Here is a 57,077-nt window from a genome sequence, read left to right on the forward strand (position 1 = left end):
AGACGCTCATGTTGAACGTCAGATCGATCCGTTCGACCGCGACTCGGCGAGGTAGATGCGGCAACGCCCGCGTCAACCTGACGACAACTTCGTTGATCCCCTCGCTGACCTCACGGAACTCAGCACTCTGCGTATCCACCGACGGTGAGATTCGGGCAATGAACCTCGCATAGTTGGAACCGTCAGCCGTCGCCAGAAAATCTGCCAGTGGGTACAGAAAGGCTTCGACCAATGCGCGGACCAAGTCGGTCCGCCCACTGGCGTCGATGTCGTCGAGATACGTCAGTCGCGCTGCGTTGATCTGATCCATCCGATGCCGGAATACGGCCAGCACCAGACCGTCTCGGCCACCGAAGTGATACTGAACCGCAGAGTTGTTGCGCTGTCCCGCCGCAGTCGCCACATCCCGCATGGATACTTCGTGAATACCGTGTTCGGCGAACATCCGCTCGGCGACGGCGATCATGGCGTTCTTGGCGTCCAGCGAGGCGGGCATGCACCGACCATATAAGTCGCTGTCTTAATTCTGCAAGACCCAACCCCTGTGAGTGGTTAAGGAGTGCAGGGACTCCTCAACCACTCACGGGGTGATTGTCCCAGTCAGCGAGACCTACGGCGTCAACTGAATCCGGACCGATACGCTCCAAATTAAGACGACTGCTTAATCGACCCGATTTTGCACACGCCAAGGAGCCTGCTGGTGAATCGCCATTCCATCCCGATCATTCCCGAGACGCCGAACGTCGCGGCCGCCGTGTACTACCCCGATCAGAATCCCCCGTACACCCGCCCGGAACCGCTTCGCCCACCCGCCGGTGCTCCGAACGTGCTGCTGATCATGATCGACGACGTCGGATTCGGGGCGCCCTCCGCGTTCGGTGGCCCGTGCCGCACACCCACCGCCGAACGTTTGGCCGAGACCGGCGTGAAGTACAGCCGATTCCACACCACCGCTCTGTGCTCACCGACGCGCGCTGCCACGTTGACCGGGCGCAATCACCACAGCGTCGGCATGGGAGTCATCTCCGAAATGGCGAACGCTGCACCGGGATACAACGGGACCCGGCCCGCTTCCGCAGCGACAGTTGCCCGCGTCCTGCAGGGAAACGGCTATGCGACGGGCGCTTTCGGCAAGATGCACCAGACCCCGACGTGGGAGACAACCGCGGCGGGGCCGTTCGATCGATGGCCGATCCGTGAGGGTTTCGACAAGTTCTACGGTTTTCTCGGTGCCGAGTCCGACCAGTTCACGCCAGTGCTCTACGAGGACTTCACGCTGGTGGACTTGCCGAAGACACCTCAGGAGGGATACCACCTGTCCGAGGATCTGGTCGACCACGCGATCGAATGGGTCGAGGGTGTCAACACGATGGACCCGGACAAGCCGTGGTTCTGCTATCTCCCCTTCGGTGCTTGCCATGCCCCACTTCAGGTCCCGGACAGCTACCTGGACAAGTACGCCGGCGAATTCGATCACGGATGGGATCGCCAACGCGAGATCACCCTCGAAAAGCAGAAGAAACTGGGCGTCGTCGCTCCTGATACCGAGTTGGCCCCGTGGGCTCCAGGGCTCCCGCACTGGGACGAACTCGACGACGACCAGAAGAAGGTTTCGGCACGTCTGATGGAGTTGTACGCGGCGTTCCTCGAGCACACCGACGACGAGGTCGGCAGGCTCGTCGACCGGTTGCAGGACATGGGTGTCCTCGACAACACCCTGGTGCTCTACATGATGGGTGACAACGGCGCCTCCGCCGAAGGCGGAATGGAGGGCTCGTTCAACTACCTCGCCGGCCTCAACGGTTACAAGAGTGCGACATCCGACGTACTGGCGCGCTACGACGAATTGGGGACCGAAACCAGCTACCCGCACTATCCGGCGTCGTGGGCTCTGGCCCTCGACACCCCGTACCAGTGGGCCAAGCAGGTTGCGTCCCACTACGGTGGTACCCGAAACGGTCTGATCGCCCACTGGCCCAGGGGGATCGACAAGCCAGGCATCAGGGAGCAGTGGCATCACTGTGTCGACATCACGCCGACAATCCTGGAAGCTGCCGGTATTCCGGCACCGACCAGCGTCGACGGGGTCACCCAGAAACCGATGGAGGGCGTGGCGATGAACTACACCTTCGCCGAGCCCGACGCCGAAGAGCGCCACACCACACAGTATTTCGAAATCTTCGGCAACCGCGGAATCTACGATCACGGCTGGACAGCAGTCACGGCGCACCGCGCCCCCTGGCTGATGGCCACTCACGGCCTCGAACTCACACCGATGAGCGAAGATCGTTGGGAGTTGTACGACACCTCGGTCGACTGGTCGCAGGCCCGCGATCTCGCGGACGAGCATCCCGAGATCCTGGCCCGGCTCAAGGAAAAATTCCTCGTCGAGGCCGCCAAGTATCAGGTACTGCCGTTGGACGACAGAACGGTCGGCCGCCACGCCACCGCGGAATCACGACCACCACATCCGATGATGGGCCGCAAGACCCTCACGCTGTACCCACACATGAACGGCCTGGTCGAGAAGGCTGCACCGACGTTCTTCAACCGCTCGTACACGCTGACCGCGAGTCTGGGGAGCGTTGCGGACGGCATGCTGGTCAGCCTCGGTGGTCGGTTCGGCGGATTCGCTTTGTACGTACTCGATTCCGTCCCGGTCTACTGCTACAACTTCAGCGGTGGAGGCCGAACCTACGTTCGCGGGCCGGGTCAGCTGAGTGCCGACGCCAGGGAGGTATCCGTTCACTTCGAGTACGACGGCGGCGGAATCGGCAAGGGCGGAACCGCCACCCTGAGTGTCGACGGCGAGGTTGTCTCCGAGGGCCGGATCGAGAAGACCACGCGGGCGATCTTCAGCACGAACGAACAACTGGACGTCGGCATCAACAGGGGAAGCCCGGTCGCGGAGGAGTTCGCCGAGCACGGCACCTTCCGTTACCGCGGCACGTTGCGCAGCGTGACCATCGACTTGCGCTCCACACGCGACGTCGTGTCCGCGGAAGAACGGGAGAAGATCTCACTCGCCGTGCATTGATCGACCCGGCGATGCTCGCGGATTGTGCAGCCGCGCGCGATATCTGCCGCGCGGCTGCACAATTACCCTGTGTCTATCCGACCGTGTACATCTGCAGGCATGGCCCCACCGGGCGAGTCTCCACGATGTCGCGGGCCTTCTCACGCGCCGCGTTGAACTCCCAGGGCGCACTCGTACCTGGCACTCCGAATCGATACCTACTCAACGCGCACGAGCGCTGGGGCTCCGGTAGGCGATCCAAGGCAGGCACCGCGTCGACGGAGAGCCCGTGTAGATAGGAGACATCGATGCTCTTACCGCCCTCGAACCGCTCCACGTTCTTCTGCGCGATGTACGCGTCGGGGTTGAACACCGCGAATGCCAGCAGAGCAAGGGCTGACGTGGCGAGAACGGCTGTGGGCAAACACTTCCCGGACATCCGGATACCTGCGACGAGCAACAACACGAACACGAATCCCAGAAGCAGCTCTGTCGCGAAAACGCTGACGCGCAGCACCGTGAAACCGTACTGATTCTCGTACAACCACATCCGGTGCACGGCTGATGCCACGATCACCAGGCTGAAGAGGCACAGTGCACCCAACAGACCGCGGGCCAGACGCCTCGATCCAGCGTCACGACGGTCGATGAACCGCACTGCGACGGCGATGACGAGCAGCGTCAGCACGGTTACCGCCATGAGCTGCCAGAAGCCCTCACGCGCGTAGTCCGCATAGGTCAGTCCGTCGGTCACCTGAACGTGCTCGTCTCCCCCGAACAGTGTCTTCGTCTGCACTGCAACAAAACCGAGGAACAGGACGTTGAGCACTCCGAGCGGGACCGCCCATTCCCACATCGGCAACGGCGTCGCCGGCGCAGGCGCAAATGCGTCCACCGTCGGCGTTCTGCGACGCAGATACACCGCAACCAGTGTGCCGAACGCCATCACGACACCGGCGAAGATTCGTGCCACCGGGTTCGACACCGAGATGGCAGGAGCGAAGCCGCCGAAGATCTTCGCGAACTCCGGATCCGCACTCACGAACAAAGATCCGAAGATCAGCAGGAGGACAACCGACACTGCGCTCACGACGACAACTCGCGCCGCCGGCACCCGCGGAGCAGAGCCGGTAGCGAGTTTTCGACGACGAACGAAGTTCACCGTCCGGTGGGGCGCCCGCCAGGGTGCCACCGTTCCCAGGAGTATCCCGGTCCACGTCCGCCCGCCGATCAGAGTCCACGTGAACAGAACCCACGCGGCTACGACGCAGATGAACACCAACCACTCCGCACCGCGAACGGCGGCAACACCCAGCAGTGCGAGCATCCCGATGGCGGCGACCCACTGCGGCACGGTCATCCGCGGGGGCGTCAGAATCCCGAAGACGATCACCACACCGGCACCCACGATCACGTACGCGATACTCGCGAACCCTGGGTCGAGGATCAGGGCCGCAAGCACCCCTACTGCGGCCGCGCCGAGGAGCATCGAGCGGGTAGCCATCGACGTGCGATCGGGACGCCAGAACCGGCTGGGACGCTTGGGTTTTACGGCCGGCATCGGCGGTTTCGGTGGAATTACTATCGGAGCGCTCATGTGATCTCCTATGTTTTCTTGTTCAGATTTCAGGGTCGGAAGTACAGACGAATGCCTGATGTAGGCATGCGCCATCGCGAGATCTCTCGATCTCGTCAGGGACTTCGATTCAGTTCTGCGGCAGCACTACTCGAATGCAGCAGCCCGACGGGGCGTCGACGACGGCGATCCTGCCGTCATGCAATTCGACGGCCCACTTCGCAATCGCGAGGCCGAGTCCGGTGCCCCCGTCGGTCGATCCGCCTCGTATGAAGCGGTCGAACACTCGCTCTCGTGCTTGTGGTTCGATGCCGGGGCCGTCGTCGTGGACGTCGAGCACCAACTCCCCAGTGCTGCCGGTACGTACTCGGATGGCAACTTTGGTGTCGACGTTCCCGTGCTGAACCGCGTTGTCCACCAGGTTGGTCACCACCTGATGGAGGCGATCCGGATCGGCGACCACAGACAATTGCGGAGGCTTCACGTCTATCTCGATGTCGCCCGCACTCACACTCGACAGCTCGCGTAGGAACGGCTGGACCTCGAAACGGCGGCGCTTCAACGGCATTGCGCCACCCTCGAGTTTTGAGAGGTCGAGAAGATCGGCCACCAACGCGCCCAGTCGTTCTGTCTGCCGCAGCGCCGATTTCATCATCGCCGGATCCGGTTCTTCGACACCGTCGACGACGTTTTCGAGCATCGCTTGCAAAGCGGTGATGGGTGTCCGTAATTCGTGGGAGACGTTGCCGATCAGTTCGCGGCGGTACCGGTCGTCGGCCCCGAGGTCCTCGGCCATCCGATTGAACGCATGGGCGAGCTCGCCTACCTCGTCGCGGGAAGTCGCTCGCACTCGCCGCGAATAGTCACCGCGCGCCATCGCCTTCGCTGCGGCCGTCATCTCGCGAAGCGGTGACGTCATTCCGTGTGCGAGCACTTGTGTAACTCCGAGGGCGACAACCAACGCGGTCAGCAGGGCGAAACGGAACGGTTGTTGCGAGGTCAACCAGAAACCACCCGCGGCGAACAACAGCGCTGCGACAACCAGGAGGCCGACCTTCACCTTGAAGGACCGCATCGGGTCCAGCGGCCGCGGCCATCGTGCAAAAAGCCGGTCGACGACGCTCATCGCGGCACGTCCCAGGCGTACCCGACGCCGTGAACGGTCCGGATCACGGAAGGTCCGAGCTTGCGTCGTAGCGCCTTGACGTGGCTGTCGACAGTCCGACTACCCGCTCCCTCGCCCCAGCCCCAGATCTCCTCGAGCAGCGACTCCCGCGGGATCGCGGCTCGCGGCCGTTCCGCCAGATAGGCGATGAGATCGAATTCGGTGCGGGTCAGGTGGACTTCTTGAGCATCACGGCGCACTCGACGCTCGGTCAGGTCGATCACGACGTCGCCGAACTCGAGGAGATCGGCCACCGGGCGAGCGGCATGCTCCGCACGATCAGCGCGCCGAAGCAATGCCTGAACACGGGCGACGAGGACACGCATGCTGAACGGCTTGCTCAGATAATCGTCGGCCCCGACACCGAGACCGATCAGCATGTCGGTTTCATCGGCGCGGGCGGTCAGCATCAGCACGGGCACCGGGCGCACCGCCTGGATGCGGCGGCAGACCTCGAGTCCGTCGAATCCCGGCATCATCACGTCGAGCACCACCAGGTCGGCGTCCATCTGCTCGCAGCGGGCCACCGCACTGGGACCGTCGAACGCCAGCTCGACGTCGTAGCCCTCAGCACGCAGCCTCGCCGCGATGGACTCGCAGATACTGACCTCGTCGTCGACCACGAGCACTCTTCGCTGACTCATGGAACCGACTGTATTCGGCCGTCGTGGATGAACCTGGGAGGACTTGTGAAGGTTCTGTGCAGGTTCTAGAACCTGCGGATGTTGTTGATCGGCAGATCCGCCAGGGGCGTCAGTCCGGTCGGAACACCAACTCCATAGGCGTTGAACACCATTCCGAACCCAGCGTAGATGCCGACATGGGTCGCACCGGGGTAGAAGGTGATGACGTCGCCGGGCGCGAGGGCCCACCGCGGAACCGGCTGTCCGACGTTGGCCTGCTGTTGGCTGGTCCGTGGCAGATTCACCCCGGCCTGCCGAAACGCCCATTGCACCAGCCCGGAGCAGTCCCACGAGTTCGGCCCGACGCCGCCCCACTGGTACGGCTTTCCGGTCTGAGTGCTCGCTGCTGCCAGCGCGATCAGGCCTGCCGGACTCGGGATGGGCAGGGCGGCTGATCCACTGCTGATGCTGCCCGCGCTTCCCAGGCTGCCGGAGCTCCCGCTACTGCCGCCACTGCCGAGGCTTCCCGGATCGGCCGAGGCAGGGGCAGCGGAGAGCAACAGGACACTTCCGGTCAGCAGCGCCGCGACCGTTCCCGTGCGTAGTGTCGACTTCTTCATGCATCCGTCCTTCGTGGGAGTCGTTTCGGCGCGCTGCAGCGCACCTCGATAGCCGTGAACTGGTAAGACACGTGAAAACAAACACTTCGTTCGGATGTTAACGGCGTGGACGTGGTGTTCGGACAGGAATGATTGATCCGATTTGTCGGTTTTCAACAAACAGGCCTTACGTCCCGGCCTGGCGGAAGATCAGGGAATGATGGGGGATTTCCTGGATCCGATCCAGCGAAGAGATCCATAGATTCGACTCATGCGCTCATACCTGCTAGTCGCCGCGGTCATCATCGGAGCCACCACGGCGCTGATCGGTTGCTCGACGCTACAGCGCGCAGTGGAGATTCAATCGGATCTCGACGGACTCACCAGGTCGGGTGTCGTCGGGTCGATCGCAACACTCGACGACGGCACCACGACGGCTGTGATGACGAGCGGCGTGCCCAACCGGACCAACGGCGATTCGATCGGCAAGAACGACCGCGTCCGGATCGGAAGTGTGACAAAAACATTCACCGCTTCGCTTGTTCTGCAGTTGGTCGCCGAGGGCACGATCGACCTCGACGCACCGATCGAGCGGTACCTTCCGGGGCAGCTACACGGGACCGGGATAGACGGCAGCGCAATCACCGTGCGGCAGCTGCTGCAACACCGCAGCGGCCTTCCCGAATTCGCCGGAGAACCCGGAGCGGACGAATGGATTGCCGCAAACGAGAACCGAACGCTGACGCCGTCCGCCGCGGTCGCCATCGCCCTCGGCAAACCGGCGCAATTCGTCCCCGGAACGTCGTTCGTCTACACCAACACCAACTACATCGTTCTCGGAATGCTCGTCGAATCCGTGACCGGCCGCAGCTACGCCGACGAACTTCAGTCTCGGATACTCGATCCGCTGGACCTGGAAGACACGTACCTCCCGCCGGCCGGTGAGCGCGACATCAGGGGCGACCACATGACGGGCTATCAGGATCTCGACGGTGGCCTGACCGATGTTTCCCGCACGGAACCGTCGGTTCCCTGGTCTGCCGGAGCGATGGTCTCGACGGGCGCAGACCTGAATGCCTTCTGGCGTGCACTACTCGACGGGCAGGTGGTGCCGGCCGAGCAGCTTGCCGAGATGACCACCCCTCAGGTCGCCGCCACCGAAGCAGAGGGACTCGGATACGGATTGGGCGTCGGCGCCACCGAACTTCCCTGCGGCGTCACCTATATCGGCCACAGCGGTGGGATCTACGGGTACTACACGCTGTCCGGTGCGACGCCCGATCGTGCGTTCACCGTGACACTGACGTCGACGCCGAAGGACCAGCCGGACACCGTCGCGATACTCTCGCACGCGCTCTGCCCCTGACGCTGTTACCAGTACTGATGACGCTGCCCGTCGGTATCGGCGACGAAAATGACCGCGTCGGCGCCCTCCAACTCCGAAGGTTTCAGCGGCAGATGCCCTGGCAGGATCGCTTCTCCCGCGGTGATCGACGGGCCGAGCGCGGCTCGCAGGGCCGGAGTCGAGAACAGGGCACGCCGACCGGTCGCATCGGCCAACGCTCCCTGCAGAGTGCCCGGATCACTGTCGGGATTGGCGTCGGTTGCCAAGAACACGTAACGCTCCCCGAGGACAAGTCCGACGAGCGAACCGGCGCTCCCCCAACTGACCACATCATCGCTGACCGGCATCTCGGACTGCACTCGCAGGAGATGAGCGTTGTGGGCAAACAGCAGACTCGGCCCGCGTCGCTGCTCCTGAGCAACGACGGCCAGCAGGTTCTCCGCCATCATCTCGGCACGCAGGCTGAGCAGAGTGCCGATGCGATCAGGAGCGGAACTCGCCATCGCGGCGTGGTATCGCAGAAGACCCACAGCGGTGCGTGCGTGTGCGAGGGCCAGGTCGTACCCGGTCGGGTCGGCGGACCGCAGCACAGGTGCGGCGCGCCGCAGGACGCTGCCGAGGTCGTCCGCAATGATGCGCAGGGCGCGAGCATGATCGGAGTTGCCGACGGACGCAGCCGGATCGAACATCGCCGCCGGGTTGGTCCAGTCGGTGTCCTGCCCGAGCAGAAGGTCGACGTCATCGAGAAAGTGCGGCCGCAACGCGGCGGGAAGGAAGTCACCTATCGCTGACAGTGCGCGGCGTGGGCTCGGAGCGCCGGAATACTCGACCGGAGCATCGAAGCCGTAGAAGCGAACTCGGTCAGCCGGAGCGCGGCCGTGGTTGTACTCGCGTAGCCATTCGACGAGTTCGCGGTTACCCGGTACCGCACCGAATCCGTGACTGAAGCCTGTGACGAGGACTGTCTCGATGTCCGCCTCTCCCCCGCTCACGTAGTCGTCGACAAGGAATGCCGCAAAGGCATCTGTTTCGAGCACGATCGACCGATACCCTCGTTCGACCAGCTGGCCGAGAAGTTCGTTGCGCAGCAACGGAAAAGCCTTGATCCCGTGAGTCGGCTCGCCGAGGGCGAGCAGAGTCGGCGCCTCGCTTCGCGCTGCGAGCAGGTCGTCGACAGCACGGCCAAGACTTGCCGAGTCTTCGAGTTGGCGGCCGATTTCAGTCAGTGTCGAGGCAGTAGACATGGATATCCCTTTCGAAGGTGGACTGCCTTCGACAGTATCGTTGAAGGTTCGAGTGAAACTTTTACTACAATTACCTGGGGCAGATCACTGAAAGCCTCAATCGGAGGTAATCAGTGCGGCCCATCGATCTTGCCCGTGAACACGGATTGTCCGCACAGGCGATCCGCAATTACGACGATGCGGGCATCCTTCCTCCGACCGAGCGCAGCAACACCGGCTACCGGCGATACACGCCTCTGCACGCGCAGGCCCTGCGTACTTTCCTTGCGTTGCGCAGCGGTCACGGACACCAACAAGCTACGGAAATCATGCGGGCGATCAATCAGGGCGACACCGAGTCCGCCTACCGCCTGATCGACAGTGCTCACGTGACGCTGCGCGCCGAGCGTGGCACTCGCACCGAGGTAGCCACTGCGCTGGGGACTCTGTCCACCACGGCACCGGCACTGGTGCACGGACCAGCGTTGACGGTGGGTGAACTCGCGCGCCGTCTCGGCGTTCATCCGGCGACACTGCGCACGTGGGAAGAGCACGGCATTCTGCGTCCAGAGCGCGAACGATCAACGGGTTATCGCGAATACGGTCCGGGGTGTGTGCGCGACGCCGAGATCGCGAGGCAACTGCGACGCGGCGGCTACCGACTGTTGCAGGTCGCCCAATTCGTCGATTCGCTGCGCGAGGCCGGCGGAGCGGACGCATTGGCAGCGTTCCTCGACTCCTGGCAAGACCGGCTGACCATACGCAGTCGCAACCTTCTCGCCGGTGCGGCTCAGCTCGATGCCTATCTCACGATGCTCGCGCAGACCGAGCAGGTTTGCCGATCGACAAATGGCCACGGCGTCAGTTCACAAGCCGCGCAAGGCTCCTCACCATCCCGCTGACGGTGTCAGTCGACGGCCACGGGAATTCCGGGAGATCGGCCCGCAACATCACCTGTCCGTGCAGCGAAGTCCAGATCGATACCGCATCGACAAAAGTGTCTGTGCTGGTCGACCTCCCAGCGGCGACGCACGCGTCGAGGTTGGTCACCAGCGTGTTGAAGGCGGCCAGTCCTCGCGTATCCGATTGTGGCGACTGACCTTTCGGCCTGGACCACCCGAACAAGACCCGGTACCGAGCGGGCTCGGAAATGCCGAACTCGACGTATGCCGAGCACCCGGCATACAGACCCTCGACCGGGTCGGGGTGTGCGGCAACGGCGTCGGCCACGGCGAGATGCAACTGCTCCAGCGATTCGGAGACCACCGCTTCGACAATGGCGTCGCGATCGGAAAAGTGTCCGTAGATAGATGGTGCGGATATCCCGACTTCGCGAGCGACCGATCGGAGCGTCACTGCCTGATCCGATCCGGTGCGGGCGATGAGCGTCGCCGCTGCGGCGACGATCTCTCCGCGGAGCCGTGCGCCGCTTCCTCTCGGATTTCGGGCGCGAGTACTCCGAGAACCACTCGTCCCAGTTTCATCGGCATCTTCGGAAACATCACTCACCCGACAAACTTTACACATGTAAGGCGAAGGGGTACGTTCTCATAACTAAACATTCGTAAGGTTACATTCGTAAGGACATGATGAATTCCCTCGAACCCACTGACCGGCGACGATGGGCAGCACTCGGCGCCCTCTGCACATCCCTCGTCGTAGTCACGATCGACAACACCATCCTCAACACCGCTATCCCGACCCTTGCCCGCGAACTGCAGGCGACCACCGTCGACCTGCAATGGATCACCAACGCATACACATTGGCGTTCGCCGCCTTGCTCATCACGGCAGGTGGACTCGGCGCGAGATTCGGTCACCGCCGGATACTTCTGACCGGCCTCACCTTGTTCGCCCTCGGGTCAGCCTTCGCTGCCTTCTCTCACACGTCGTTGCAGCTGATCGGCTGGAGAACAATGATGGGAGCAGCCGCCGCGCTGGTCATGCCGGCGACTCTGTCACTTGCCGTCTCGATGTTCGCCCCGCACGAGAGAGGCCGGGCGATAGGAATCTGGTCTGCAACCGCCGGACTGGGAATCACGATCGGCCCCGTAGTCGGTGGCGTACTTCTCGAACATTTCAGTTGGGGAAGCGTCTTCTGGATAAACGTCCCATTGGTCGCCGTTGTGATAGCCGCGACGGTTTCTCTTGTGCCCTCAGCAGGAGGAATGGTGAAGGGTTCCTTCGACATCCCCGGACTCCTGTTGTCCGCCGGCGGACTGGCTTTGATCGTGGATGCCCTCACCCAAGCAAGCCTTCGCAGATGGTCGTCGCCCATCACAGTGCTGGAGATCGTCAGCGCAACAGCACTTCTCGCCGGGTTCGTCTGGTGGGAGCTGCGGGTCCCGGCGCCGATGACAGACGTGCGCATCTTCACCAGCCGAGTGTTCAGCATCTCCAATGCCATCTTGGCCGCAACGTTCTTCGCCTTGTTCGGTGTTCTCTTCACGTACACGCAATACCTCCAATTCGTTCGCGGTTACGGTCCATTGGTTGCCGGCGTCGGTGCAGTTCCGTTTGCACTGGTGATGGCGGCTGTCGCCTCCAGCAGCCATCGTGTGGTGGGCCGATTCGGGGTGCGCAGTTCGATCGCGGGCGGCCTCGCGGTCATGTCCGTGGGACTGTTGGTCTTGTCGATCGCCGCGGGTAGGTACGCACCGTTCGGGGTCTTGGCTGCGATCATGGCACTGGTTGGCGCCGGGATGGGGTTGGTCATGGCTCCGGCAACAACTGCGTCGATGTCGTCGGTTACGCCCCAGCAGGCTTCGATGGCAAGTTCGATCAACAGTGTCGTACGGGAATTGGGTGGAGTTCTGGGCGTCGCCATCGTCGGGACAGTCGTAGCAACGGTTTTCCGGTCCCACTCCGAACCCGGAGTCGGCACTTCCACAGTCGATCTGGCGCAGATCCACGCCGACGCTCCCCCGGTGAGCATTGTGGCCGAAGCAGCGAATCAGGCTTACACTTCGGCGATGTGCATGGGAATCCAGATCTGTGCCGCAGCAGCGTTCCTCGGTGCGTTGGCCGTTATTGCCTTGTTTCCCGCACCACGTCGCCCGGCTTCTTGTCCTCCCGCAGACCCCGCCAACTCGGATGACGTAGACGCTCGGTCTTCGTCCAATCCATGAACCGCACCTCACCGACGAGTTCCGGTTTCACCCACACTGCTCCCTTTCGGTCGTCGGCGGGCAGTTCCTCCTCGAACGGACTTTCCTTCTGACGCAGCGGTTCCAGTGTCGCAAGTAAGGACTCCAAATCACGATCGCTGAAGCCGGTACCGACGCGCCCCACGTAGGTCAATCCGTCCTCACCCGGAATTCCCATGAGCAGCGCCCCGATCCCCTGCGCTCGATTGCCCTGCCCGGTGCGCCACCCACCGATCACCACCTCTTGGGTGCGCCAGTTCTTCACCTTGATCCAACTCGACCCACGCCGCCCCGGAAGGTACACCGATGCACGACGTTTGGCGACAATCCCTTCCCACCCGGCATCGGCACTCACCTCCAACGCGTTCTCCGCCGTACCCTCGATCTGTGGGGGTACCTCGAGTTCACCGACCTTGCCCGCCAACGCATTCAACACGGTACGGCGATCCGAATAGGACTTCCGCAGCAAAGACACTCCGTCGAGGTACAGAAGATCGAAGGCCAGAAAAACCGGATCCCCACCGCGCTGCAGCAGACCGAAATCGGTGACACCCGCCTCGTTGTACGCCACCACTTCGCCGTCGAGAACCACGTCATGACCGTCCAGGGTCTCGGCCAACCCGGAAAGGGCGGGATAGTCCCGAGTCTTGTCGTTACCCGCGCGACTGCGGAGTGACATTGCGCCCGAACGGTATTCGAGAATCACTCGAATACCGTCCCACTTTCCTTCGAAAGCCCACTCCTGCGGGTCGAGACCCTCGAGCGTTCCAGCGGTGGCAAGCATCGGCTCGAGATTCTTGGGAAACTCCGTTCCGAAACTCGCGTTCTGGTCCTTCATCAGATGCATCAACCACTGGTCACCCTTTGTCCGGATCATCGCGAACCGTCCCTGCACCCGCTCCCCGCTCAGACGCACGATCACCTCGTCTTCACGCCACTTCTCGGTCTCGTATGTTCCGGAATCCCAGATCGTCATCGAACCGCCGCCGTACTCCCCCTTCGGAATCGTGCCCGAGAACGTGGCGTATTCGAGCGGATGATCCTCGGTGTGCACGGCTAGCCGATTCTCTCCGGCACTGGTCGGCACACCCTTCGGGACTGCCCAGGATACGAGCACACCGTCCCTCTCTAGACGTACGTCATAATGCAATCGTCTGGCGTGATGTTCTTGAATCACAAAGGTATTGCCCGCTGTCTCCTTGGCCACCGCAGCCGGGATCGGCTCGGGCGTCCGATCAGGCGATCGTTTGTTGCGATAGTGCGTCAACGTGTCGGCAACAGCCGCCGAGACCGGCGGATCCAGATCGGCCAGCAGATCACCGTCTGATTCGACGCGCTCCAGCACCTCGTCGAACAGCAGGTGGCGCAGCTTCGGATCGTCGAGTTCGTCCCAACTACGCGGCGCGGCAACATAGGGTTGATCACGACCGCGCATCGAATAGGGCGCAATGGTGGTCTTGGCGGCGTTGTTCTGACTCCAGTCCACGAAGATCTTGCCGGCCCGGACATTTCGAGCCATCGTTGCGGTGACGAGATCCGGGTGAAGCTTCTCGAGTCCGGTGGCGATCTGCTTGGCGACAGTCGACGCACCACTGCCGTCCAAAGTTCGATCCAGCGGAACGTAGAGGTGGATTCCCTTGCTACCACTGGTTACCGGATAAGCAGTCCACCCCAGAGTTGCGACCAGATCTCGAATCGACCTCGCAACCTCGGCGCACTCGGTCAACCCCACGCCCTCACCCGGGTCGAGATCGAACACCAGACGTGTCGCCGGGCCACGCTCGGAACCGTCGAACCGCCATTGGGGAACATGCAATTCGAGTGCCGCCTGCTGCCCCAACCACGCCAGGGATGCAACGGAATCGAAGATCGGGTACGTGACAACACGATCCGAATGTTGCAGCGACGCTCGGGTAAGCCACCGCGGCGCAGACGACGCAAGGTTCTTTTCGAAGAAGGACTGGCCATCGACACCGTTCGGCCAACGCTTACGAGTACCCGGCCTACCGATGACGTGCGGAAGCATGACTGCGGCGATACGGGTGTAGTAGTCGATGACTTCGGCCTTCGAGGTCCCACTCTCGGGGTAGAGGATCTTGCCCAGATTGGTTACGGGCACGGTTGTGCCGTCGAGAGTGATCTGACCCCGATCCGTCGTTGCCATTTCCTCATTGTGCTGGAAACCGCTGTGCCTGGATAGCGCTGTGTCTGGCAGTAGAAATCTGGTGGATCGGAAACCTGCCGCAGCGCAGGGCCACGGGTGAGACTGGATTTTCGATGGGAGAGGAGACCACGATGACCGTTCGCAGTTCACCGGGGCCGTTAGTGGAAAACAACTGGCGGACGTTCGCCACCTGTAAGACGGTGGACCCGGCGGTGTTCTATTCGCCGGGTGAAGAACGCGGACGCAATCGGGCCGCACGGGAAAGTTCCGCGAAGCAGGTGTGCTTCCGCTGCCCAGTCATCCGGGACTGCCTGACTTTTGCACTCGAGACCGCTGAACCGCACGGAGTCTGGGGTGGGACGACGCCGTCTGAGCGCCTTGCGCTACGACGCTCAGCTGCGTGAACAGGTCCCGCACGAGACCCCCGTCACGTCCGTACCGGACAAACAGGCAAGATGGCGCCCATGACACGACGCGCCGTTGCCGTGACCGCGATCTTTGCTTCCTCGATCTTGTTGGGCTCGTGTTCGTCGCAGCCGGAGGCACCTGCGGCAGCGGACACCACGACCACGGTTCCCGAGGCCTTCACCAAACTGCCCTCGACCACCGCGGTGGACAAGTGCGGACCCCAGAGCGGGACCACCCTCGAAGACGGTGTCTTGACCATCGCCACCGATTCACCGGCGTACGCACCGTGGTTCGTCGACAACAATCCGTCGAACGGCAAGGGCTTCGAGGGCGCGGTGGCCCGCGCCGTCGTCGACAAGCTCGGATACACCACCGAGCAGGTTCGCTTCACAACGGTCGCCTTCAACGACGCGTTGAAACCGGGCCCCAAGGACTTCGACTTCGACGCCAATCAGTTCACGATTTCCGGGGAACGCCGCGAGAACGTCGACTTCAGCTCGCCGTACTACGCAGTGGCGCAGTCGGTGATCGCCTCACGCGGAAGCAAAGCCGCTGGTGCAAAGAATCTTGCGGATCTTGCCGGCTACCGCTTGGGCGCTCAGACGGGTTCCACCAGCCTCGCGGCGATCACCGACACGATTGTTCCGACCACTGCGCCACGCGAGTTCGCGACCACGGACGACGCGAAAGCAGCGCTGGCCGCGGGCGAGATCGAGGCGCTGGTCGTCGACATCCCGACGGGATTCCACATCACCGAGAACGAACTCCCCGTGTCCGTCATCGTGGGTCAGTTTCCGCGGCCCAACGCGGTCACCGAATTCTTCGGTTTGGTGCTCGAGAAGAACAGTCCACTGACCGCGTGTGTCTCCGCCGCCGTGGATGCGCTCTACGCCGACGGCACCCTCGAGAAGCTCGCGACCGAATGGATCACGGACAGCGCGGACGCACCCGTACTCGAGTAATTCAGCCGGCGCGCCCACTGATCGCGCCGACGAAGACCTTCGGGATGTCTGCCGGTATCGGAGCGAAATGACTGTTGCCGCCGGCGAGAGCCGAATCTGCTCGAGCACATCGGTATAGGCGTCATCGGTGACGCCGATGATGATCGGCACCGGGCGCGTCGGGTCCTGTTCGCGAGTCACGGTGTCGAGGAGTTCCCGCAGCGCGATACCTGTCGAATCGTCGTTGGCACCGTCGGTCAGCAGTATCACCGAATTGATCGAGGCCGGATCGGAGGACTGTTGCACCGACAGATACGCGGCGAGAACGCTGTCGTACAAACCTGTTCCGCCGCCGACGATCGAAGAGAGATTGTCGATCTGAGACAGTAGTTTGCTCCGATGGTCCGTCTCGTCTTCGGTTGCATCCATACGGGCGATGGGTTCGAGTTCGCGGTAGTCCGTCCCGTCACCGAGGTCCACGGAGAATGCCCAGGGGCCCAATTGTGCGTTGCCGGGAAACATTCGGATCGCGATGTCGCCGGCCTGCGCAGTCGCGGCCATACAAGTGATCCCGGCCTGCATGTAGTCCATGGACCCCGAGACGTCGACAACTGCCAAGGCGCGCGATGGTCTGACAGAATCTCGTACCGCGCGAGGGCCTTGGTGACCACAGCCGGATCGGACGGCACCAGCGACAAAACCTTCCCCACTCCACCGGCGACCAGTGGGGCCTGATCCGCGCCGCGGAACCCGAGGCCGGCGAGCACGGAGCGTCCGATGTCAGAGCCGCCGCCAGCGGTTTGCCGGCTTCGTCTGTCCTCGACGAGTCTGCACCCACACTTGCCATCGGGCAGTCCATGAAGACCGAACCGACGGCCGGCGCGGACGCGGCGAGTCCACTACGTCGAGCGAATCCTTTCCAGCGGGAACCGCACCGGTAACCAACCGATGCCTGGTTTATTTCGCCGAAAAGAATCCTAACTCATATTAGCGGCGAAGTAGCTCTACGTTTGTATCTCGACAAACTAGGTGTAGATCTGGACAAACTGGGCCAGTGACTTCTCCACATCGCCTTTGAGCGCCCGCGCCACACTCGAACCGATCGGGCCGAACAACGGCGCGCCGCCCAACTCGACTGTCAGCGCGAGTTCCGACCCGTCGCCCTTTGCCTTCACGTCGAGTTCGAGACCGAGCTTGACCCCGCCCTTGCCGTCTCCCTTGAGCGAGATCGCCTTCGGAACGTCGTATTTCTTGATGGTCCACCGAACGCGGTTGCGCAGGCCCTTCACCGTCACGACCGAGCTGATCTCGGTACCGACACCCAATTGCTCGGGAAGTTCACTGCGCCATCCGTCGTGAACCACGAGCCAGTTTTCGTATCCACTGAGATCGGACGCCTTGTCCCACACTTCCTGAGGAGGAAGCGGAACATCGATTTTCACTGTGAGCTTTGCCATGGCAGAACAATAAGCCCCGTGCACCTTTTCCGTAACCAGAGGTACCAGAAAGACGCACGGGGGCTTTGCCCCTCTTAGTGGCTGACAGCCTTTTCGACGCCGACGCCGGTGAGGGAGCGAACTTCCATCTCTGCCTGCTTTGCCGGGTCTTCGATCTTGTTGCGTCCGATGTACGTACCGACGATGCCGAGGACGAATGCCAGCGGGATCGAGACGATACCGGGGTTCGAGAGTGGGAACCACGCGAAGTCGGAGTTCGGGAACATCGACGACGCCTTGCCCGACACTGCCGGGGAGAAGACGATCAGCGTCAAGCAGCTGATCAAACCGCCGTAGATGCTGAAGAGTGCACCGGTGGTGTTGAACTTCTTCCAGAACAGCGAGTACAGCAAGGTGGGCAGGTTCGCCGAGGCAGCCACCGCGAAGGCGAGAGCCACCAGGAAGGCGATGTTCTGCCCCATCGCCATGATGCCGAGAACGATGGAGACAAGTCCGATGACCACGACGGTGATTCGAGAAACTCGAACCTGCTGTTCCTCGGTTGCGTTGCCGCGCTTGATGACACTGGCGTAGATGTCGTGAGCGAACGACGCCGACGCAGTGATCGCGAGGCCGGCGACGACGGCGAGGATGGTCGCGAAGGCCACCGCGGAAATGATGCCGAGGAAGATGGTGCCGCCGAGTTCGAAGGCGAGCAGCGGAGCTGCCGCGTTCTCCTTACCGGGTGCCGCCAAGATCTTGTCCGGTCCGACCATACTGGCCGCGCCGTAGCCGAGGACCAGCGTGAACAGGTAGAAGGCGCCGATCAGCGCGATCGCCCAGGTCACCGAGCGGCGAGCTTCCTTGGCAGTGGGTACCGTGTAGAAGCGCATCAGCACGTGCGGCAGGCCGGCGGTGCCGAGCACCAAAGCGATTCCGAGAGAGATGAAGTCGAGCTTCGTCATTCCGGACAGCCCGTACTTCGCACCGGGCCCGAGGATGTCGCGTCCCTGCACACCCTTGGTGGTGGAACTGTTGACCATGTCCTGCGCATTGGCGAGCAACTGAGAGAAGTTGCCGCGCACTGCCCACAGTACGAGCACGAACATGATGCCGGCTCCGGCGACCAGCAGAACCGCCTTGACCATCTGTACGTAGGTGGTGCCCTTCATGCCGCCGACCAAGACATACACGATCATCAGCACACCGACGATCGCGACGACGATCGACTGTCCCACTTTGCCGTCGATGTTGAGCAGCAGCGCAACAAGTCCACCGGCGCCGGCCATCTGAGCAAGGAGGTAGAAGAGGGAAACTGCCAGAGTGGACAGGGCTGCCGCCATGCGCACCGGACGCTGCTTGAGCCTGAAGCTCAGGACGTCGGCCATCGTGAATCTTCCGGTGTTCCTGAGCAATTCGGCCACCAGAAGCAGCGCAACCAACCAGGCGACAAGGAATCCGATGGAGTACAAGAAGCCGTCGTAGCCGTACACCGCGATCGCCCCTGCGATACCGAGGAACGACGCCGCCGACAGGTAGTCGCCGGCGATGGCGAAGCCGTTCTGCGGGCCGGTGAACTGTCCACCGCCGGTGTAGAAGTCGGATGCCTTCTTGGTGGTCCGACTGGCGCGGATGACCAGCGTCATGGTCACGACGACAAACGCGAGGAATATCGCGATGTTGAAGGCGGGGTTTCCTACGTCCGTTTCGGACGCGGCGAGTGTGGTGATCACTGTGCGGGACCTTCCAGTTCTTCGCGGATGGCGGCGGAGCGGGGATCGAGCTCACGGCCGGCGAACTTCACGTACCACGCGGTGATGGCGAAGGTGGTGACGAACTGCCCGAGGCCGAGGATGATGCCGAGATTGATGTTTCCGAGGACCTTGGTGGCCATGAAGTCGTGGGCGTAGGTAGCCAGGACGACGTACACCGCATACCAGAGCAGGAAGAATGCAGTGATGGGGAAAACGAACTTGCGCAGACGCGTTCGGAGTTCCTGGAATTCGGGACTCGCTTGCATGTCTATGAATGCCTGGGCATCCGGGGTGCGTCGCTCTTGCGGCGACCCCTCACTGATTTCTGCTGTGGACACTGCCGGCTCCTCGCCTCGCGTGTGAAGTGAACTACACACAGACGTTAGTGAGATCGGAGTCACATGAAAGCGCTGTGGTGGCAGTCACACGCTGAGTAGTCGCGCGCTGCGCCGAACGGTCCGGCAGGCGCGACCAACGGCATGAGCCCTGGGCGATGAAAGTCAGGGTTGGCGGAGATCGTCTTCGCGATCGGAGCCCATTCCGAGCCGTTCGGGGGCGTGCATCCGCGTGAAGATTCGCGCAATATCTGCCGGTACTTGCTTTGCCGACGCCTTGCTCACGACGATCATCGTGAGGAACGCCAGCGGCACGCTCACCGCGGCCGGGAACGCAAAAATGGCTGCCGGCCAGCCACCGAGGACGTTCTCCGACAAACCGCCCAGAACTGCGACGGTAGCGGCGGTTCCCGCGACGAACCCGCCGACCACCATCCCCGCCCCCGCACCGACGGCGGTGAGGCCGCGCCACCAAATGCCCAACACGAGCAGAGGGCAGAGCGTCGACGCCGCGACCGCGAACACCAACCCGACGGTTCTCGAGAGGTCGACCGACACCACCGCAAGTGACAGCACGAGCGGAACGACACCGGCCAGGAGTGCGGCAATGCGGAAATCCCGAACACGCCCGCGGAGGACATCGGTACTGACGACCCCTGCGATGCTGACGAGCAATCCGGACGACGTCGACAGGAAGGCCGCAATGGCACCGGACGCCACGAGGGCTGCCAGCAGTTGACCGCCCCACCCCGAGAACACCGACCCCGGAAGCAGCAGCACCGCGGCATCCGAGGTACCCGTGATCAGAAGTTGCGGAACATACAGGCGAGCGAAGACACCCAAGAGTGTCGGAAACAGGTAGAACACGCTGACCAGACCGACAACTGCGAGCGACGTCAGACGAGCGGCCCGACCGTCGGGATTGGTGTAGAAGCGGACGAGAACGTGAGGCAGGCCGAGCGTTCCGAGGAATGTGGCGAGCATCAGCGAGTACACCTGATACATCGGGTGCGGCCCACCGAAACCCCAACCTGGGGTGATCCAGTCCGAGTTCTGCGCAGGTGCTCCGGCGACGACGGGGACCGCGGCTCCCGCGTCGAGGACCATGGACATGCCTTCACCGAGGGTGTGCTCCCCCGGCCCCAGGGTGACGGTACCTTCGACCGCTCGCCCGTCGACCGTGCCACCGCTGACCGTCACCGGCTCGGACACCTGGACCACGACGTCGGTGGTGATGTCCACCGTCGTTGCAGTAGTGACCGTCGGCGGCATCGAAGCGCCGACGTCGTGGTGATCTCCGAAGAAGTAGAAGGTCAGTGCCACAGCGGGAATCGCGACGGCGGTCAGTTTGAGCCAGTACTGGAAGGCCTGAACGAAGGTGATCGAGCGCATCCCGCCGCCCACGACGTTGGCGATGACGATGACCCCGACCGCAACACCGCCGATCCAACTGGGAACACCGAGCAGGATGTTGAGCGTCAGGCCCGCGCCTTGGAACTGTGGAATCAGATACAGGATGCACACCATCGCGACCACGAGCATCGCGAGCTTGCGCAATCGCGGTGAGCCGAGACGGAATTCGGCAAAATCGGGGACGGTGTACGCTCCCGAACGCCGAAGCGGCGCTGCGACGAACAGAAGCAGTGCGAGGTATCCGGCGGTGAATCCGATGGGATACCAGAGGGCGTCTGCACCGTATTTTGCGACCAGCCCGGCGACGCCGAGAAACGAAGCAGCAGAGAGGTACTCGCCGGAGATGGCCGTCGCATTCCACCGCGCGCTGACGGTTCTGGACGCCACGAGAAAGTCCGAGGTGGTGCGAGCGAGCCGAACTCCGTAAATGCCGATCGCCACCGTCGCCACAGCCGCTGCCACGATGCCGAGCACCGTCAATACCGGGATAGGTTGTCCTCCCACAGCGCCGCGCTCAGTCGTCCACGATGTCGGTGAAGTCCTGCTCGTTTCGTTCCGCCCGACGCACGAACACCCAGCCGGTGATCAGCAGCAAGGGATACACGGCGCCGCCCATCACGAGCCACGGCAAGCGGATGCCCAGCACTGCGACCTCCGACAGCGTCGGGAAGAGATGGGTCAGAAGCGGCACCGCACACAGGAGTCCGGCTGCGACGACGGCAAGGCGGATCGCCAACCCCAACTGCGCGCGAACGAGACCCCGAATCATGGCGTCACCGACTTCGGTCTGTTCTTGCACCTCCACCCGTGTCCGCACGATCCGAGCGCCACTGCGTTGCGCCAACACCACACGCTGACGTTGAGGAGGATCGGACTGCGACGTCATCGCGACAACCAACTCTGCTTGGGCGCACGAACCAGACGATCCTTGAGTTCACGGGTGTGTCTGCGGCTGACCGGAAGCTCGACGGGAGGCTTGTCGCCGTGCGGGCGCAGACACACCACCAATCCACTGCCCACCGTGCGGATACCGGTGACCAGCGCCAGAGACACCAAATAGGAGCGGTGAACGCGCAGGAAGCCGGCGTCCGCCCAGCGTGATTCGAGCGTCGAGATCGGGATGCGTACCAGGTGCGACTTCCCTGCAGTGTGCAAACGCGCGTAGTCCCCGTCGGCTTCCACCCACTCCACCGAGGACCGCTGAACGAGCGTCGTGACACCGCCCAGTTCCACCGGGATCACCTCGTCGGTGGACGCAGCTTCGGGCTTGCTCTCGCTCTTGGTGCGCCCGGCCAACCCCACGATCCGTTGAACAGCCTGAGCGAGACGCTCCTCCCGGAGCGGTTTGAGTAGGTAGTCGACGGCACCGAGATCGAATGCCGCAACCGCTCGATCGTCGTGCGCTGTCACGAACACGACGGGCGGCGGCGTGGCGAAGTTGGAGAGAATGCCGGCCAGTTCGAGACCGTCGAGTCCGGGCATGTTGATGTCGAGAAACACCGCGTCGATGCTTCCACCGCGCAGGATCCTCAACGCGGTCGTCGCATCCGATGCAGTGTGAACGTGCGCGACCGAGCCCTCTGCACGCAGCAAGAACGCCAGCTCGTCGAGGGCTGGTTTCTCGTCGTCGACGGCGAGGACGGTCAGCTGGGCATCAGTGTCAGTCTCGTTCACAACAGGTCCATGTTCCCACGACGGTTTCAGCCTGATCATCGAAGGCGAGAATCAGACGTGAATCCCCTGCTTGAACTTGGGAACACGCATACTGACCTTCGTTCCCGCGCCCGGCGCCGTCTCCACCACCAGCCCGTAGTCGTTTCCGAACGCGGCGCGAAGCCTGTCGTCGACGTTGGCCAAGCCGACGTGAGCGGCTTCCCGCGCGCTGGGTCGTCCTGATCCCGACTCGATGGCGTCGAGCGAACCGGAACGCAGTAGTTCGGGATCCATCCCCACACCGTCGTCCTCGACGCTGATGATGCAGTCCGGTCCCTCGTCCGCGGCCACGATGGTGACAGTGCCGCCCTCCGGCTTACTCGAAATGCCGTGACGAACCGCGTTCTCGACCAGCGGCTGGAGAGCCAGGAAGGGAAGGACCACGTTGAGCACTTCGGGTGCAACCTGAAGGCGGACGTTCAGCGCCTCCCCGAATCGCGCGCGTTCGAGAGTCAGATACCGATCAATGTTGCGTAGCTCGTCGGCGAGCAGGGTGAACTCGCCCGCTGATCGAAACGAGTACCGGGTGAAGTCCGCGAACTCGAGAATCAGTTCCCTGGCACGCGCCGGGTCGGTCCGCACGAACGACGCGACGGTGTTGAGCGCGTTGTAGATGAAGTGGGGACTGATCTGCGCGCGCAGAGCCCGCACTTCCGCTCGATCCAACAGGGCCCGGGACGCGTCGAGGTCGGCGAGTTCGATCTGACTGCAGGCGTACCGAGCGACCTCGGTGACCGCTCCGAGCATTCCCGGCCACGGATCTTCGCTGGTGACGATTCCCATCACCCCGACTACGCCGATGTCCTCGATCAACAGGGGCTGAGCGATCAGCGCTCGCACGCTGTGATCGCTCGATCCGCGCACCAGGTCTGCGTGGGTGACGAGCACCCGGCGCTCGCCTTCGATCGCGCGAATGGCGGCGTCGTGGAACTGATCGGCCAACGCTTCGTGACGACCGTCCCACGCCAGCAGATTTCCCGACGCGTCAGCCAGGCCCAAGCCGGCGCCGCCGGTCAGCTCGCGCAGGTGAGGCGCCGCCTCCGCCGCCGAATTCTTGTCGAGTCCGCGCCGAAGTGGCCGCGCAGCAAGCGAAGCCGTGTGGAGCGCCGCGTGGACGGCACGCTCGGTGGGGGTAGTCACCTCACGTCTGGTGCGCATCCACACCGCGGTCAGCGCCCCGGCCACCGCGAGAATCAGCACGCTCAGAAGCGCGACTACGGCCGGGCTCAACGCGAATCCTCGTCCAGTTTCCGGGTCAGAGTTTTCGGAGCCACCGTGCGGTACGCATCTTCGACGACGTCGGCGACGTCGTTCCAAAATTTCTCGTCCTCGGTTTCGTCGGCGCTCGGCACGTCGAGGTACACGCCGATCCATCCGCGGCCACCCACGTACGGCGGGACGAAGAACCTCGACGGATCGCGGCTGACCCAATCTGCCTGCGCCCCAGATGGTGCCGCGGCCCAGATCGCGAGACGATCGTCGTGGTGGTGATCTGCCATGGTGACGAACTGCGGCGCCTTGCGCACGAACCACGACACTTCACCGTGGCTGACTCGCTCGGTTGCCTCCGGCAATGCCAGTGCAAGGGCGCGGATTCGCTCCAACGGCGTCATCGATTCACGACCCGCAGGTATTCGGCGCCGGCACACCTGCAAATCGATCCTTGACCCACGCAACAGCTCCCGGCACGGCGGCGCCGTCCGCGTGACCCTCGCCCGGCCGCGCCTGGAACTCGATGACGTCACCCTCGGCGCAGGCGCGTTCGACTGCCGCCTCGGTCCATTCCGGACGGATGAGGTTGTCATTGGTACCGACGACGACGTACATGGGACCGCTCGCCCGTTGACGTGGGAGAGCAACGTCGCTGAGCCACGCGTGAATTCGATCCGCGTCCTCGGCGGTAGCGGGCCGGGTATCGGCCGGAGTGACCTTTCCGACAAGACCCAACTTCTCTGTCGCGCGAGAGGTCAGGCACGAGGTGAGCAGTTCGTAGTTCTGCTCGAATGCGCCACGCACGTAGTCGGTTCGTTCGAGTTCGGGATGGGTGAGGGAGAGTCCTTCGAGCACGTACGGGAGCAGCAGCTGCTGTGGGAGAGACAGATTGACCTCGGAATCACTCGAGATGATCGGTGAGATGTCCGCTGCCGGGGACAGGTTTGCCGCACCCACGAATTCGAGGCCGTCGCCGTAGGTGTCGGCTTCCTCGGCTGCTGCCCAGGAGGCCTGCCCGCCTTGGGAAAGCCCCAGAGTTGCCCACCGAGTCGAGGTGTCCGGGACTACGTTGCGCGCCGCTCGAACCGCGTCGATGACGTTGAACGCCGCGGTGTCGGGTTGCAGGTAAGGATGCGGATCCGGAGTGCCGAGGCCCTCGAAGTCGGAGACAGCGACAACGTATCCCGAGTCGAGGAACGGCGCGACCAGACCGATCGTGCCGAAGAGAGTCGGCGACGTCGACGGCGCACAGTCGTCCGAAATACCCGTCGTGCCATGGCCGATGGAGACGATCGGCCAGCCACCCTCCGGCGGCGTTCCAGCCGGCGTGAACACCGTTCCCGATACCTGAGTCTCCCGGCCGTCGATGCCGGAGGTGGAGCCGTACAGGATCTTGACCGCACGCGCTCCGGACGCCGCCACTTCCGCTGTGCTGGTGAAAGGTTGACTGTCGAACACGACGCCGCGTTGAGCACTGCTCTCGACCGGCGGGGTGGTGGTCTCGGTGTCGGTGACAGATATGTCAGGCGACGTATCCGATCCACAGGCGACGCTCACGAGAAGTACGCTCGCCACCAGCACTGCCCAGCCTGCGCGAACTCTCGAACTCCGAACCGTCATACGCAGTGTTCCCCTCTATTTGCCCGCGCTGCCTGCTCGGCGACGCCTGACACGTTCCTCGGCTGCGGCCTCTTCGATGTCGAGTCCTTCCAATACGGTACGCAATACCTCGTCGTCGAGATCGCCCTCGTCACGTGCGGCGATCAGCGCAACTCGCTGCGAGCGCAATGACTGATGCCGGAACTTGTCGAACAACGCTCCCGCGTTCCACAGGACAGCCTCGCGATCGGCGTCTTCGTCGACCTCCTGGAGTTGAAGCCTCGCCTGCATCGAACGCCGCACACGTTCGACGATTGCCTGCAGTTCCTTTCCGTCGATCCCCGGCGGAGGGTGCGCCGCAGCGTCGGCCAACGCCTCCTCACCGGCCTTCCGAGAAATGTTGCGTGCCAACTCCATCTGTTCCTGCGTGCGCAACTGCTCGTAGGGATCCGCGACGTCGAGGCGACGAATCATGAACGGCAGAGTCGATCCCTGAATCAGCAAGGTCCCGACCGCGACGATGAACGCGATCGCCTGGATGACGCCGCGTCCGGGGAACGGCTCGCCGGACGAGAGCGCGAACGGAATACCGCCGGCGGCAGCAAGCGTGACGACGCCGCGCATACCCGCCCACGAGACCACCAGATTCTGTTTCCACGTCAGTTGATTCTCGCGATCGCGGCGCAGGGTTACACCGAATCGAACACGCGAGTAACTCAAGAACAGCCACAGTGGCCGAATCACGATGACCACGGCCAGGACTGCGAGACCGTATGCGAACACGTGAAGCACCGGAAGCCCGTCGGCGACAACATCGTCGATCACGAAGCTCAGTTGTAGACCCATGTACGCAAAGACGAACATCTCGAGGAGAGTGTCCAGGCTCGACCACACCGAGCGTTCCTGCAGTCTCGTCATGATCGACGCATCCGTCGAATAGTGCCCGATCACCAGGCCGGCTACCACGACGGCCAGAACACCGGACGCGTGCAGTTCTTCGGCGGCAAGGTACGCAGCGAACGGAAGCACCAGCCCCAAGCCGGTTTCGAGTGGAGAGTCGTACATGCGGGCACGAACGAACTTGACGACGAACGCGAGCACCAAGCCGACGACGACGCCACCGATCACTTCGTACGCGAAGAACAGCAGGGGCGAATCTGTGGCAATTCGCGTTCCGGTCACTGCTGCAACAGCGACGGTGAAGAGCGTCAGCGCGGTGGCGTCGTTGACGAGTCCCTCGCCCGTCAGGATGGCGATGACCCGTTTCGGGAGCCCGAGTTTCTGGCCGACTGCCACCGCGCTGACGGCATCGGTCGGCGCGATCACGGCCCCGAGCACGAGGGCGGCGCCGATCGTGAACTCGGGCACCATCCATTCGGCGAAGAAGGCAACCACGAACGCCGTCACCAACACCATTCCGACGCCGAGGCGCAGGATCGGGGCCAGGTTGCGTTTGAAGGTCGCTACCGAAAATTTGAGAGCGGCCGAGTAGAGCAGCGGCGGCAGGACCACACCGAGAATGACGTGGGGGTCGAGTTCGGGTCGCGGCATGCCGGGTATGAACGATGCGGCCGAACCTACCGCCACCAAAACCAGCGGTGCCTGCAGGTTTCGCCGATTGGACAGCCCGGTGACTGCGATGGCGGCAATGACAACCAGCAGAATCCAGGTGAAGTTCACGCGTTCATTCTGCCCGCCGACCCTGGGAGTTCACCCAGCGGACGCACAGAAGCCCGCGACCATTTCGGTTACGGGCTCCTGAGCAACGGTGTTACCGAAACGGTGTTACCGAATCCGGTATTACTGCTGTTCGGGAACAGCCTTCTTGGCGGCCTCGGCTGCCTTGTCGATCTTATCGCCGTACTTGTTGCCGGTCTTGTCGTCGGCGATGTCGGCGACCTTGTCGATCGCGTCGTGAACCTTGTCGGAGTTCTCCGCTGCGAGCTCCTGGCCCTTTTCGACCAATCCCTTGACGTTGTCCAAGAAACCCATGTCCGTGTCCTCTCCCGGTGCTGACGCACATCCTTCGGCGGAATCATTCCTCCGCGCCCTTCGATTCTCACAGGTCGACGGCCTCTGCGCCAGAAAGCAGGTCCGCGCGCACGAGCCGCGCGATACTCGAGGTAGCGTTAACCCGCCAATAGCTGATTGGCCACCCATCGACTCGACAGGTGCCCGGTTTGAATGCAGGACTGCGAGGGGCGGGGAGCAACCTCCACCCGACGCGTGAACTGCTTTCTCGTTGGTGGTCAGACCACACTGATTACTCCTGGCTCCCCCGGTTCCACGACGTCCGCGGGCTGACCGTTCCCGGACGCAAATTGGTTGCCGTGTGGTGTTTCCTCTTCGCCCTGATCGCGGCGACCATGCAGTTGAGCCGCTTCGGTTCCGACACTGCCCTTGCACGATCGGTACTCACTGTCGGAACGATCAGCGGGATCTACGCGGGATGTCGTTGGGCACGAAACGAATCGTGGCCCACCTGGCAACAATCAGTGGCCTTTCTCGTGTGGGCCGACCTGTGGCTCGCCGTCTCTCTCTTCTTCGCCGTACGCACCGCTTTCGTCGGAACCATCGGCTGCATCCTGTTCATCATGATCGGCTTCTACGCGGCGATTGTTCACAGCCCTCGCGTTGCCATCAGTCACATCGGCTGGGCTCTTGCTGTCTGTACGACGCTCGCTACCATGGCGATGTCCGAGCCGGTCAACGACAACTGGGTGGTCGCGAACCTCTATCTGATGGTTGCCGGTGTGGTTTTCTCCACCGCCTGGATTCTGCAGATCGTCTGGCTGCGCCTGACCGACGACGCACGCAACGCCCACCGGGACTACCTCACCGCGACACTCAATCGCCGCGGACTCCAGGACGAGGCGCAGCATCTGCTGCGCAGTGATCGAACGCAGGCACTGATCGCACTACTCATCGACGTCGACTCGTTCAAGAACCTCAACGACACACACGGCCACGTCGCGGGCGACGATGCGTTGACGGCTGTCGCCGACCGCCTCATCGCTGCCGCCGGACCCGATGCGGTGGTGGCGCGAATCGGCGGGGACGAGTTCGTCGTCCTGCGCGGAGTCGATCGAGGAGATATCGAACAGGTCGCCACCGAGATTCATTCAGCGGTCTCGTCCGACTCCGATCCCTATCCTGTTTCCGCCAGTACCGGTGTCAGCGTCTATCTGAGTCGCGAGACGGACTTACCGGATCGAGCTGTCAACGACCTGATCGAGCACGCAGACAATGCGATGTACCGGGCCAAGAAGCGCGGCGGCGATCGCATTGCCTGGGTGCAGATGTTCAGGCGCTGAACTGGTTACTCGCTGTGAGCATGGTGATGCTCGCCGGGTAGGTCGTCAGGCGTGGCGAACATCTTCCGCTTCTCCCCGTGAATACGTGCACTGATCCACCACGAGAGTTCCACCAGTACAACGCCGATCGCGCCGAGGGTGATCGCGAGCGTCGTCGCAGCGACGTTGCTCGGATCCAGTTTGAAGAACTCTCGGGTGAACGGCAGAGCGAACAGAATCAGATAGCCGGCCACCGATCCACCGATCAGAACGAGCTTCCACCAGACGTACGGCCTGGCCACGACCGCCAGAACCCACACGGCGATCATGATCAACGTGATGAGCGCGCTGGTTCCGGCCTGGATCTTCTGGGTCTCCGTCTGGTCCGGGCCTTGGTAAGCCAACACGTAGGAGATGAACGTGGTGATGCCGATGATCAGACCGGACGGCAGCGCCAAGCGCATGACGCGGGAGACGAACCCGGTTCGCGCGCGCTCGTTGTTGGGTGCCAGAGACAAGATGAAGGCCGGGATACCGATCGTGAACCACGCTGCGATCGTGACGTGGCGGGGTAGGAACGGGTACGGCAGCGGTTCGAAGTCGAAGGCCTGGGACAGGACGCCGGTGATACCGATCAGGAATGCGAGTACCACCGAGTAGACGGTCTTGGTCAGGAAGAGATTCGACACGCGCTCGATGTTGCCGATCACTCGGCGGCCTTCCGCGACGACGTACGGAAGCGTCGCGAACTTGTTGTCCAGCAACACGATCTGGGCCACCGCTCGCGTGGCCGGGCTACCCGAGCCCATCGAGACTCCGATGTCGGCGTCTTTGAGGGCGAGAACGTCGTTGACGCCGTCACCGGTCATCGCGACGGTATGTCCGCGAGACTGCAAGGCCGCGACCATTTCCCGCTTCTGATCCGGCCGCACGCGACCGAACGTCGTTGCGCCGTCGAGCGTGTCCGCCAGCTTTTCCTGATCGCTGGGCAGCTCCCGTGCATCGATCGGACGGTCGCCGCCTTCGAGTCCGAGTGACCCGGCAACGGCGCCGACGGAAACCGCGTTGTCGCCGGAAATGACCTTGACCGCGACCTTCTGGCTGGCGAAGTACTCCAACGTCTCCTGTGCGTCCGGACGCACCTTCTGCTCGAGTACGACCAGAGCTTCGGGGGTGACGGTGCCCGGTGCGTCGGCGTCGTCGACGGGGAGGTCGCTGCTGCCGAGCATGAGGACACGAAGCCCGCTCGATCCCACTTCTTCGGCCTTGCGGGCCATCTCCGAGTCCGGATCGAGCAGCACGTCCGGGGCACCGAGTACCCAGTTGCCGTTACTGCCGTACGACTGGCCGCTCCACTTCTTCGCCGAGGAGAACGGCGCCACCGCGGTGGCTTCACCCCAGCCGGGATCGTCGGAGAGCGACTCGCGAATCGCCAGCACACTCGCGTTGGGGCGAGGGTCGGACGCAGCCATCGCGCTCAACGCGGACTTGACCGCAGACTCCCCCGAACCGCCCGGTGCGACGTCGACCTCGGACAGACGCATGCCGTTCTCGGTCAGGGTTCCGGTCTTGTCCGCGCACACGACGTCGACACGGGCCAAGCCTTCGATCGCCGGCAACTCCTGAACGAGGCACTGGCGCTTGCCCAATCGGATGACGCCGACCGCAAACGCGATGGAGGTCATCAGCACCAGACCTTCGGGAACCATCGGAACCAGCGCTGCCACCATGCCGTTGAGTGCCGGTCGGATCGGCAGGCCGATGGTGAAGAGCTGATTGAAAATGATCAGCGCACCCGCCGGAATCATCAGGTAGGTGATGAATTTCAGGATCTTGTCGATACCGCTGCGCAGTTCCGAGTGCACGAGAGTGAACTTGCTCGCCTCTTCGGCAAGCTTGGCCGCGTATGCATCGCCGCCGACCTTGGTGGCTCGGTATGCGCCACTGCCCGCGGCAACAAAACTGCCCGACAACACTTGCTGGCCACTCGCCTTGTGAACCGGATCGGCTTCACCCGTGAGGAGCGATTCGTCGACCTCGAGTGCGGCGGAACTGACCACTTCGCCGTCGACGACTATCTGGTCACCGGACCCGAGTTCGATAATGTCGTCGAGCACAACGTCTTTGGGTGCCATTGCCACGGCGACGCCGTCACGCCTGACCATCGGCTTGGCCTGACTCACGATGGCCAGTGCGTCGAGCGTGCGCTTGGCGCGGATCTCCTGGATGATGCCGATACCGCTGTTCGCGATGATCAACAACCCGAACATGCCGTCGATGATCGAGCCCGTCGCGAGCACGATCACCAACAACACGGTCAGGATCGCGTTGATGCGAGTGAAGACGTTGCCGCGAATGATGTCCTTGACCGAGCGAGACGCCCGATCCGGCACGTCGTTGGTTTGCCCCGACGCTATCCGGGCCGCAACCTGATCGGCGGTCAAACCGCGGGCGACGTCGACGTCGTCCGGCAATCGCTCAGGCGCTACCGCCACTGCTGTCTCTTCTGAACTGGTGTGCTCGTGAGCCATGGTCAAAGATTACGCACCCGGAGCAACTAATCAGAGTTCGACTCGACGGGCAACCACGTCCGCGGCCCTTCTCCGCTCAGCCCAGTGGTATCCACCACTTCGACGGAGGTGTCGGCGACAACGCGTCGATCCTGCCGCCCGGCATCGGAACCGACACGGTCGTGCCTGCCTCTGCGGCCGACTCGCTGAGGCGAATAATCGGCTCCGACCACGAGTGAAACGCGAGGTTGAAGGTCGCCCAGTGAATCGGGACGAATACACCGCGCGAACCGTCGCCCTTGTTGAGGTCGATGTGCGTCTGCACCGCCTCTTCGGGATTCATGTGAATGTCCGGCCAGCGCACGTCGTACGCGCCGACGGGGAGAAGCGTCAGATCGAACGGCCCGTACGTTGCACCCAACTGTTCGAATCGGGACGTGTATCCGCTGTCACCGCCGAAGAAGACCCGGTGCTCGGGACCGGCGAACACCCACGACGCCCACTGAGTCGTGTTCCGAACAAGACCACGACCGGAGAAGTGACGAGCCTCGGTGCACGTGAGAACCAGGTCGCCGACTTTTGTCGACTCGTCCCAGTCCAATTCCACGATCCGGTTCTCGGGCACCTTCCAGTGCCGCAGGTGAGCCCCGATACCGATCGGCACGACAAACGGAGCAGTCTGGGTACGAGTCAGCGTCTTGACCGTAGCCATGTCGAGATGGTCGTAGTGATCGTGAGAGATGACTATCGCATCTACTGCAGGCAGTTCGGTCAATGCCACCGGAGTGGGGTGCATCCGTGCGGGACCTACTGTGGCCGAGGGTGATACGCGCTCGCTCCACACCGGATCGGCGAGAACACGGTAACCGTCGACCTCGACGAGAACGCTCGAATGGCCATACCACGTCACCGCTGCGTCGCCGGCTACCGCCGGTGCCAGCGGAGTGGCCAACGGAATCGGCTGACGCGGCCGACCCGTCGACCCTCGCGTTGCCATCGACTTGAACATTCCGGCATCAGTGCCGGGCACCAGTGTGCTGCTGGGCTCCGAGTTGTGGAACTGGCGGTCCCGATATCGCGGAGACATCGCCGCATACGGTTGCACCGTGTTTCGCGATGCCCCGATCTGCGTCGGGATTCCCCATGCGGCTCGCGCCACCCACCCCGTCGCCGCGGCAACAGCAGCAACTCCGAGAACCGTCGTCTTCTTCATTCAGACGAGCGTAGCCACTATCCGTCCTGCGTGCCCGGCGCCTGTTTACCCTGCAACAGGCTTTACTTGCCCTTGAATACGGGAGGGCGGTTCTCGATGCGGGCAGCGCGGGCTTCCTGGACGTCCTCGCTGAGCCAGGCGGCGTGAAGAGCGTCGAGCTGCTCGGGAGACTGCTCCTCCATGGTGCCGTCGTCGTTGAGGACCATCTTCATGTGCCGCAACGACAGCGGTGCGAGATTGGCGATGCGGTGTGCCCATTCCTGGGCGTCGTCGAGGGTGCCGATTTTGTTGGCGAGGCCCCGAGTGAAGGCTTCCTCAGCGCCGATCTGTTCGATACCGAGCAGGATGGTGCGCGCGGGACCGCCGCCGACCAGCGACGCGAGCCGACGCATCGTCCACTTGTCCACCGAGACACCGAGGGTGGCTGCCGGGATTCCGAAACGAGCGCTCGGCGCCACGACGCGCAGATCCGACGCGATGGCCAGCTGCGTCCCGGCACCGATGGCCGGACCGTTGACGGCAGCGATGACCGGGATGGGCGCCGTGTCGATAGAGCGAAGCATCTCGAACAGGCGATCGGTGAAGCCCTCCATGTAGACGTCGCCGGAGAGATCTGCCCCTGCGCAGAATGCCGATCCTTCACCGGTGATGACGACGACGTGCGCATGCTCGGCGACTGCTGCGTTCATCGCGTCCCGAATCGCAATGCAGAGTTCCGCGCTGAGTGCATTGCGACGCTCGTGACGCTGCAACTCGATGGTCACGACGTTGCCGTCACGGGAGAACCCGATCATGTCCGCTCACTTTCGTTTCTGGAAGGCTCGACACAGGGATGTTCCGAGGCGCCGATACCGTCCGCATACTTCTCTGCAGCTAAGTTCTGTACATCAGGAGGTTAGATTACCGATGAGTACAGACGACCTTGCCTCACAGGAACCGCACCCGGTTGACGTGGTGGTGATCGGCGCCGGACAGGCCGGACTTTCCGCCGCGTACTACCTGCGCAAGTTCGGAATCGAACCCGAATCGGGTTTCGTGGTGCTCGATCATGCGTCCGGGCCGGGCGGGGCGTGGCAGTTCCGCTGGCCGAGCCTGACACTGAGCACCGTCAACGGTGTGCATGATCTCCCGGGAATGTCCTTCGCGGAAACCACCGGCACCGACGCGGAACAGGTGCCTGCATCCGTCGCGGTCCCCCACTACTTCGAACTGTACGAAAAGCAATTCGAACTTCCCGTCCACCGCCCGGTGCACACACGAGTGGTGTGCCCGAGGGAAGAGCGACTGCGGATCGAGACCGACCACGGAGTGTTCGCGGCGCGAGGCTTGATCAATGCGACAGGAACCTGGGAGCGGCCCTTCATCCCCCACTATCGCGGGGCCGAATCATTTCGTGGCCGACAACTCCACACGAAGGACTATCGAACCGCCGCGGAGTTCGAGGGCAAACATGTGGTCGTGGTCGGCGGCGGTATCTCGGCCGTCCAACTGCTCGACGAGATCTCACGCGTCACGACGACTACCTGGGTGACGCGTCGTGAACCGGAGTTCCGCGACGAGCCGTTCACTCCGGACATCGGCCGCGCCGCGGTTGCCATGGTCGAGGATCGTGTACGACGCGGTCTGCCTCCGGGATCCGTCGTTTCGGTGACCGGTCTCCCGGTGACACCGGCCATCCGCGCAGCGCGAGAGCGCGGTGTCATGAATCGACTCCCGATGTTCTCCGAAATCCTTCCGAACGGCGTGAAGTGGGCCGACGGTACTGTCATCGATGCCGATGCGATCCTGTGGTGCACCGGTTTTCGCAGCTCACTCGATCACCTGGCACCTCTGCACCTGCGAGGACCAGGTGGCGGAATACCGATGACCGGACGCCTCGCCACGCAGATCGAAGCCGACCCTCGCGTGCATCTGGTGGGATACGGGCCGTCGTCGTCGACGATCGGAGCCAACCGCGCCGGCCAAGCGGCCGCCCGCGAACTGACGTCTTACCTGGGAATCGGCGAATGAACAGAATTCTTGTTCCGGGCGAAACCTGCTGGCGCATCGAGCCGGCCGACAATCTGGCCTGCATCGTCGACGCCGATGACTACTTTCATCACGCGAAGTCCGCAATGCTGCAAGCCGAGAAGCGAATCATGTTGATCGGCTGGGATTTCGACACGCGCATCAAACTCGAGCCAGGCAAGCAGACGCTCGACGGCCCCAACCGATTGGGGATGTTCCTCCGCTGGCTCGTCCGCGAGAAAACCGATCTCGAAATCCTCGTACTCAAATGGAACATCGGCGCCTTCACCGCAATTGGGCGCGGCATGACTCCCGTCTTCGTGTCCAACTGGTTGACCGACGAGCGTCTTCGGTTCGAGATCGACGGCGCCCATCCAGTGGGCGCGGCGCACCATCAGAAGATCATCGTCATCGACGACGCTCTGGCGTTCTGCGGCGGCATCGACATGACGGTGGACCGCTGGGACACCTCGGATCACGTCGACCGAAACGATTACCGGATCACTCCGAGCGGAAGGCGTTACGGCCCCTGGCATGACGCGACCACGGCGGTCGACGGCAATGCGGCGGCGGCCATCGGCGAATTGGCGCGGGCACGCTGGAAATCCGCAACCGGCGAGGATCTGACACCGGTCGAGAGCACGGCGACTCCGTGGCCCGTGAATCTGGCGCCCACCTTGCGGGTTGTCGACGTAGCCGTCGCCAGAACGCTGCCGGAACTCGGCGAACGCATCGAGGTACGCGAGATCGAGGCGCTCTATCTCGCGGCCATCGCCGGGGCCGAACACACGCTGTACATCGAAAGCCAGTACCTCGCCTCACGCACGCTGGCAGAGGCGATTGCCGCGCGCCTGCGTGAGGACGACGGACCGGAGATCGTTCTGGTCATTCCGCGCAATGCCGACGGATGGCTGGAACAAAAGGCGATGGACGGAGCGCGCCACGACCTGTTGCATCTGCTGTGGTCCGCCGATATCCATGATCGGTTCGGTGCGTTTTATCCCGTGACCTGTTCTGGCGCACCTATTTACGTACACGCCAAGGTTCTCGTGATGGACGATCGCCTCCTGCGAATCGGGTCGTCGAACCTCAACAACCGTTCGATGGGCTTCGATACGGAGTGTGACATCGCCGTCGAATCCGACGACGACGCGGACGTCGAGTTGCGGGCCTCGATCATCGGTTTGAGGCGCCGTCTACTCAGCGAGCACCTCGACGTCACCGAGGAAGAAGTCGACGACGCGTTGGGTGAGCAGTCACTGTTGTCGACGGTTCGCGCTCTCTCGACCTCCGACGCCCGCAGTCTGCGCGAATTCGACCGGAACACAGTGGACGGCGAAGACCACGTGCTCGCTGAAAACGCGCTGATGGATCCCGAGCGCACGCCGCCCAGACTGAGCGACCGAATCGAGGGATTCCGTCGTCTGCTCGGTAAACGCTGAGACACTAGAACACGCGCACACAGTGCCCGGTTGCCAGCGCGAGTTCGACGAGCGATTCGGCCTGAACACTCGGGATCAGCACCACGAGAAAGGTATCGCTGTCGCTGTCGAGCCAGGCAACGGAAACTCCTGACACGGCGATGTTGGCGCCGACGCCGGCAAGAAGCGTTTCGAGGCCAGCGGTGCGGTCATAGGCTGCGCCAAGCTCGTCCGCCCATTTCCATGAGTGGGCCGCTCCGAGTGCAGACTTCAGCTGTCGCAGTCGACCGAGAACCTCGGCAGCGTCCTCGTTCCAGTCCACCCAGACCAGGAGTTCATGTTCGTGCAATGCGTCGACGAGAGCAAACCACGCCATTTCCGGGTGCGGCTTCTCGAGCGTCTGTAAGTACAGTTCGTTCTGTACCTCGACATACCGTTCCGGGTAGTCGATTGCGAGAGTCACACGATCGATGACGGCGGGGCTGTCAGGTGCGAGCAGTTCGGCGATCGCACGCAACGCGTCGCGAGCAGGTCCACCCACTATGGCTCCAAGGTTCGATTCGGTCATCGGTGCGGTTACCACAGTCTGACATGCGAGTGCGCCTTGTTCGGACGTGTCTCGATGTCGGGACACGAGCCAGATGCTTACCGCGAATTCCACCGATTCCCGAGCAGCGCTGCTCGCCAAGCTACCAAATTGGACTATCCGGCTATCCCATTCGCCGCACTTGTCCGTTTACCATTTCACCTGGCCTTACAATCCGGATATAGTCATCGGCGATCCAAGAATCCAACTGGTATGTAGCGAGCCAGCGAACAGTCTGTTACCGTTCAGCTAACTACTCCTTCTGGTCAAACCGGATCGAAGGGGTTCGGGCAATGACCCACGGGGGTTGACGTGAAGGGGCCATGTTCCGCATGAAACACGATTCACACACGACAACCTCTTGGTGGTCGATCGGCGAATGGCGCCTGGGCTGGAAAGTCATCGCCGTTCTCGCATTGCCGATGATCGTCGCCGTTGTCCTCGGCGCGCTTCGAGTTCAGACAGAACTCGAAGAAGCCGCACAGCTGAGTTCCTCGTCCGAGCGTGCCCTCGCAGTGCCCGCCGCGATCAACCTCGAATCCGCGCTGTACGAACTCGCCGAAGCCGCATCGGCACGCACTGACACCGGCCCGGCAACACAAGCAGTTTCGGACGCAATGGACCAACTGGTCGACGCCGCGCGCGCGTTCCAGTCCGACGACGACCTCAACGACCAAGTAACTTCGGCGCTCGCCGAGAGCCGTTCCATCACCGAGGAGATCGCCGCCGGCGCGGTGGCTCCCGCACGCTTGGTTTCGCGGGTCGGCGAAGTCTCGCGCGCGCTCTCGAACACCTTCACCAGCGTCGTCGAGCATTCTCAGCGTCCGGCGCTGCGCGAAGAGGGTGGCCGACTCTCGGCACTCTGGGATGCGCGACGAGCGCTTGCCGAACAACGAATCCTCTTCGGCTCAGGTGATCCGGACCAGCAGGCTCGTACGTCGATGGTCAGTGCTGCCGGTGCCGAACTGGTCGCTCTGAACAACATTCTGGCCATCGACGGGAGTAACGACACCGTCCAGACCCTCAGCAACTCTGCTCAGAACCGGATCAACGCCCTCGGATCAACTCCGTCGACCTCTCCTCTGGGGAGCCGCGTGGGCGCCGATCTGAAATCCGGAAACGACCAGTACAACAGCCTGACCGACACCACCGTCACCGAGTTCGGCGACACCGTCACCGCTGAATCCAATGCAGCACGAACCGCAGCACTTCGTGACACTGCAATTGTGCTCGGCGCGGTCCTGCTGGCACTGGCCATCGCCCTCGTCATCAGCCGATCGCTCATCGATCCGATCCGCCGGTTGCGATTTGCCGCATTGCAGGCAGCACGACGCGGACTTCCCGACGCGATCGAACGAATTCGCGCAGGTGCAAGTACCGACGAACTCGACTTCGCCCGTGTCCCGATCCGCACCCACGAGGAAATCGGCGAGCTTGCGCGCGCGGTGGACGACATGCACGGTCAGGCCATCACGCTTGCCGGCGAGCAGGCCACCCTGCGGCGCCAGGTCAACGACATGTTCGAAACGCTGTCGAGGCGTAACAAGTCCCTCGTCGACCAGCAACTCGGTTTGATCGAACAGTTGGAGCAGGACGAAGACGACCCGCGTCGCCTCGAGAATCTGTTCCGGCTCGATCACATCGCCGCGAGAATGCGTCGAAACGGCGACAACTTGCTGGTTCTCGCCGGAACCGATGTACGCCGCGGCAGGACCGCCCCCGTCGCTCTCGGCGATACCCTTCGCGCCGCGGTATCCGGCGTCGAGGAGTATCGACGCGTCGAACTTGGGCAGATCCCGCCCGGCGTCGTCACCGGTCATGCTGCCCCGGACGTCGTTCACCTCATCGCTGAGCTGCTCGACAATTCTCTGCGGTACTCCCCACCGGAGACCACGGTGTCTATCAACGCTGCCCGCACTGTCGACGGCTCCATGATCGTCGAGATCGCAGATCTGGGTATCGGCATGTCGCCTGCCGATATCCTCGATGCCAACGAGCGCCTCGCCGCCGGCGGCGAGATGAGCGCGGATACAGCGCGTCGCATGGGTTTGTTCGTCGTGAGCCGAATCAGCCGTCGCTACAACATCTCTGTGCGCCTGCGCCCGACGGCAACGTCGTCGACGCACAGCGGCATCACCGCAACGGTGCTCCTACCGACGTCGATACTCGATTCTTCTCGGGGACCCGAGATCCGCACGCCGCGAACCGGACCCGTTCCCACGCTCGATCGGACTCCCCCTCCCACACCGCCTGCACCGTCATGGTCACAGCCCGTCCCGACCGAATCCGCACCCCCGCAGCCTGCGACCAGAAGTTTCACTGATCTCCCGCGTCGGACGCCCAGTAACAGTACCGATCGGACTGAGACGTTCGCCCCGATCACACCGCAATCGACGCCGACGGCAACAGCGCCTTCGGGGTTACCACGTCGCACCCCGGGCACAAGTGGAGTACCGGCGGTCAGTACCTCGACACCAACCACTCCAGCACCCGCTACGTCGGTGTCGTCCTTCGCTCCTCTGCCCGATCCCGAAGGCTCAAGCGCATCGACGCCCCTTCCCGTTCGTATCCCGCCGCCGCCGCGGCACCGGCTCTCAGCCCCGACGCCGACAAATACTGCGGCGTTCTTCTCGTCGCGTACCCGTGACGGGCTCTCTGCTCGTGAATCGGCGCGCGCTGACGGCGCGGGCGACGGCAGCTCGAACGGCGCTCCCACTGCCCCGACCACGATGCCGATTTTCGCCCGGATGGTGTCGGAGTGGCTCGTGGATCCGACGGCGGAGACTTCAGCGGCTTCCACCGGCAGTTCGTGGACCACCGACGCGGATCAAGGCTGGCTGGCCGCTCGGACGTCGTTCGAAATGCCGGTTACCAAGATCGCCGATTCCGGACTCCCTATCCGAGACCGCGGAGCCCGCCTGGTTCCTGGTGCCGTCGGCGGGGGCGGTACGACACAGCGCCATGCATCCAATCCGGCGGACGTCCAACGTGGTTGGAGCAGTTACCAATCCGGAGTACAACGAGGGCGTCGGCATGCCGCCACCCACCAGTTCGATGGCGGACAGTCTTTCGAAGCGTCCACGATGTTGCACAACGATGAAGGAGAACAGTGAACACTGTCGGAGCCCAAGAGACTCCCCGCGCACTCGACTGGCTGGTTTCGGCTTTTGCCCGAGACGTGCCGGGTGTGAGTCACGCGATCATCGTCTCAGCCGACGGCTTGTTGACGGCCTCGAGCACACACCTTCCGCTCGACCGGGCGGATCAATTAGCCGCTGTCACTTCCGGACTAGCCAGCCTGTCCGCGGGTGCATCACGCCTCTTCGACGGCGGGGCTGTCATGCAGTCCGTCGTCGAGATGGAGAACGGCTACCTGCTTCTCATGGGCGTCGGTAGTGGCGCTTACCTTGCCGCACTCGCTGTCGCTGGATGCGACATCGGCCAGATCGGTTACGAAATGGCGACTCTCGTCGATCGCGTCGGGACCACCATGGACATTGCCCCGCGAACATCGCAGGGTATTTGAGTTCGATGCCTCGCCATCAATCCGAGCACAACGACGCCGCACCCAGCTTGGTCCGGCCCTACGCGCTCACGGAAGGTCGGACCCTGCCGTCCATCGACCTCCCGCTCGAAGCGATCATCGCGACGATCGAAGACGTGGACTCGAACAACCTTGCACCGCAAGATATTCGTGCATCGATCGTCGCACTCTGCGAGCAGCGGATCTCGATTGCCGAGATCGCTGCCCACCTGGGTGTTCCGATCGGAGTCGTGCGGGTACTGGTCGCCGACCTCGTAGTAGCCGGATCACTGGAAATACATGCCACTCTGCGAAGCGACGCATCTCGAGTCGAGCGACGCGAACTGATCGAAAGGACCCTCAGTGGACTTCGGGCACTCTGACTCATCGTCTCGCGTGAAATCGACAAAAATCGTGATCGCCGGGGGTTTCGGTGTTGGCAAGACGACGCTTGTGGAAACTGTCTCCGAAATCGTCCCCCTTCGCACGGAGGCCATGGTCACCGACGCCAGCGACGGGATCGACAATCTCGGTTCCACTCCCGACAAGAGCACCACGACGGTCGCGATGGACTTCGGGCGCATCACTCTCGCCGACGACCTGGTCCTCTATCTGTTCGGAACCCCGGGACAGCGCCGATTCTGGTTCATGTGGGACGACCTCATCACCGGTGCGATCGGTGCGGTCATTCTGGTCGACACACGTCGCCTGGAAGACAGCTTCGCCGCAGTCGACTTCTTCGAGGCGCGAGGCCTCCCGTTCATCGTGGCGGTCAACCGCTTCGACGGCGCACCAATCCATTCGGCGAGCGATCTCCGCCAGGCGTTAGCTCTACCCAACCGCGTTCCCATGATCGAGATCGACGCCCGAAACCGCGAATCGGCCAAACGCGCGCTGATCGCCGTCACCGAGTACTCCCTCGAACGACTTGCAGCTGAAGCAGTCGTCTAGATGAATCACCAGATGCGAATCGTCGCCGAAAGGAACTGGCATGTCGGATGAAATGCACCATTTCTCGATGGGAATCTGGCTGCTCGGGCTCGCCTACGTCGTGTCCGTGGTCGGGTCGGTAGTCGGCCTGGCGTGCACCAGGCATTCAGCGTCGGCGACGACAACCGCCACACGCATGCGATGGCTCGCTATGGCTGCCTTGTCGATCGGTGGCGTCGCCATCTGGCTGATGCATTTCATCGCCATGCTCGGCTTCGCAGTCCCCGGCAGTCCGATTCGATACAACCTCGGATGGACCGTGATCTCCGCGATCATCTCGGTAGGGGCCGTGTTTGTCGGCCTGCTGATCATTGGGACCGAATTTCGCTGGACGCGGCTTCTGATCGGGGGCGTGGTGACCGGTCTCGCCGTGAACATCATGCATTACACGGGTATGCGCGCCTTGCGCTTTCAGGGCGAGGTGCACTACGACCTGATCTTCGTTGCATTGTCGGTTCTCATCGCAGTCGTCGCCGGAACCGCTGCACTGTGGTTCACCATGGTGCTCGAGTCCACGATTCTCCGTTTTGTCGCCGGAATCATCATGGGTGTCGCCGTCGTCGGTATGCACTACACCGGAATGGCCGCGGTCGAGGTTGTTCACGACGCGGCAGCCCAGGCGCCGCAGGGACTCGAAGTATTCTCATTCCTCTTCCCTGTCTTCGTTCTCGGCCTGCTGGCGTTGGCAGTTCCGATTGTCGCAGTGCTGACAGCACCCAACCGTGCGACGGCACGAATGGAATCCGCCGCCGACGATCTGGCGTTCGAAGCACGAGAATTCGCGATCTCGAGCTGAGCAGAGTACGAGGCGAGTTTATGTAAATCGACGACGCCCCGTACATTTCAGGGATGGCGGATGCCGGACACAACCCCCACCCATCGACCCGCGCAACGCTGGTCGTGATCGGTGGTTTGCCGGCCACCGGCAAGTCGACGATCGCGCGGGCGCTTGCTCAGCATCACAAGATTCCCTACGTGCGGATCGATACCATCGAACAGTCGCTGATCCGCAGCGGTATCGCTGATGTATCCGGGACCGCTGGATACATCACCGGGTACGCGCTTGCCGCCGAACAATTGCGACTGGGACTCTCGGTCGTGGTCGAATGCGTCAACCCAGTCGAGGCGACACGAGACGCCTGGTCCGCTACCGCACAACATAATTCGGCGCGCTTGCTCAGTGTCGAGGTCATCTGTTCGGATCCCGACGAGCATCGCAGACGCGCTGAACGGCGAGTGGTCGACATCCCGGATCTTGTACTACCCACGTGGCAGGAAATTCTGGATCGAGACTACGAGCCGTGGACCACGGAACCGCTGGTGCTCGACACCGCAATCACGGACTCCGACAGTGCAGTACGACGTATCACTGCCAGAATGTTCACCGAATGAGAGCTGCTCACAGGGCGAGAACGAAGAATGCACTGTTCGGATCTTCGCGGTAATTCGCGAACGGTGGACACGGCACGAACCCGAATTTCGCGTACAACCGCCGAGCTGGATCGAAGTAGTCCTGTGTGCCGGTCTCCAATTCGAGTTGCCGGTAACCTCGTTGTCTCGACGCGTCCACGACGTGTTGAAGAAGTCGCGTTCCCACGCCACGCCCCCTCGCTGCCGATGACGTTCGCATCGACTTGATCTCGCCGCCGGTCGACGACCGTTCCTTGAGTGCTACGCAACCGAGTAGCTCGTCAACTTCGCTCCACAGCGTCCACATGGTCACGGAGCTATCCCTCAGCCCGGTGATGTCCAGCGCGTGAACACTGTCCGCGGGCGAGGTCGCATGCATGTCCGCGAGGTGCTCGGCCAGTAGAGCCAGGACCGCGTCCCGACTCAGGTCGTCAGTTTCGATTCGCACAGATCCTCACTGTTCTCTTCGCCTCCGGCAGCATCGAATGAAAGTATGACTGTCCGTCACTTCGCCGAAGGCTTGGCCCGAACGTGAATGCGTTCTCCTTGTGGGCCGAACAGACTCAGCACTTCGACCGGGCCTTTGCCGTCACTGCCGAACCAATGCGGATTTCGGGTGTCGAATTCAGCAGCTTCACCCGTTCCCATCACGATGTCGTGATCGGCCAACACCAATCTCAGCTTCCCCGACAACACGTACAGCCATTCATAGCCGTCATGCACCTGCGGGTTGGGCTCGGTCTGGTTTGCCGGGATGGTCATCTTGAATGCCTGCAGCCCACCCGGTTGCCGAGTCAGCGGCAAGACCGTTCGCCCACTGACGCTTCGAGGCGCACTCTGGATACGTGGATCGGCGACCTGTGGCGCCGCCACCAACTGGTCCAACGGCACTTGGTGGGCGAGCGCGATCGGAAGCAGCAACTCCAAACTCGGGCGACGCTCCCCCGCTTCGAGCCTCGACAGGGTGCTCTTCGAAATACCGGTGGACTCGGACAGTGCTGTGAGCGTGACGTTCCTCTGTGTACGAATGCGTTTGAGGCGCGCGCCGATCTGCGAGATGGCGGCATCGATGTGCGGACCGTTGACATTCATGGTCCGAGTCTGACGACGATTCCCAGAAATGGCAACAATAGTTGCTGAGCGATCTCGTCCGCGGGCAACCTGTGCTCATGCGAACACAGACTGAAACACAGGTCCTCGACACCGTGATCGTCGGTGGTGGAGCCGCCGGACTCAGCGCAGCCCTGGTGTTGGGTCGTGCTCGGCGCTCGGTCGCCGTCATCGATTCCGGCAAGCCGCGCAACGCACCGGCGGCACACATGCACGGCTTCCTCTCGCGGGACGGCATGGCGCCAGGTGAGTTGCTCACCGTCGGACGCAGCGAATTACAGACGTACGGAGTGGAATTCAAACGCGATGAGGTAGTCGACATCTCCTGGCGCGGTATCGAACCCGGCTTTGTCGTCGAACTGTCGGGAGGCAGGACGCTCGAAACTCGCACTGTGCTGGTTGCCACCGGCCTACGGGATTCACTCCCGGAAATTCCAGGCATCCAAGAGCTTTGGGGACAAAGTGTGCTCCATTGCCCGTACTGCCATGCGTACGAGATCAGCGACCAACCAATCGGCATTCTCGGCGGCGACGCTCGCGAAATGTCAGTTCACCAGGCGTTTCTACTCCGACAGTGGTCGCCGGATGTGACGTTCTTCCCCCACAAGATCTCGCTCACCCCCGACGAACGCGCACGACTGGCTGCGCGAGGGGTGACGGTCGCAGACGGATCAGTTACCAGATTGGTCTGCGAGAGAGAGCAACTGAAAGGCGTCGAACTCGACAACGGCCAGTTGGTTGCGCGCTCAGCACTGTTCGTTGCGCCGCGTTTCGTTCCGAACGACGCACATCTGACGCACCTCGGCTGCATAACCAGCCCCACGGGATTCGTGGCTGTCGATCATTTCGGCGCCACCAGTGTTCCCGGTATCTGGGGCGCTGGCAATGTCGTCGACCCTCGCGCGCAGGTAATCAATGCTGCGGCTGCAGGTTCAAGCGCGGCGATCGCGATCAACGGATACCTGGTCGAGCAGGACGTCGAATCGGCTCTTCGTTCGTCCGAGCCTGCGGGTGGTTTCCCGGCGGTCATGGAGCAACGTGTCTGCGAAATGAACGGCGGCAGTACCCTCCACGGCTTCTGACCGAGGCGTCTAGGTCGCGGGGCCGCCGTGCAACTTCTCGTAGGCGGCCTTTTCGGCGTCGTGGCGCGAGATCTTCTTCGGGTTCTCGAGGTCGGAAGGCAAACCGTGACGCTCCAGGCGACGCGACCTGTTCTGAGCCATGTACGAGACCGAATAAAACAGTGCCAGAAGCACTCCGAGCAGCACCATCGATGCCCGCAGGGCCCACGGCCCGGGGAAGAGCATGAAGGCCGCGAACACTGGAATGAACGGCACCATGCTTCGGATCAGGTGACGCGGCACGGCCCAGTCACCGATCAGGTCGTTTCGCACCCAGTCCTGCATGGAATCGGGCAGCTTGCGCCCCACTGAATAACCCAACCATTGAAGAGGATTCGGGCTCGTACGTTGCTTCTTGGAAGTCACGGAAGTCACCTGTTCGGTACGCATCGACGGTACTGACGCAGTCATCACGTTTCTTTCGGATGCAGTCATCACATTTCTCTCATTGGTCCAAGGCTCCGGCGCGGAGCGCGGCCTCGTTGACCCGCGTCAGAACGTTGTGGAGTTCTTCGAGTTCGGCGAGGCTGACGCCGAGCTTCGCGACAACCGCCGGCGGGATCTTCTCCGCCTCGTCGCGCAGTGCCACACCAGCTTCGGTGAGGTCCACGTCCAGTTGACGTTCGTCGGCGCGGCTACGGGTTCGCGTGATCAGCCCGGACGCCTCGAGTCGCTTGAGGAGCGGCGACAGCGTCGGCGAATCGAGTTGCAGTGCCTGCCCGATTTCCTTGACCGCCATCGGCGATTTTCCCCACAGTGCCAGCATCACCAGGTACTGGGGATGCGTGAGGCCCATCGGCTCGAGCAGTGGCCGGTAGACGGACAGCACCGCCCGGTTCGCGACCGCAAGTGCAAAGCACACCTGCCGGTCGAGAGCCAGCGGATCGTCCATCTGCGTCTGCGGAGCCTTCGTCGTCATGAATCCGATGTTATCAGATTAATTAGTGCAGCAACTATTATTGCACTAATCAATCTGGCGATGATCGTCACTCTTCTCCAACGTCGACGTGGGTTGCCCGGTGAGACCCACGTGCGCTTCTGCCCTCATTCGCTCCACCATGTGCGGGTAGTGCAGCTCGAACGCCGGACGCTCACTGCGGATGCGCGGCAACTCGGTGAAGTTGTGACGCGGCGGCGGGCAGGTGGTCGCCCACTCCAGTGAGTTTCCGTAGCCCCATGGATCGTCGACGGTGACCACTTCGCCGTAGCGGTAACTCTTGAAGACGTTCCAGATGAACGGAAGCGTCGAGGCACCGAGTACGAAAGCGAAGATCGTGGACACCGAGTTCAGAACCGTGAATCCGTCCGAGGGCAGGTAGTCGGCGTAACGGCGCGGCATCCCCTCGCCACCGAGCCAGTGCTGGACGAGGAACGTGCCGTGGAAACCGACGAACGTGGTCCAGAAGTGCCACTTGCCGAGGCGCTCGTCCATCATGCGACCGGTCATCTTCGGGAACCAGAAGTAGATACCGGCGTACGTGGCGAACACGACCGTACCGAAGACAACGTAGTGGAAGTGGGCGACGACGAAGTAGGTGTCGGTGACGTGGAAGTCGATCGGCGGGCTCGCGAGGATGACGCCAGACAGACCGCCGAAGAGGAAGGTGATCAGGAAGCCGATCGAGAACAGCATCGGCGATTCGAAGGTCAACTGCCCCTTCCACATCGTGCCGATCCAGTTGAAGATCTTCACACCTGTCGGCACGGCGATCAGGAACGTCATGAACGAGAAGTACGGCAGGAGAACAGCGCCGGTTGCGTACATGTGGTGAGCCCACACCGCGATGGACAGAGCTGAGATCGCCAGTGTCGCGTAGACCAATCCGGTGTATCCGAAGATCGGCTTACGGCTGAAGACCGGGAAGATCTCCGAGACGATGCCGAAGAACGGCAGCGCGATGATGTACACCTCGGGGTGACCGAAGAACCAGAACAGGTGCTGCCACAACAGAACTCCACCTGACGCCGGGTCGAAGATATGGCCACCGAGGTGACGGTCGACGAACAGGCCCATGAATGCAGCGGTCAGCAACGGGAACGCCATCAAGATCAAGATGCTGGTGATGAAGATATTCCACGTGAAGATCGACATCCGGAACATCGTCATGCCTGGCGCGCGCAAACAGATCACCGTGGTGATCATGTTGACCGCACCGAGAATGGTGCCGAGACCGCCCACTGTCAGGCCGAATACCCACAGGTCGGCTCCGACGCCGGGACTGTGCACCGCACCCGACAGTGGGGTGTACGCGGTCCAACCGAAGTCGGCAGCGCCGCCCGGTGTGAGGAATCCGCCGAGAACGATGAGACCACCAAAAGTGAAGAGCCAGAACCCGAATGCGTTCAAACGCGGAAACGCCACGTCCGGGGCACCGATCTGCAGCGGAAGTATGTAGTTCGCGAAGCCGAAAACGACGGGCGTCGCATACAGCAGCAACATGATCGTGCCGTGCATGGTGAACAACTGGTTGAACTGCTCGTTCGAGAGGAACTGCATCCCGGGGACAGCCAGTTCCGCACGCATGAACAGGGCCATCAGGCCGCCGATCAGGAAGAACACGAAAGCCGTGATCATGTACATGATCCCGATCTTCTTGTGATCGGTGGTCTTGATCATGTCGAACATCCACGATCCCTTGGGATCACGGCGCTTCGGGTACGGCCGCTCCGGAATCGGCTCCAACTCTCCGGTCCGCTCGTCCGGCACCGTTGTTGTCATGCTCGCGCGTCCTCTTTCGTGCTCGATACCGCCGTCAAGAACTTTCCGCACGACCATATCGCATGTTAATAGTTAATGCACAAACTAAGTGTGGTCGACGTAGGCATCAATCGAAAACCGAACGTACGCAAGCTTTTGCAGATTTCGGTGAGACAAAGTCAGGCGGCGGAATAGGTCGAGGGTCCGCCGCGTTGAACAAACCCGTGACTCTCCCCGACACATCGACAGCACCCGAGGCCTCCGCGTTGCGCGGCCTCTTCGAGCCTTTCGAGGTCAAATCACTCTCGTTGCGCAACCGTTTTGCGATGGCCCCGATGACGCGCGCCTTCTCGCCGGACGGAATCCCCGGCGCCGACGTGGCCGAGTACTACCGTCGTCGTGCAGCAGGTGGTGTCGGCTTGATCATCACCGAAGGCACGTACATCCCGGACCCGGCAGCCGGCCCGCACACCCGCGTACCGCGCATCTACGGCGATTCGAGCCTGGGCGGCTGGAAGTCGGTAGTCGACGCCGTCCACGCCGAGGGCGGATCGATCATTCCTCAGCTGTGGCACCTCGGAGTCGAACGCGGCGAGAACTCGCGTCTGAACCCCGAGGTCGAGACCGTCAGCCCCTCCGGCCTGGCGCTGGACGGCACCCGTCTGGGACGAGAATTCACCACCTCGGATCTCGACACCTTGAAGCAGTCGTGGGTCGACGCCGCACTCAACGCGAAGAACACCGGTTTCGACGGTCTCGAGTTGCACGGAGCGCACGGTTACCTGCTCGACGAATTCCTTTGGGCCGGAACCAATGTCCGCACCGATGAATACGGCGGATCACTGGAAGCTCGCACCCGCTTCCCGTCCGAGGTCGTTGCCGCAATCCGAGAGGCTGTCGGAAACGAGTTCGCGATCGTATACCGATTCTCGCAGTGGAAGTCCGGCCACTACGACGCCCGCATCGCCCAGAGCCCGGCAGAGCTCGGCCGCATCCTCACTCCCCTGGTCGACGCCGGCGTCGACGTCCTGCATCCGTCGACGAGGCGTCATTGGGAACCGGCGTTCGCTGAACTCGAAGGCGAAGACGGCAAGCTCGGCCTCGCCGGTTGGACCAAGAAGCTGACCGGGTTGCCGACCATCACCGTCGGTTCGGTCGGACTCGATTCCGTGTTCACGACGGCATTCACCGGCGACGCTGCATCTGCTGTCACCGGGCTGGAGCGTCTCGAAGCTCAGTACGAGAGGGGTGAATTCGACATGGTTGCCATCGGACGCGCGCTGCTCGCCGATCCCGAGTGGGTCGACAAGCTCCGCACCGGACGCACAGATGAGCACATCGCATTCACTGCAGAACATCGCACGCACCTGAACTGACCTCGCACGACAGAACGGCACTCCCGCGATTGCGGGAGTGCCGTTTGTGGGTCTACCGGAAGCCCTAGCTGCCGAGCGTGACCGGGTCGGGGCCGATGCGGCCGGCCGCGTCGTCGAGAGCACCGATCGCGTTGATCTGTTCCGGCGTCAATTCGAATCCGAAGACATCGAAGTTGGCGGCGATACGTTCGGGGGTCACCGACTTCGGAATCACCACGTTTCCGATCTGCAGGTGCCAGCGAATGATCACCTGAGCCGCGGTGACGCCATGAGCATCGGCGATAGCGGTGATGACGGGGTCACCGAGAACAGTTCCTTGGCCGAGCGGGCTCCACGCTTCCGTCGCAATTCCCTTGCCGGTGTGGAAGGCGCGCAGTTCGGCTTGGTTGAACTTGGGGTGAAGCTCGATCTGGTTGAGGACCGGCACCTCACCGGTTTCACCGATGACACGCTCGAGGTTCTCGATGGTGAAGTTGGAGACACCGATGGAACGAACCCGTCCGTCCGCCTTGAGCTTCTGGAATGCCTTGAAGGTCTCGACGTACAGGTCCTTGGACGGAACCGGCCAGTGGATCAGGTACAGATCGAGGTAGTCGAGACCCAACTTCTCGAGACTGGCGTCGAATGCGGCAAGCGTCGAGTCGTAGCCCTGGTCGTCGTTCCACAATTTTGTCGTGATGTACAGGTCTTCGCGGGCGATGCCGGATTCGGAGATCGCGCGGCCGACGCCCACCTCGTTGCCGTAGATCTTGGCGGTGTCGATACTGCGGTAGCCGGTCTGCAGGGCGGTGGAGACGGCTTCCTGCGTTTCGTCGTCCGGAACCTGGAACACACCGAATCCCAGTGCGGGGATCGTCTTACCGTCGTTCAGAACAATTGTCGGTACGGAGGTCACATCGTTGGTTTCGGTCATATTCGGAACCAACGCGGCAGAGCATGGAGGCATTCCCCGCCGAACCTCCGGGCAGCGCCCTTGTACCGCCCGAAATGCCGGTCTACCTTGGAAGACAAGTATTGGAATCGCCTCGAGAAAAGAGAGAGCGATGAATCTTTCATATCGTCTCGCCTACAAGGTCGGCGTCACTCCGTGGGAGCACACCGGGCATGGGTTCGACGCTCAACTGGCCGGACTCCTGGACGAAATTTCCGTTCCGGAAGGCGGCCGTGCCCTCGATATCGGCTGCGGCACCGGACGCCATTCCATCGAGCTGGCGCAACGCGGTTGGCACGTCACCGGCGTCGATGCCGAGCAGGAACCGTTGGACAAAGCGCGCATACATGCACGTGAAGCCCACGTCGACGTCCGGTTTCTCCACGAGGACGCGGCAGACCTGCACATAGCCGTCGACGGTGGGCACATGCTGGTGCTCGACATCGGCTGCTTTCACGGGCTCACCGATCATCAACGACGAGACTACGGGAGGTCGGTCAACGCGATCACCGCACCGGGAGCGTCCATGGTGATGTTCGCATTCGGGCCAGGTCACCGTTGGCCGATGCCACATGGCGTCTCCGAGGAGGACGTCATGCGAGCATTCGATGGTTGGTCGATGGCCTCGAGTACGGCCGCCGACGTGAGTGAATCGCCACTTCCGGTCCGTGCGGCGCATCCGTGCTGGTATCACCTGGTTCGGGACTGACTGCTGTGCGCCTTTGTTAACAGCCCGCGGTTAACAAAGGCGCACAGCACCGATTAACACTGGCGCACAGCACCGGGGATACTTCTCGGGTGACTGCAACACTGCGCATCAGCGGCCTCTCTGCTTCCCGGGGAGAACGCACCCTGTTCTCCGACCTCGATCTGACGGTGGCGCCCGGCGACGTCATCGGCCTCGTCGGGGCGAACGGCGCCGGCAAGTCGACGCTTCTCACTGCACTGGCCGGAATCGGAACCGCCGACGTCGAGGGTTCGATCATCCTCAGCCCGCCAGACGCTGCGGTGGGTTACCTCGCGCAGGAACCCGACCGCATCGAGGGCGAGACCGTCCTCGAGTTCCTCGGCCGACGCACCGGGGTCGCGCACGCCGAGGCGGTTATGAACACCGCGGCCGAAACGCTGGCTGAAGCCGAAGAGGATCTGTACTCCCCGGCGCTCGAACGCTGGCTCGCGCTGGGCGGCGCCGATCTGTTCGAGCGCGCCGAGAAGGTAGTCGAAGAACTCGGACTTGGCGTATCCCTCGACGCTCACATGACGGCATTGTCCGGCGGTCAGGCCGCACGCGCCGGCCTCGCGTCGCTGCTGCTTTCGCGCTACGACATTCTCCTGTTGGACGAGCCCACCAACGATCTCGACCTGCGGGGTCTCGAGCAGTTGGAACGATTTGTTGCCGAGACCCGAGCGGCGTTGGTCGTCGTGAGCCACGATCGCGAGTTCCTCTCGCGCACCGTCACGGGGATCGTGGAACTCGATCTGGCACAACAGGACATCGCCGTGTACGACGGCGGCTACGAGTCGTACCTCGCCGAACGTGAGATAGCACGCCAGCACGCGCGCGAGGCCTTCGAGGAATATGCCGGCACCCGCTCCGATCTCGAAGATCGCGCGCAGATGCAGCGCAACTGGATGGAACACGGCGTCCGCAATGCGCGTCGTAAGGCCAAGGACAACGACAAGATCGGACGCGGATTGCGGACCGAGTCTACGGAGAAGCAAGCCGCGAAGGCCCGCCAGACTCAACGCCGCATCGAGCGACTCGAAGTGGTCGAGGAACCGCGCAAGGAGTGGGAACTCCGCATGGAGATCGCGGCAGCTCCGCGGTCCGGTTCCGTTGTCGCAACCACGAACGGCGCCAAGGTGACGCGCGGTCAGTTCACGTTCGGTCCGGTTACGACGCAAATCGACTGGGGTGATCGAATTCTCGTCACGGGCGCGAACGGTGCAGGCAAGACCACCCTCCTCAACGTCCTGCTCGGCAGACTCGTCCCGGACGAGGGCATCGCGTCGCTGGGTTCCGGTGTCGCGATCGGTGAGATCGATCAGGCGCGTGGATTATTCGAAGGTGATCAACCAGTCGTCGAGGCCTTCGGCGCTCAGGTACCGGATTGGCCCGATGCCGATGTCCGCACTCTCCTCGCCAAGTTCGGCCTGCGCGGACACCACGTACTCCGATCTGCCGCTTCACTTTCCCCCGGCGAAAGAACTAGGGCTGCACTGGCTTTACTCCAGGCACGCGGCGTGAATCTACTGGTACTGGACGAGCCGACGAACCACCTCGACCTTCCGGCGATCGAACAACTCGAGCAGGCGATGGAGTCGTTCGAGGGAACCCTCCTCCTCGTCACTCACGATCGACGCATGCTCCAATCCACCCGCAGCACACGTCGGTGGCGGATGGAGAACGGACAACTCTTCGAGGAGTAGCCAACGGCGCTGCTTGCGCAGACAACCCGCGTGTGCAACTATTTATCAGGCGCACGCAATAGTTGCATGCGCGGCATAGGTGGGCCACGGGCGACACGATCGCCCGTCGAACCGCCACACCCAGTCTTGAAAGGCGCTCTTCAATGTTGTCGATCCCCGACCGCACACTGACTCACGGAACCACCGGCGAACCGATCACCATCCCGCAACTCGGGTACGGCGTTTTCCAGGTACCGGACGCCCAGACCGAAGAGGTCACTGCCACCGCTCTCGAGATCGGTTACCGCCACATCGACACGGCCGCAATTTACGGAAACGAAGCCGGTGTCGGCCGCGCCATAGCTAGTTCGGGTGTTCCGAGGTCAGAGCTTTTTGTCACCACCAAGTTGTGGAATGACGATCAGGGCCACGACCGAGCGCTCGCCGCGTTCGACACGAGCCTCGACACGCTCGGCCTCGACTTCGTCGACCTGTATCTGATCCACTGGCCGGCACCGGCAAAGGGCCTGTTCGTGGAGACGTGGGCCGCTTTCGAGGAGATCCTCGGCTCCGGCCGTGCCCGTGCGATCGGCGTGTCCAACTTCCTGCCGGAGCACCTCGAACTGCTGGCCGAGCACAGCTCGATCACCCCGGCCGTCAACCAGATCGAATTGCACCCCAGACTGCAACAGCACGCGTCACGGGAATACGCACAGAGTCGCGGCATCGAAATCGAGGCATGGAGCCCACTGGGACAGGGAACTATCCTCGACGACCCGACCATCGGGAAAATCGCTGCCGCACACGGAAAGAGCCCAGCGCAGATCATTCTGCGCTGGCATCTCGAACAGGGACACACCGTTCTGTCGAAGTCGGTTACACCTGCCCGCATGCGCGACAACGCCGCAATCTTCGACTTCGCACTCGATACCGACGAGTCAGCTGCCATCGCGGCGCTGAACACCGACAGCCGTGTCGGACCCGATCCAGTCGAATTGAACTGAATCGAAACGGCTTCAGGAATTTTCGTGGGGAGTCAAAGTCAGCAGCACAGAATCGACGGACTGCTCGGCCAGGAGCGCGTCCAGCGGTAAGTGACGGAACAATGCTCGGTAATAGATCGGGGACGCCAAGGCGTCCAGGACGAAGTCCAGGTCGAAGTCGCTCCGAATGTCGCCGCGTAGACGCGCCGATTCCAGCACTGCCGCAGTGGAATCGCGTCGCGGCTGAAAGAATGCCGACTGGAAATCCCGCGCCAATTCCTGGTCCGCGGCCAGATCCGCGACCAACGCGGGCAGTATCCGACCAACTACCGTTTCGCTCAGTCCCACAACCAATGTCGTGATGCCGGCGACCAGGTCTGCCCTGAGATCGCCGGTGTCCGGCGTCGGATCGGTACCGATATGCGCCACGACGATGTCCACCACCAGATGCCGCTTGGACGGCCATCTCCGGTAGATGGCGGGGCGATGTACACCCGCCCTCGTCGCCACCGATCCGATCGACAACCCCGCATACCCGTTCTCCCCCAACAATTCCAGGGCCGCGGACAGTACTGCATCGTCGATCCGCTCGTCGCGGGCGCGCACCATCTACAGCACCGGTCGCGGCATGAGCACCAGCCGCCAGCCGTCAGGGTCTTCGAAAGTCATTCCCGCATTCTCCTCCCAGTACGGATTCTCGGTTTCGACGGGTTCGTGCCCCGCCTCACCCAGTCGCTGAACCACCTCGTACATCGCCGACTCGCCGGCAAAGTAGAGCACCAACAAATTGTCCTGCGTCGGCGCCGGGCACGGGCTCCCGTCTTCGTGGGTCGTGAATTCGAGGTGATAGTTCGCATCCGGCAACCCCAGCATGATCCCGTCGTAGCCGGCGTGTCCGGAAAACCGGTACAGCTCCGGCAACCCCAGGCAGTCGCGATAGAACGCAATCACGTCGTCGAGTCGATCGGTGGGTCGCGCTACGCGCACTTGCACCACTGCGAGGTCGTTCGGCCAAGTTGTCATATCCAAACGATACAGTACGTACCGTAACATTTCGAGCACAGGCCCGGCCGCCCCTCCACAGCCGACCTCGCGATGCCTACAAACGATCATTCTCCGGAAACGCCGCCTTGGGCATGAACTTCGGCCTGGCGAACAACACCGACAGCTTGGTGGGCTGCGACTCCACCGGGCGATCGGACCGGTATAACAACGCCTGCTGCGGGGTGCTCACCCATTCACTGGCGAAGATCTCACCGAGGCGCGAAACCGGCAAGTGCGACCCGTCCTCGAGTCGAACGGTGACGTCACCCGTGGTGTCCGATTGGCCGTAGACGACCCACCATGACTCACCTTCGACATCCCCCGGAGTGTGCTGACCGATACCGAGGACGGCACCTTTCTCCATCGGATCGCGCCAGAGCGGTTCGCGCCCTTGCGGTCCCACGCTGTAGCTACCGTCCTCGCGCACCTGCACGACCAGGCGGGACTTCTCGAGCACCAACTGTTCGACCACCATGCGAAGCCCCTTCCATTGCCCGAACCTTATCCGCCGGCATCACCCAGAAGCGGGACAATCGCGGTTCGTGTTGACAAACTGTTGGGTTTTTACAACACTTTGATGCATGAGCCCAGTCCGGCGGGGAGACGCGCTCCCTATCTTCAATCGCATCGGAGTGCTTCGCGCCGAGCGGAAGATGAGTCGGGCCCAGCTTGCACAACTCGTCGACGTCAATCCGCAGACGGTGGGGGCACTCGAACGCGGCGACCACTACCCCAGCCTGGATCTTGCATTTCGGATCTGCTGGGTATTCGACCTACCGGTCGAGGCGGTGTTCTCGCGGACGGAGTTCGGGCCGCTGTCGACGGAGGTCTACCGATCTGACCGCACTACCGAGGGGAGTGAAAAGCCAAGTGCCTGAATCAAATCTGATCGACCGCTACCAGGCCCACCGCACTCGGCGGTTCCTGCAGAACGAGGAGACGTTCCGACATTGGCTCCCGAATTGGCGAACCCGTCGACGTCGGCGCGTACTCGTCGTCGCCCTCGGAGTCCTGTTCACCACGATGGTTGCCGTCGGCATAGCGTGCCTGTTCAATCCGCTCTTCGCGGTGGCATGGCCGGTCCTCACCCTATTGTTCCTGCCGACGTGGTCCTCACTTCAAATCGTGTCGGGCCGGCAAGGGGATGCTCCGCGGCAGGCTTTGGACGAATGGGAGATCCAGCAACGCAACGACGCTCGCTCCGTCGGGCTGAGCGTGACCCAAACGTTGGTGTTCATTGTCGCCATTTTCCTCATTTTCACCTCGTCAGTGCAGTGGAATGTAGAGAGGCTGCCTTACACGGGAGGTTTATTGGCACTGACTGCAATGCTGATCGGCGCGTGCACGCCCGCGATGATTCTTTCGTGGACCAATCCAGACCCGGATCCGATCGATTCGGAAGAGTTCGACCTCTGAACCGTATTACCGAAGCGCACCACTCGACCGATGGGAAGGACCCATGTCAGCCACCCTCACGATCGACGGCATCTCGAAACGCTACGGCGACGTCGTTGCACTCGACAACCTGAGTTTCGAAGTCCGTCCAGGCGAGATCTTCGGATTTGTCGGCAGTAACGGCGCCGGCAAGACGACCACGATGCGCATTGCGTTGGGTGTGCTCGGAGCAGATTCGGGCGAAGTTCGTCTCGGCGGCAAACCCGTCGACCTCGACGTGCGTCGCACTATCGGATACATGCCGGAGGAACGCGGCCTCTACCCCAAGATGAAGGTGGGCGCGCAACTCTCCTATCTGGCCGAGCTACATGGCCTCTCGAAAGCCGACGCGCATGCGGCCACTGAGCGGTGGACCGAACGTCTGGGCATCGCCGAACGCGTCAAGGACACCGTTGACTCCCTCTCCCTCGGTAATCAGCAACGAGTGCAGCTTGCAGCGGCGCTGATTCACGATCCCTCGGTACTCGTTCTGGACGAACCGTTTTCGGGCTTGGACCCGGTAGCGGTCGACGTCATGAGTGACGTGTTGGTCGAGAAGGCTCGCACCGGTGTTCCCGTTATTTTCTCGAGCCATCAGCTGGATCTGGTGGAGCGCCTGTGCGATCGCGTGGGCATCATCAGCCGCGGCAGCATGCGAGAGATCGGAACTGTCGACGAACTACGAGGCAAGGGGGACGGCCGAATCGAAGTCTTCGCCCCTGACGCTCCGGTCGGCTGGGCACACCATCTGATCGGTGTCACCACGCTGAGCCACCTCGACGGTCGAACACTCCTGAGCGTCGACGGCACCGCCGACGATCAGCAAATCCTGCATGCAGCGTTGAAAACCGGTCCGGTGCACGAGTTCACGCTACGACGTCCGTCACTGACTGATCTGTTCCGAGAGGTAGTAGCCGCATGAGCAACCAGTTGAGTGGAGGTCGAGCCATCGGGTTGGTCGCTCGACGCGAATTCATGACGCAGATCTCGAAGAAGAGTTTCGTGATCAGCAACGTCATCATTCTGGTCGCGATCATCGGCGGCATCATCGCCTTCTCACTCTTTTCCGGTGGCGACGAGGACAAGTCGAAGATCGGCTTGGTCGGCAACCAGTCGCTCAGTGCCACGATGGTGTCCATCGGCGACACCCTCGGAAATCCGGTGACGGTGACGGAGGTTTCCGACGACGGGACCGCGCGTGATCAGGTCAAGGACGGCGACCTCGACGTGGCCGTAATCGCTGGATCCGGCGGCGGCGTCACTGTTGTGACCAAGAAGGAAGTGCCCACGAATCTGCGGGCCGTCATCGAGAGTTCCGTTGCACAACAGGCACAATCGAATGCGCTTTCC

General features: G+C 62.5%; 56 protein-coding genes and 1 pseudogene (2 of these 57 cut by a window edge). 24 read left to right on the plus strand and 33 right to left on the minus strand.

The annotated features are described in order from the left end of the window. On the minus strand, positions 1-496 hold the 5' portion of the coding sequence (locus tag ACSW29_RS15250) for a TetR family transcriptional regulator (RefSeq protein ID WP_448277617.1). Its footprint begins 173 nt before the window's first position; 496 of the gene's 669 nt are visible here — the first part of the coding sequence; its start codon is at positions 494-496; its stop codon lies off the left edge, out of view. A gap of 204 nt (positions 497-700) precedes the next feature. Here ACSW29_RS15250 and ACSW29_RS15255 point away from each other — a divergent pair, with 204 nt between their 5' ends. Next, positions 701-3,037 carry a sulfatase-like hydrolase/transferase gene (locus tag ACSW29_RS15255; protein WP_448277618.1) on the plus strand — a complete coding sequence of 779 codons (2,337 nt, stop codon included), beginning with the start codon at positions 701-703 and terminating at the stop codon, positions 3,035-3,037. A 73-nt stretch (positions 3,038-3,110) separates the two neighbouring features. On the opposite strand, the gene ACSW29_RS15260 is transcribed toward ACSW29_RS15255, so the two are convergent. The 4 genes from ACSW29_RS15260 to ACSW29_RS15275 form a co-directional block, all read right to left on the minus strand. Next, positions 3,111-4,613 (minus strand): DUF4153 domain-containing protein, encoded by a 1,503-nt coding sequence (locus ACSW29_RS15260; RefSeq protein WP_448277619.1) that lies wholly within the window; start codon positions 4,611-4,613, stop codon positions 3,111-3,113. 109 nt (positions 4,614-4,722) lie between these two features. Further along, on the minus strand, positions 4,723-5,718 hold the full coding sequence (locus ACSW29_RS15265) for a HAMP domain-containing sensor histidine kinase (RefSeq protein ID WP_448277620.1): 996 nt from the start codon (positions 5,716-5,718) through the stop codon (positions 4,723-4,725). Beyond that, a complete protein-coding gene (locus ACSW29_RS15270; protein WP_003940586.1) occupies positions 5,715-6,401 on the minus strand; it encodes a response regulator transcription factor in 687 nt (228 codons plus the stop codon). Before ACSW29_RS15270 ends, ACSW29_RS15265 begins: the two co-directional genes overlap by 4 nt. Before the next feature lie 65 nt (positions 6,402-6,466). Next, positions 6,467-7,000: an NlpC/P60 family protein gene (locus tag ACSW29_RS15275; RefSeq protein ID WP_029255974.1), complete on the minus strand. Its 534-nt coding sequence runs from the start codon at positions 6,998-7,000 to the stop codon at positions 6,467-6,469. A 250-nt stretch (positions 7,001-7,250) separates the two neighbouring features. On the opposite strand from ACSW29_RS15275, the gene ACSW29_RS15280 reads away from it, so the two are divergent. Then, on the plus strand, positions 7,251-8,345 hold the full coding sequence (locus ACSW29_RS15280; protein ID WP_448277621.1) for a serine hydrolase domain-containing protein: 1,095 nt from the start codon (positions 7,251-7,253) through the stop codon (positions 8,343-8,345). 5 nt (positions 8,346-8,350) lie between these two features. Here ACSW29_RS15280 and ACSW29_RS15285 read toward each other — a convergent pair whose 3' ends face one another. Continuing rightward, positions 8,351-9,568, minus strand: coding sequence for an erythromycin esterase family protein (locus tag ACSW29_RS15285; RefSeq protein WP_448277622.1), 1,218 nt, complete (start codon positions 9,566-9,568; stop codon positions 8,351-8,353). Between the two features lie 113 nt (positions 9,569-9,681). On the opposite strand from ACSW29_RS15285, the gene ACSW29_RS15290 reads away from it, so the two are divergent. Further along, positions 9,682-10,449: a MerR family transcriptional regulator gene (locus tag ACSW29_RS15290; protein ID WP_448277623.1), complete on the plus strand. Its 768-nt coding sequence runs from the start codon at positions 9,682-9,684 to the stop codon at positions 10,447-10,449. On the opposite strand, the gene ACSW29_RS15295 is transcribed toward ACSW29_RS15290, so the two are convergent. Beyond that, positions 10,409-11,056 carry a TetR/AcrR family transcriptional regulator gene (locus ACSW29_RS15295; RefSeq protein ID WP_448277624.1) on the minus strand — a complete coding sequence of 216 codons (648 nt, stop codon included), beginning with the start codon at positions 11,054-11,056 and terminating at the stop codon, positions 10,409-10,411. The genes ACSW29_RS15290 and ACSW29_RS15295 overlap by 41 nt on opposite strands. Before the next feature lie 77 nt (positions 11,057-11,133). On the opposite strand from ACSW29_RS15295, the gene ACSW29_RS15300 reads away from it, so the two are divergent. Continuing rightward, positions 11,134-12,675, plus strand: coding sequence for an MFS transporter (locus tag ACSW29_RS15300; protein ID WP_448277625.1), 1,542 nt, complete (start codon positions 11,134-11,136; stop codon positions 12,673-12,675). Here ACSW29_RS15300 and ACSW29_RS15305 read toward each other — a convergent pair. Further along, positions 12,575-14,857: an ATP-dependent DNA ligase gene (locus ACSW29_RS15305; RefSeq protein WP_448277626.1), complete on the minus strand. Its 2,283-nt coding sequence runs from the start codon at positions 14,855-14,857 to the stop codon at positions 12,575-12,577. The two genes, ACSW29_RS15300 and ACSW29_RS15305, sit on opposite strands and share 101 nt — an antisense overlap. Positions 14,858-14,988: 131 nt before the next feature. Between ACSW29_RS15305 and ACSW29_RS15310 the strand changes: the two genes are divergently transcribed. Both ACSW29_RS15310 and ACSW29_RS15315 read left to right on the plus strand, forming a co-directional pair. Next, positions 14,989-15,261 carry a WhiB family transcriptional regulator gene (locus ACSW29_RS15310; protein ID WP_317827386.1) on the plus strand — a complete coding sequence of 91 codons (273 nt, stop codon included), beginning with the start codon at positions 14,989-14,991 and terminating at the stop codon, positions 15,259-15,261. 60 nt (positions 15,262-15,321) lie between these two features. Further along, positions 15,322-16,227: an ABC transporter substrate-binding protein gene (locus ACSW29_RS15315; protein WP_448277627.1), complete on the plus strand. Its 906-nt coding sequence runs from the start codon at positions 15,322-15,324 to the stop codon at positions 16,225-16,227. A 138-nt stretch (positions 16,228-16,365) separates the two neighbouring features. Here the strand turns inward: ACSW29_RS15315 and ACSW29_RS15320 are convergent. From ACSW29_RS15320 to ACSW29_RS15375, 12 genes and pseudogenes are all read right to left on the minus strand, one after another. Further along, a pseudogene (locus ACSW29_RS15320) lies at positions 16,366-16,797 on the minus strand (substrate-binding domain-containing protein); the annotation flags it as partial. Between the two features lie 434 nt (positions 16,798-17,231). Further along, positions 17,232-17,663 carry a type II toxin-antitoxin system Rv0910 family toxin gene (locus ACSW29_RS15325; RefSeq protein WP_003939735.1) on the minus strand — a complete coding sequence of 144 codons (432 nt, stop codon included), beginning with the start codon at positions 17,661-17,663 and terminating at the stop codon, positions 17,232-17,234. Between the two features lie 74 nt (positions 17,664-17,737). Next, positions 17,738-19,375 carry a solute symporter family protein gene (locus tag ACSW29_RS15330; RefSeq protein WP_230814441.1) on the minus strand — a complete coding sequence of 546 codons (1,638 nt, stop codon included), beginning with the start codon at positions 19,373-19,375 and terminating at the stop codon, positions 17,738-17,740. Next, positions 19,372-19,734, minus strand: coding sequence for a DUF485 domain-containing protein (locus ACSW29_RS15335; protein ID WP_003939976.1), 363 nt, complete (start codon positions 19,732-19,734; stop codon positions 19,372-19,374). Before ACSW29_RS15335 ends, ACSW29_RS15330 begins: the two co-directional genes overlap by 4 nt. Before the next feature lie 162 nt (positions 19,735-19,896). Then, positions 19,897-21,648: a sodium/solute symporter gene (locus ACSW29_RS15340; protein WP_230814443.1), complete on the minus strand. Its 1,752-nt coding sequence runs from the start codon at positions 21,646-21,648 to the stop codon at positions 19,897-19,899. Between the two features lie 10 nt (positions 21,649-21,658). Continuing rightward, a complete protein-coding gene (locus ACSW29_RS15345) occupies positions 21,659-22,030 on the minus strand; it encodes a hypothetical protein (protein ID WP_448277628.1) in 372 nt (123 codons plus the stop codon). Further along, entirely contained in the window at positions 22,027-22,857 is an 831-nt protein-coding gene (locus ACSW29_RS15350; RefSeq protein WP_230814445.1) for a LytR/AlgR family response regulator transcription factor, read from the minus strand. Before ACSW29_RS15350 ends, ACSW29_RS15345 begins: the two co-directional genes overlap by 4 nt. 12 nt (positions 22,858-22,869) lie before the next feature. Further along, complete coding sequence (locus ACSW29_RS15355; protein WP_230814446.1) at positions 22,870-24,087, minus strand: sensor histidine kinase; 1,218 nt, start codon at positions 24,085-24,087, stop codon at positions 22,870-22,872. Further along, entirely contained in the window at positions 24,084-24,470 is a 387-nt protein-coding gene (locus ACSW29_RS15360) for an MmcQ/YjbR family DNA-binding protein (protein ID WP_317827391.1), read from the minus strand. Before ACSW29_RS15360 ends, ACSW29_RS15355 begins: the two co-directional genes overlap by 4 nt. 4 nt (positions 24,471-24,474) lie before the next feature. Then, a complete protein-coding gene (locus ACSW29_RS15365) occupies positions 24,475-25,689 on the minus strand; it encodes a lipase family protein (protein WP_317827392.1) in 1,215 nt (404 codons plus the stop codon). A gap of 15 nt (positions 25,690-25,704) precedes the next feature. Beyond that, positions 25,705-27,348, minus strand: a complete 1,644-nt coding sequence (locus tag ACSW29_RS15370; RefSeq protein ID WP_317827393.1) for a Na+/H+ antiporter — start codon at positions 27,346-27,348, stop codon at positions 25,705-25,707. A gap of 120 nt (positions 27,349-27,468) precedes the next feature. Continuing rightward, the gene (locus ACSW29_RS15375; RefSeq protein WP_448277629.1) at positions 27,469-27,660 is read right to left on the minus strand and encodes an antitoxin; all 192 of its coding nucleotides are present in this window, start codon (positions 27,658-27,660) and stop codon (positions 27,469-27,471) included. Positions 27,661-27,839: 179 nt separating this feature from the next. Here ACSW29_RS15375 and ACSW29_RS15380 point away from each other — a divergent pair, with 179 nt between their 5' ends. Continuing rightward, positions 27,840-28,982 carry a diguanylate cyclase domain-containing protein gene (locus tag ACSW29_RS15380; protein WP_448277630.1) on the plus strand — a complete coding sequence of 381 codons (1,143 nt, stop codon included), beginning with the start codon at positions 27,840-27,842 and terminating at the stop codon, positions 28,980-28,982. Positions 28,983-28,987: 5 nt separating this feature from the next. Here the strand turns inward: ACSW29_RS15380 and ACSW29_RS15385 are convergent, their stop codons facing one another. From ACSW29_RS15385 to ACSW29_RS15395, 3 genes are all read right to left on the minus strand, one after another. Next, positions 28,988-31,492, minus strand: a complete 2,505-nt coding sequence (locus tag ACSW29_RS15385) for an HAD-IC family P-type ATPase (RefSeq protein WP_448277631.1) — start codon at positions 31,490-31,492, stop codon at positions 28,988-28,990. A 76-nt stretch (positions 31,493-31,568) separates the two neighbouring features. Further along, complete coding sequence (locus tag ACSW29_RS15390; protein ID WP_448277632.1) at positions 31,569-32,684, minus strand: MBL fold metallo-hydrolase; 1,116 nt, start codon at positions 32,682-32,684, stop codon at positions 31,569-31,571. 62 nt (positions 32,685-32,746) lie between these two features. Beyond that, positions 32,747-33,478, minus strand: a complete 732-nt coding sequence (locus ACSW29_RS15395) for an enoyl-CoA hydratase (protein ID WP_003940192.1) — start codon at positions 33,476-33,478, stop codon at positions 32,747-32,749. A gap of 112 nt (positions 33,479-33,590) precedes the next feature. On the opposite strand from ACSW29_RS15395, the gene ACSW29_RS15400 reads away from it, so the two are divergent. Then, a complete protein-coding gene (locus ACSW29_RS15400) occupies positions 33,591-34,694 on the plus strand; it encodes an NAD(P)-binding domain-containing protein (protein WP_317827398.1) in 1,104 nt (367 codons plus the stop codon). Beyond that, positions 34,691-36,133 (plus strand): phospholipase D-like domain-containing protein, encoded by a 1,443-nt coding sequence (locus tag ACSW29_RS15405; protein WP_317827399.1) that lies wholly within the window; start codon positions 34,691-34,693, stop codon positions 36,131-36,133. Before ACSW29_RS15400 ends, ACSW29_RS15405 begins: the two co-directional genes overlap by 4 nt. A gap of 4 nt (positions 36,134-36,137) precedes the next feature. Here ACSW29_RS15405 and ACSW29_RS15410 read toward each other — a convergent pair whose 3' ends face one another. Next, the gene (locus ACSW29_RS15410) at positions 36,138-36,680 is read right to left on the minus strand and encodes a DUF6630 family protein (RefSeq protein ID WP_448277633.1); all 543 of its coding nucleotides are present in this window, start codon (positions 36,678-36,680) and stop codon (positions 36,138-36,140) included. A gap of 350 nt (positions 36,681-37,030) precedes the next feature. Here ACSW29_RS15410 and ACSW29_RS15415 point away from each other — a divergent pair, with 350 nt between their 5' ends. Genes ACSW29_RS15415 through ACSW29_RS15440 form a run of 6 tightly spaced genes read left to right on the plus strand, consistent with a single transcriptional unit; the run spans position 37,031 to position 42,603 of the window. Then, entirely contained in the window at positions 37,031-39,811 is a 2,781-nt protein-coding gene (locus tag ACSW29_RS15415; protein ID WP_448277634.1) for an ATP-binding protein, read from the plus strand. After that, complete coding sequence (locus ACSW29_RS15420) at positions 39,808-40,224, plus strand: roadblock/LC7 domain-containing protein (RefSeq protein WP_003940329.1); 417 nt, start codon at positions 39,808-39,810, stop codon at positions 40,222-40,224. The genes ACSW29_RS15415 and ACSW29_RS15420 overlap by 4 nt, the downstream gene beginning before the upstream one ends. Positions 40,225-40,229: 5 nt before the next feature. Next, the gene (locus ACSW29_RS15425; protein WP_448277635.1) at positions 40,230-40,604 is read left to right on the plus strand and encodes a DUF742 domain-containing protein; all 375 of its coding nucleotides are present in this window, start codon (positions 40,230-40,232) and stop codon (positions 40,602-40,604) included. Beyond that, positions 40,585-41,172, plus strand: coding sequence for a GTP-binding protein (locus ACSW29_RS15430; RefSeq protein WP_347874456.1), 588 nt, complete (start codon positions 40,585-40,587; stop codon positions 41,170-41,172). The genes ACSW29_RS15425 and ACSW29_RS15430 overlap by 20 nt, the downstream gene beginning before the upstream one ends. Before the next feature lie 40 nt (positions 41,173-41,212). Beyond that, the gene (locus ACSW29_RS15435; protein WP_230814459.1) at positions 41,213-42,007 is read left to right on the plus strand and encodes an MHYT domain-containing protein; all 795 of its coding nucleotides are present in this window, start codon (positions 41,213-41,215) and stop codon (positions 42,005-42,007) included. A 53-nt stretch (positions 42,008-42,060) separates the two neighbouring features. After that, entirely contained in the window at positions 42,061-42,603 is a 543-nt protein-coding gene (locus tag ACSW29_RS15440; protein ID WP_448277636.1) for an AAA family ATPase, read from the plus strand. Between the two features lie 7 nt (positions 42,604-42,610). Here ACSW29_RS15440 and ACSW29_RS15445 read toward each other — a convergent pair whose 3' ends face one another. Beyond that, positions 42,611-43,069, minus strand: a complete 459-nt coding sequence (locus tag ACSW29_RS15445; protein WP_448277637.1) for a GNAT family N-acetyltransferase — start codon at positions 43,067-43,069, stop codon at positions 42,611-42,613. A 56-nt stretch (positions 43,070-43,125) separates the two neighbouring features. Then, positions 43,126-43,713, minus strand: a complete 588-nt coding sequence (locus ACSW29_RS15450; protein ID WP_230814462.1) for a helix-turn-helix domain-containing protein — start codon at positions 43,711-43,713, stop codon at positions 43,126-43,128. Positions 43,714-43,784: 71 nt separating this feature from the next. On the opposite strand from ACSW29_RS15450, the gene ACSW29_RS15455 reads away from it, so the two are divergent. Further along, entirely contained in the window at positions 43,785-44,813 is a 1,029-nt protein-coding gene (locus tag ACSW29_RS15455; protein ID WP_448278158.1) for an NAD(P)/FAD-dependent oxidoreductase, read from the plus strand. Between the two features lie 9 nt (positions 44,814-44,822). On the opposite strand, the gene ACSW29_RS15460 is transcribed toward ACSW29_RS15455, so the two are convergent. From ACSW29_RS15460 to ctaD, 3 genes are read right to left on the minus strand one after another with little or no spacing between them, the layout of a single operon-like run. Next, positions 44,823-45,263, minus strand: coding sequence for a DUF5313 family protein (locus ACSW29_RS15460; protein WP_223304421.1), 441 nt, complete (start codon positions 45,261-45,263; stop codon positions 44,823-44,825). Between the two features lie 34 nt (positions 45,264-45,297). Then, entirely contained in the window at positions 45,298-45,771 is a 474-nt protein-coding gene (locus ACSW29_RS15465) for a MarR family winged helix-turn-helix transcriptional regulator (protein WP_019744857.1), read from the minus strand. Between the two features lie 45 nt (positions 45,772-45,816). Next, complete coding sequence (gene ctaD / locus ACSW29_RS15470; protein ID WP_448277638.1) at positions 45,817-47,571, minus strand: aa3-type cytochrome oxidase subunit I; 1,755 nt, start codon at positions 47,569-47,571, stop codon at positions 45,817-45,819. Positions 47,572-47,774: 203 nt separating this feature from the next. Here ctaD and ACSW29_RS15475 point away from each other — a divergent pair, with 203 nt between their 5' ends. Then, positions 47,775-48,926 carry an NADH:flavin oxidoreductase gene (locus ACSW29_RS15475; RefSeq protein ID WP_317828787.1) on the plus strand — a complete coding sequence of 384 codons (1,152 nt, stop codon included), beginning with the start codon at positions 47,775-47,777 and terminating at the stop codon, positions 48,924-48,926. A 64-nt stretch (positions 48,927-48,990) separates the two neighbouring features. Here the strand turns inward: ACSW29_RS15475 and ACSW29_RS15480 are convergent, their stop codons facing one another. Beyond that, positions 48,991-49,839, minus strand: coding sequence for an aldo/keto reductase (locus ACSW29_RS15480; RefSeq protein WP_448277639.1), 849 nt, complete (start codon positions 49,837-49,839; stop codon positions 48,991-48,993). A 130-nt stretch (positions 49,840-49,969) separates the two neighbouring features. On the opposite strand from ACSW29_RS15480, the gene ACSW29_RS15485 reads away from it, so the two are divergent. From ACSW29_RS15485 to ACSW29_RS15495, 3 genes are all read left to right on the plus strand, one after another. Next, positions 49,970-50,566, plus strand: a complete 597-nt coding sequence (locus tag ACSW29_RS15485) for a class I SAM-dependent methyltransferase (protein WP_230814468.1) — start codon at positions 49,970-49,972, stop codon at positions 50,564-50,566. A gap of 89 nt (positions 50,567-50,655) precedes the next feature. Then, complete coding sequence (locus ACSW29_RS15490; protein WP_448277640.1) at positions 50,656-52,287, plus strand: ABC-F family ATP-binding cassette domain-containing protein; 1,632 nt, start codon at positions 50,656-50,658, stop codon at positions 52,285-52,287. Positions 52,288-52,430: 143 nt separating this feature from the next. Beyond that, positions 52,431-53,270, plus strand: coding sequence for an aldo/keto reductase (locus ACSW29_RS15495; protein WP_448277641.1), 840 nt, complete (start codon positions 52,431-52,433; stop codon positions 53,268-53,270). Between the two features lie 12 nt (positions 53,271-53,282). On the opposite strand, the gene ACSW29_RS15500 is transcribed toward ACSW29_RS15495, so the two are convergent. The 3 genes from ACSW29_RS15500 to ACSW29_RS15510 form a co-directional block, all read right to left on the minus strand. Further along, a complete protein-coding gene (locus ACSW29_RS15500) occupies positions 53,283-53,858 on the minus strand; it encodes a TetR/AcrR family transcriptional regulator (protein ID WP_448277642.1) in 576 nt (191 codons plus the stop codon). Then, positions 53,859-54,272, minus strand: coding sequence for a VOC family protein (locus ACSW29_RS15505; RefSeq protein ID WP_448277643.1), 414 nt, complete (start codon positions 54,270-54,272; stop codon positions 53,859-53,861). A 76-nt stretch (positions 54,273-54,348) separates the two neighbouring features. Beyond that, positions 54,349-54,768, minus strand: a complete 420-nt coding sequence (locus ACSW29_RS15510; RefSeq protein WP_448277644.1) for a hypothetical protein — start codon at positions 54,766-54,768, stop codon at positions 54,349-54,351. 106 nt (positions 54,769-54,874) lie between these two features. On the opposite strand from ACSW29_RS15510, the gene ACSW29_RS15515 reads away from it, so the two are divergent. The 4 genes in view from ACSW29_RS15515 to ACSW29_RS15530 are tightly spaced (at most 43 nt apart) and all read left to right on the plus strand, a layout consistent with a single transcriptional unit that may run on beyond the window. Then, positions 54,875-55,171, plus strand: coding sequence for a helix-turn-helix transcriptional regulator (locus ACSW29_RS15515; protein ID WP_019744867.1), 297 nt, complete (start codon positions 54,875-54,877; stop codon positions 55,169-55,171). Continuing rightward, positions 55,164-55,709, plus strand: coding sequence for a hypothetical protein (locus ACSW29_RS15520; protein WP_230814474.1), 546 nt, complete (start codon positions 55,164-55,166; stop codon positions 55,707-55,709). The genes ACSW29_RS15515 and ACSW29_RS15520 overlap by 8 nt, the downstream gene beginning before the upstream one ends. Before the next feature lie 43 nt (positions 55,710-55,752). Then, positions 55,753-56,649 (plus strand): ABC transporter ATP-binding protein, encoded by an 897-nt coding sequence (locus ACSW29_RS15525; protein ID WP_317828781.1) that lies wholly within the window; start codon positions 55,753-55,755, stop codon positions 56,647-56,649. Continuing rightward, a protein-coding gene (locus ACSW29_RS15530; RefSeq protein WP_317828780.1) for an ABC transporter permease crosses the window boundary here: on the plus strand, positions 56,646-57,077 show its 5' end (the start). It continues 762 nt past the right edge of the window; the window shows 432 of its 1,194 coding nt (coding positions 1-432); its start codon is at positions 56,646-56,648; the stop codon falls past the right edge of the window. Before ACSW29_RS15525 ends, ACSW29_RS15530 begins: the two co-directional genes overlap by 4 nt.

The sequence above is a fragment of the Rhodococcus sp. GB-02 genome (assembly GCF_053470465.1).

Excerpts from the sequence above, each read along its gene's own strand:
- ACSW29_RS15375 (WP_448277629.1), bottom strand. The coding sequence starts at position 27,660 with ATGGGTTTCTTGGACAACGTCAAGGGATTGGTCGAAAAGGGCCAGGAG.
- ACSW29_RS15395 (WP_003940192.1), bottom strand. The coding sequence starts at position 33,478 with ATGATCGGGTTCTCCCGTGACGGCAACGTCGTGACCATCGAGTTGCAG.
- ACSW29_RS15310 (WP_317827386.1), top strand. The coding sequence starts at position 14,989 with ATGACCGTTCGCAGTTCACCGGGGCCGTTAGTGGAAAACAACTGGCGG.
- ctaD (WP_448277638.1), bottom strand. The coding sequence starts at position 47,571 with ATGACAACAACGGTGCCGGACGAGCGGACCGGAGAGTTGGAGCCGATT.
- ACSW29_RS15525 (WP_317828781.1), top strand. The coding sequence starts at position 55,753 with ATGTCAGCCACCCTCACGATCGACGGCATCTCGAAACGCTACGGCGAC.
- ACSW29_RS15350 (WP_230814445.1), bottom strand. The coding sequence starts at position 22,857 with ATGATCAGGCTGAAACCGTCGTGGGAACATGGACCTGTTGTGAACGAG.
- ACSW29_RS15285 (WP_448277622.1), bottom strand. The coding sequence starts at position 9,568 with ATGTCTACTGCCTCGACACTGACTGAAATCGGCCGCCAACTCGAAGAC.
- ACSW29_RS15400 (WP_317827398.1), top strand. The coding sequence starts at position 33,591 with ATGAGTACAGACGACCTTGCCTCACAGGAACCGCACCCGGTTGACGTG.
- ACSW29_RS15360 (WP_317827391.1), bottom strand. The coding sequence starts at position 24,470 with ATGACGCCGTTGGAGCGAATCCGCGCCCTTGCACTGGCATTGCCGGAG.
- ACSW29_RS15325 (WP_003939735.1), bottom strand. The coding sequence starts at position 17,663 with ATGGCAAAGCTCACAGTGAAAATCGATGTTCCGCTTCCTCCTCAGGAA.
- ACSW29_RS15305 (WP_448277626.1), bottom strand. The coding sequence starts at position 14,857 with ATGGCAACGACGGATCGGGGTCAGATCACTCTCGACGGCACAACCGTG.
- ACSW29_RS15415 (WP_448277634.1), top strand. The coding sequence starts at position 37,031 with ATGAAACACGATTCACACACGACAACCTCTTGGTGGTCGATCGGCGAA.
- ACSW29_RS15280 (WP_448277621.1), top strand. The coding sequence starts at position 7,251 with ATGCGCTCATACCTGCTAGTCGCCGCGGTCATCATCGGAGCCACCACG.
- ACSW29_RS15450 (WP_230814462.1), bottom strand. The coding sequence starts at position 43,713 with ATGAATGTCAACGGTCCGCACATCGATGCCGCCATCTCGCAGATCGGC.
- ACSW29_RS15270 (WP_003940586.1), bottom strand. The coding sequence starts at position 6,401 with ATGAGTCAGCGAAGAGTGCTCGTGGTCGACGACGAGGTCAGTATCTGC.
- ACSW29_RS15440 (WP_448277636.1), top strand. The coding sequence starts at position 42,061 with ATGGCGGATGCCGGACACAACCCCCACCCATCGACCCGCGCAACGCTG.
- ACSW29_RS15510 (WP_448277644.1), bottom strand. The coding sequence starts at position 54,768 with ATGGTGGTCGAACAGTTGGTGCTCGAGAAGTCCCGCCTGGTCGTGCAG.
- ACSW29_RS15315 (WP_448277627.1), top strand. The coding sequence starts at position 15,322 with ATGACACGACGCGCCGTTGCCGTGACCGCGATCTTTGCTTCCTCGATC.
- ACSW29_RS15365 (WP_317827392.1), bottom strand. The coding sequence starts at position 25,689 with ATGACGGTTCGGAGTTCGAGAGTTCGCGCAGGCTGGGCAGTGCTGGTG.
- ACSW29_RS15435 (WP_230814459.1), top strand. The coding sequence starts at position 41,213 with ATGTCGGATGAAATGCACCATTTCTCGATGGGAATCTGGCTGCTCGGG.
- ACSW29_RS15410 (WP_448277633.1), bottom strand. The coding sequence starts at position 36,680 with ATGACCGAATCGAACCTTGGAGCCATAGTGGGTGGACCTGCTCGCGAC.
- ACSW29_RS15275 (WP_029255974.1), bottom strand. The coding sequence starts at position 7,000 with ATGAAGAAGTCGACACTACGCACGGGAACGGTCGCGGCGCTGCTGACC.
- ACSW29_RS15515 (WP_019744867.1), top strand. The coding sequence starts at position 54,875 with ATGAGCCCAGTCCGGCGGGGAGACGCGCTCCCTATCTTCAATCGCATC.
- ACSW29_RS15495 (WP_448277641.1), top strand. The coding sequence starts at position 52,431 with ATGTTGTCGATCCCCGACCGCACACTGACTCACGGAACCACCGGCGAA.
- ACSW29_RS15425 (WP_448277635.1), top strand. The coding sequence starts at position 40,230 with ATGCCTCGCCATCAATCCGAGCACAACGACGCCGCACCCAGCTTGGTC.
- ACSW29_RS15265 (WP_448277620.1), bottom strand. The coding sequence starts at position 5,718 with ATGAGCGTCGTCGACCGGCTTTTTGCACGATGGCCGCGGCCGCTGGAC.
- ACSW29_RS15460 (WP_223304421.1), bottom strand. The coding sequence starts at position 45,263 with ATGACTGCGTCAGTACCGTCGATGCGTACCGAACAGGTGACTTCCGTG.
- ACSW29_RS15505 (WP_448277643.1), bottom strand. The coding sequence starts at position 54,272 with ATGACAACTTGGCCGAACGACCTCGCAGTGGTGCAAGTGCGCGTAGCG.
- ACSW29_RS15480 (WP_448277639.1), bottom strand. The coding sequence starts at position 49,839 with ATGACCGAAACCAACGATGTGACCTCCGTACCGACAATTGTTCTGAAC.
- ACSW29_RS15345 (WP_448277628.1), bottom strand. The coding sequence starts at position 22,030 with ATGACGTCGCAGTCCGATCCTCCTCAACGTCAGCGTGTGGTGTTGGCG.
- ACSW29_RS15300 (WP_448277625.1), top strand. The coding sequence starts at position 11,134 with ATGATGAATTCCCTCGAACCCACTGACCGGCGACGATGGGCAGCACTC.
- ACSW29_RS15500 (WP_448277642.1), bottom strand. The coding sequence starts at position 53,858 with ATGGTGCGCGCCCGCGACGAGCGGATCGACGATGCAGTACTGTCCGCG.
- ACSW29_RS15390 (WP_448277632.1), bottom strand. The coding sequence starts at position 32,684 with ATGAAGAAGACGACGGTTCTCGGAGTTGCTGCTGTTGCCGCGGCGACG.
- ACSW29_RS15260 (WP_448277619.1), bottom strand. The coding sequence starts at position 4,613 with ATGAGCGCTCCGATAGTAATTCCACCGAAACCGCCGATGCCGGCCGTA.
- ACSW29_RS15485 (WP_230814468.1), top strand. The coding sequence starts at position 49,970 with ATGAATCTTTCATATCGTCTCGCCTACAAGGTCGGCGTCACTCCGTGG.
- ACSW29_RS15405 (WP_317827399.1), top strand. The coding sequence starts at position 34,691 with ATGAACAGAATTCTTGTTCCGGGCGAAACCTGCTGGCGCATCGAGCCG.
- ACSW29_RS15465 (WP_019744857.1), bottom strand. The coding sequence starts at position 45,771 with ATGACGACGAAGGCTCCGCAGACGCAGATGGACGATCCGCTGGCTCTC.
- ACSW29_RS15385 (WP_448277631.1), bottom strand. The coding sequence starts at position 31,492 with ATGGCTCACGAGCACACCAGTTCAGAAGAGACAGCAGTGGCGGTAGCG.